This window comes from Fibrobacter sp., from assembly GCF_045112255.1.
Taxonomy (GTDB): Bacteria; Fibrobacterota; Fibrobacteria; order Fibrobacterales; family Fibrobacteraceae; genus Fibrobacter.
This window is the reverse complement of the sequence record NZ_JBGUHR010000079.1, coordinates 1-52,848: the sequence shown is the minus strand read 5'-3', so window position 1 is coordinate 52,848 and position 52,848 is coordinate 1. Positions and strand designations below refer to the sequence as shown.

Below are 52,848 nucleotides of genomic sequence, written 5' to 3'. Positions count from 1 at the left end.
ATGTTTTGCAGCTTCTTCGCCAGAAATAGTTTCGTGTTCGGTATCCGTTTCAGGCTGTTTAAACTGGCTCCAATCAAAACATTGTGGCTCTTTTGAATGCACCACCTTTACCGATGGCAAGGCGTTTCCAAGTTTCCGATTGAGCGATTCCCCAAGATCCAGTTGCAAAGTCGTTCCAATGGATCCTGTATAAAGAACGCATAAACCATTCCAATTGGTCACATCGGCCGATAGCGCAGCGCCACTAGAATCAAAGCCCGCCACAAAAAAACCTATTTTAACAAAAGGATCGTATGTAAGGCTCCCTTTTGCAAATCGCACATCAGCCTCCAACATTCCTTCAAACTCAGGAACAACAAAATCTCCATCAATCCATTTAATAAATGATTCCCCGCCTTCCAAGGAATCGGTTTCAAAGAAAAATTCCCCAGCCCGGTCTCCAAATTTAGAGGAATCGTCTAAATAAACATTTGTTCTTACTTTACGATCTCGCCTCGACCACAAATCGCCCTCGCCATGGGAAGGGATGGAAAGGCAACCCCGCTCCCTCCAATGGCCGCTTACCTTGCATAGACTCAAATGAGATGAAGAAGAACTAGACTCCACCACAGATGAACTTGATTCCATTTCAGAAGAGCTGCTCTGTGCATTTAACGAAGAACTCGACACGTCTATTTCCAGACTGCTTGACGAATTATTTTTTGCAGTCCCTGCGCCAGGGTCGTCGAATGGTTCCGTAATGCTACCGTTTTCGCTTGAACACGCAAGCATCACAAGCGCAAACGCACCTAAGGCCATACAAAGTTTCTTGTTCATATCACGCCTCCTCATTCATAATGAATATACTCTAAAATTTATCACAAATCAACATGCAACAATCTGAAAATTCAAATTATTCACAAACATACACATTCAAGTCTACGTTTAAAACAAGTCAGGAACAAGCGAGCCACGCCTCCCATACGCCACCTGCATTGCGTCTTTCGGGGCAAAATCGACTCGGTAGAACTTTGCAAACTGGTGTACAACGACATTGCGAGCCAGAACACGACCATAAATAGCCTTTGAGACCTGTCCCATCGTAACAGATGCGATAGGTGCATAAATCGTGCCAGCCCACATGCCATCCAAAAAGAACCGTTGTGACGAATGATGTACAAGCTTAAATCCCTTAGCGACACTGACCCAATATTGGGTATTGCTTACAGGCTCACTGTTATAAGTATTCCAAATAATTTTTCCATTTGTATGGAGAACGGTCTCCCTACCCGGTTCTGCAAAACGAATCGTCGCACCCGCATCTATCTGTAGAAGAGATTCGACAAACATCCTGCCCGGTTCAATTATCAATGTTCCTCCAGCCTGAACGATCAACGAATTTAAAAGCTCTCTATCCTTCAAATGGTAGATTTCTCCATTTTGAACAATCTTGTTTTTAGATTTTGGGATTTCAGGCATATCTATAGAATAGGCGAAAATAAGACCATAAGGCCATTGCCTAAAAAAATGAAGATTAACATTTCCTTGTATCAAGGATCCATTCTGTCGTGAAAAACACTCAGAAATATCATGAGTTTTCAAAATCTTTTCAAGATCACCATCATATTTCAACATATCATCATGAGATATAGAAAAAGCGAACGCATTGAGATCTCCATGGACTACCGCAGAACTACGGGCAATAGACTTTTCTCGTTTATTAGGATAAGCCACAGTAATGGGGTTACTCACAAAATCAACATTACCAACATGTGCCCTAGCCCCGATACTAAGCGGCGTATATGAAACCCCATACGAAAAAACATCTTCATCGGCAGAAGCTATATTGCAATAGGAATTACTTTCTGTTTGAGTGTTATAGCATCTGACATTATCATTAATTTTCACATATTCACGCCCGAAAATAGCATAGTCTCCAGGAATATCCATATTTTCAATCGCAGGCGTACTCACAAATCTATTATGATAATCCACAAGGCCGTCAACATAGCCATCTCCGTCGTTATCCGGGTCAATTTCTGCATATTTTCCATCGCAGTCTTTATCACCAGTATCATTAAGTCCATAAAATGCTCGAGCAATAGGATTGAACATCTTGACTCCATCAATTATAGCATAATCACCATACCCATGCGTTACACCGCATTTCAGGTTATCCAGCGGCCGCGCAAATACCGTATATTCATAAATTTCACGTTTATCTTCTATACCGTCATTATCTGAATCCACCAAATTTGGATTCGTATGGAATCTGTTTACTTCTTCAAAATCCGTAATTCCATCACCATCAAAATCCCTATGGACTAGCTCATCAGACATCTGTACATTGCCATACGTAACATCAGGAATCAAATAAAACTTAATATCACGAGAATATAGTTCTGTGGGAATATTGCCTTCATTATCTACAAACGCATAATAAAACGCATAATTATCAGCCGCCCCTACGTAACCATAAATAACCATGACATGCTTCGGTATACTTACAAAAACAAGTTTATTATGGTCTATTGCATTCTTAACGGTTTCATAAGAAGGTGCTCCTTTAGTATAATTCAACTTTTCCACCTTCAATGCCCATTTCATAGCTTCAACAGAACCACCAGTGGGGTCGCCCGTTAATGGATCTAATGTTTTATAATCCATATCCCCACCTGAATTAAAAAACGGAGCTACATGAGAATCGTAATCAAGGATTTTTCCCTTATAAACAATTTCATCCTGAGTCAAGTTTCCGCCATAAAAATGATTCATGACTTGTATAGCGACTGCCCAGCACCTATTTTCTTCATGATATTCTAATCTATCCGCATCGACATTTGGCCTATCCCATGAATACTTACCTATTTCACCCAAGTATCCAAGGTTCAGCATTCTTGTATCCCGACGGGCCTTAATTCTTTCTATTTTAAGCTGTTTGTAAATACGCGTATCTATATCCGCCATAACAACCTGAACATTGTACATATTAGGGTATTCAGTACCATCCCCATCCTTTGACACCATCGTAAACTCTTCATCTCCAATCACGGTCCAAGAATAATTCCCCTGATTAAGAGGTAGCACAACAGAAGTTTTCGACGTTGTTTGGTTATATACATCACTACCATTTTGATCACGTACAATAACTCTGTACGTTTCTACCCCATTTACAGGGAGCCAACTGAAAAGCACTTTGTTTTCACCAGGAATCTGCTTAACAACATGTTCGTTTGGAAATGTCATGATTGGCAATGGAGTAGAAACAACTTTCGCCGGATCGTCGTTACTCGTGAAACTAAACCAGTCGTTCGTTTCTACACCTGATTTTTGGGGATTAAGGCGGAAGTACGTATTTTTAGTATAATCAGCGTTATGCAGTCGGACACGCTCTTCAGCAGGGAAAAAATCCTGAGAGTCTTTCCACAATCCCGCTCCAATTGCGGCAGCGGAGTGAGTTCCTGCCTGGCCCCACGCAACATACGATACCATAGATGAATCTTTTTTCAACATCGCCTCACCAACATCATTCCAGTCAAAATCAGGCAAGACCAATGTTTTTGAAGATTCGCCACAAGCAGCTTGGCTCTGACAAATTCGAATAACGTCACCTGCAGCGAGAGAATCATTTCCAAGAGAAAATTCAGATTCGCTAGAGCCAACAAGCTTAAGATCGGACAGTGCAGCCGTAGACTTGCCGACATTCTTTAGTTCCAGCCAAGAATGTTCAGAAAACTTAAGTCCAGAAATTTTAACATTCATAGATCCAGGCTTTTCTTGTACATTCGGCATTTCGCCAAAAATAACATCATCTCCCGAAAGCAAAATGATCTTCGTATTTTTCACAAACGATGAAGAACTCTGATAGCTATAATCCTGAGTTTTACCCCGAATGGGATCTTTACGCAACGCAAGACTAAATCCGGCCATATCAGGATAATAGCCAACCGGTATTGATGGGATACTCAGTTCAAAATATGCAAGATTATCATTTATGTTTGACGAAGATACAGTCGCATTGGATAAATAATATTCTTCAACAACATACGGTGCTTCTGTCCTATGGAAATAATAACGCAATTTAGCGTTATTGATAGGCGACCCAGAATCATTGTTTATTCGTATTCGAACACCCGTTATATCAGGATTATTCTGCTGCTCATCGTAAAAATCTACAGAGATGGCAAAAATTTGGCTCACCATAAATAAAGCAAGCACTATGCTTTTTATCTTCATCACACTCAACCCATTTTATTTATAATACAAGCGTTGAAATTTTCAACAAGCTCATTATAAATATATGACAAAATAACTAAAATAAACAACAAAACAAATAAAAAGCAAAAAGCACAAAACTGTAGTGTTTAAAATTTATTCAAAATCGCTTGTTTGTTTAGTTTTTTTTTACAAAATAAGTATTTTTTTTGTAAGCACCTACGATGATTATACAAGAAAAGGTGGCTTGTGGGCCACCTTTTTTTTTCGCTTTTCCAGAAGGCGCTATCTCTTGCCTTCGCGCTTGTAGCGTTCGATGCATTCCTGATAGAAGTCGAAAGTCTGCTTGGCAATCGTCTTCCAGCTGAACACGTCAATAGCGCGCTTGCGGCTGACTTCGCCCATCTTCTTTGCAAGTTCCGGATTTTCGAGAATCTTGTTAAGCTTGTTCGCAAAGTCCGTCTGAAAAGCCTTCGGGTCAGCCGGTTCAAAGTTCGTCTCGGACACGGCCTTGAGCGGCACGAGGTAACCCGTTTCGCCATCGACGATGATTTCCGGGATGCCACCAACAGCGCTACCCACAACTGGCGTTCCGCAGCTCATGGCTTCGAGATTGATGATGCCGAACGGTTCGTAGAGCGACGGCGTTGCAAACACGGTTGCATGGCTGTAGAGCACACGAAGTTCCGTATGCGGCACAGCATCCTGAATCCACACGACACCATCGCGCGTCTTCTGAACTTCTTCAATCAAACGCTTGCATTCGTCAGCAAGTTCCTGCGTGTCCGGCGCACCAGCGCAAAGCACCACCTGGGCATTCTTGTCAATCTGCGGAATAGCCTGAATAAGCTGGCTGATGCCCTTCTGGCGCGTAATGCGGCCCACAAAAAGCACGAACGGACGCTTCGGATCCACGCCCCACTTCTTCAAGATTTCTTCATCGAATGTCGGCTTGTAAAAGTCCGGATCGATACCGTTGTAGATAACCTTCACGCGGTCTTCCGGCACTCCGTACAACTTCATCACATCGCGCTTCATGCCTTCGCTCACGGCAATCACGCCGTCAGCGGCTTCGTAAGCGGTGCGTTCAATCCAGCAGCTCATGTTATAGCCGCCGTCACCGAGCTGTTCGGCCTTCCACGGACGGTGCGGTTCAAGCGAATGCGTCGTAAGGATCAGCGGGCACTGCAAAAGGCGGCTTGCCACCACGCCACCGAAATGGCTGTACCACGTATGGCAATGAATCACATCGATATCCTTGAGCGAGGACATCCACTGCAAATTAATATCGAGCGGCTTCAAGATTTTCTTGAAGCGTTCGTCTGCCGGATTATGATCAAGCTTCTGGCTAAAACCAATGGCTCGGATATTGTCTGCATCATCGTTCTGAGGGCCAAAGCAACGTGCTTCGATGTGGCAGAGCTTGGAAAGTTCCTGGCTCAAGAACTTAACGTGGATACCTGCACCGCCATAGATTTCTGGCGGGAATTCATTAGTAAGAATAGCAGCGTTCATAGTACAGCAAACAGTGTTTAGTGGACAGGGGTTCGGTGAATGTCCGCAAACTGTTTTCGTGAATAATTATAAAAAAAACACCTCGACCGCACGGATCGAGGCGCTTGGTGTTTGGAGTGTTTAAGTGATTAGAAGTTCTTGCACTGGCCCTTCCAATGGCCACGTTCACCGACAATTTCACCGTTGATATACTTGCCACTCGTACCGACGAAATCAGCCTTGCGGTTGTCTTCGCCACCGAGGTGCCAACGCATCCAGGCAACCGTTGCAGCCATGCCGCCCCACGGGCCGGAACCATGGCCCCAGCCGCATTCGCCCTGCTGGCATTCATTACCCTGGCCGCCAGTCATCTTGATAAGGCATGCCGGAGCCTTGACGCCCTGGTTGTTATAGTCCGCTTCGGCGTTCGGGCGTTCCATGCCACCTTCGCCATAAACGATACCGATAGTCTTGCTTGTTGAAACCTGAGACATCGCCGTATGTCCGAGGTCGCCGCTGTTGTTGAGCATAGCGGTAATCACGCGATCGTCCTTGATGAGGGCCTGTTCAGATTCGAGGCCGCCCATCGAGTGACCGGAGCAACCGACCTTCGTCAAGTCAAGCTTCTGGTACAACGGATCATTCGGATCCTTGTTCTTTTTATCGAGCCAGTTGAGGGCCGGAATCGCCTGAGTAGCGTTACCCGGAGATTCGCGGAGCGCAATCACGACAAAACCGTGAGAAGCCAAGCGACGGATAATTCCACCGTATGCACCCGGTTCCGTGCCGCCACCCGGGCCCCACACGACAACAGCGTGCTTCTGATCGTTCGAAAGCTGTTCCGGATAAGCAAGGATTCCACCGCCATCGTGGCCGGTGCGTTCAATGTACTTGACCTTCAGCTGATCCTTCGTTTCGTCCGTGCCTTCGGCGAGGAAAACGCCCTTCGGCTTCGGAGCTTCGCTCGAACTAGATTCGACCTTCTTTTCGGAGCTAGAGCTTTCAACCTTTGCGGAACTGGAAACGGGAGCGACATCGGAACTAGAGGCCGGAGCAGTTGCAGAGCTTGAAACAGGGGCCGCAACAGAACTGGAGCTTGTGGCAACATCTGCGGAAGATTCTGCGCCCGGAACGACAGCACTGCTAGACTGCACCTGCGGTCCAACATCCGCACTGGAACCCGGAACAATTTCGTCACCACCCTGCTGAACTGCAGAGCTAGAAATTTCTGTACCGGTGGCACCCTGAGAGTCAGAACTATCGCCCGGCAGAGCTTCAGCTGAGCTAGACGAAAGGATTCCATAATTCGGAATCGACGGCAATGCTGCGTCATCACCGCAATTCAGGAAGACCAATGAACTGGCCAACACCACCGTTTTTAAGAGTTTAGATTTCATTTTGTTCTCCTATTTTTACCATAACCTGTATATAAGCTACCTTATAATTTTGCGGATTTCCCACGTTTCGAATAAAGTCTCGTGGATAAAAAATCCAAAGTGCAAAATCTCAATCTATAAGAAAAGGCATCGGCAATTCAAGACGTGTAAGGAGATGCCCGCAGGCATGACACTATAAAGAAAACGTCTCGATCGAAATGACCGAGACGCTTGGTTGTTGGAGTGTGGAAATGATTTTGAATGGATTAGAAATTCTTACATTGGGTTTTCCATTTGCCCTGCTTGCCGATGATATTTCCATCGATATACTTGCCGCTCGTGCCCACAAAATCCGCCTTGCGTTCCGTTTCGCCACCGAGCTGCCAGCGCATCCACGCAATCGTTGCCGCCATGCCATCCCAAGATCCGGAACCGTGGCCGTAACCGCCTTCGGAATTGTTCTTCGGGCCGCCCGTCATTTCAATAAGGCAAGACTTGATATCCTTTGCCGTTTCGTAATCCTTGATAGCGTTCGGCTTTTCCATGCCAACTTCACCATAAAGCACTGCAGCCGTCTTTTCTTTCGGGAAATTCTTGATGACACCGCCATTCTTGTCGCCGCTGTTGTTGAGGAATGCGGTGAACACGCGCTTGTCCTTGATGGCCGCCTGCTCCGATTCCAGGCCGCCCATCGAATGCCCGGAGCATCCGACCTTCGTCAATTCAAGCTTCTGGTAGAACGGGTCGTTGGAATCCTTGTTCTTGTTTTCAAGCCAGTCAATTGCCTTGGTTGCCTGCGTTGCATCGCCCGGAGAAACGCTCAACGCAATCACGACAAAACCGTGCGAAGCGAGCCTGCGGATCATGCCTTCGTATGCGCCCGGTTCCGTGCCGCCGCCCGGACCCCACACGACAACGCCGTGCTTCTGATCGCTAGAAAGCTGTTCCGGGTAAGCCAAAATGCCCTTGTTATCCCAACCCGTATTCGTCTTGTAAACGACCTTCAATTGATCCTTTTCTTCTTCCTTGCCACTCGCGAGGAAGATGCCCTTCGGGGCTTCGGCACTGGAGCTGGATTCCACCTTCTTTTCGGAGCTAGAACTTTCCACCTTCGCAGAGCTAGATTCTGGAGCATTCTCGGAGCTGGAACTCAACTGCACAGCGGAAGAACTTGAAGCCACGTCACTTGAGCTTGGCTGTATGTCAGAAGAGCTGCTTGGCGCAGTTTCGGAACTAGCCGGGGCCGCATCGGAACTCGAGGCCGGCGCAATCTCGCTAGAAGAGCTTTCGGCAGGCGCCCCTTCAGAACTGGAACTTTCAGCCGGCACTTCTATGCTGGATGAAGAAATATCGCCCGTAGGTGGAAACGGAGAAGTTACAGGATCATCCCCGCAGTTGATAAAGGCAATGGCACTTGCCAAAACTGCGCCCCTAAAAATCCTTGATTTCATTTTATGCACTCCTTTTTTACCAAGACCTTAATCCCATCCTTCAATAAAATACCCACAAAAAAGCCCCGTGATCATAGTCACAGGGCACGTTTCGTTGACAAAAAGTCCAAAGGCTAAAAAGGAGATTCCCCGTTAGGGGAATGACGTGCAAGGTTAGACAGCACGAACGCTTGCGTTCGTATTGGACAACCGCAGCCGTCAAGCCACGAAGTGGAATGACAACTAGCGCGGGGCGTAGATGCGGGACATGAACTCGGCGCGGGTCTTTTCGTCCGTCTTGAAGCGTCCGAGGAGCTGCGTCGTGACCATCATGGCACCCGGCTTTTTCACGCCGCGCATCGTCATGCACATGTGCGAGGCTTCGAGAACCACGGCAACGCCCTTCGGCTGGAGCACTTTCTGGATGAGTTCGGCAATCTGGCGCGTCATGCGTTCCTGGATCTGCGGCATGCGGGCGTAATATTCCACCACGCGCGGAATTTTCGAGAGACCGACCACGCAATCGCCCGGGATGTAGGCCACGTGAGCCTTGCCCGTGAATGGCAAGAAGTGGTGTTCGCACATGCTTGCAAACTGGATGTCCGGCACGATGATCATTTCATCGTACTTCTCGTGGAAACGCGTCTTGAGGATGTCCTCGGCCTTCATTTCGCCCGTAAGGCTAGTCATGAGTTCGGCGTACATCTTAGCAACGCGCTTCGGCGTATCGATAAGGCCTTCACGGTTCGGGTCTTCGCCCATGCCTTCCAGAATCATCCGGAAGCCGTCTTCCATTTTCTTAAAATCCATAATGAACCCGCAAGCTGTGAGGTATGAGGTCGGATGCTCGGTATCCTCCGATGTACAGAATGCACAAGAATCACCGAGACGGGGTAAAGATAGAAAAAAGTTAAATTGAAAATCTCTAGTAACTGCGGCAAAGCCGCTACACAAACACGACTTCGTTGCCTGTGCGCGGCGTTTCCGTGCGGTTCGGAAGCCCGCTTTCGGTGTCAGCGTAGCCAATCGCGACAGAAGCGTACACGCGCTCGTCTTCCTTAAGGCCAAGGCTGCGCAAGTATGAGAGAAGTGTCGGGTCTTCGTTCAGCCACTTGAGCTGATTGATGTAGCAACTGCCAAGGTCGAGTTCATTTGCGGCAAGCATCATGTTCTCGACAGCGCAGGCGACATCGGCCATGTTGTTGCCATATTCCTTCTTGTTTGCAACCACGATAAGCACAGGCGCCGTGTAGCAGAAAGAATAATTGCCTTTGCGCGAAAGCGTGATAGAATTCTTGAGGCTCTTATAAAGGTCGTCGCGGAGTTCCATCGCGGCAAAAGCGGACTGCACAAGTTCCTTGAGCTTCGCAATCACCGCCGCATCCGAAATCACGAAAAAGTGATTACCTTGTGCGTTACCGCCCGTAGGGCCAAATTGCCCTGCTTCGGCGATGGCATTCAACTTTTCGATTTCAACAGGCTGCGCCTTGAACTTGCGTGTACTGCGACGGGTCTTGATAGCTTCAAGTGTATTCATTTTAGTCCTCTTTTTTCTCTACCTTTTTCGTATAGCTCACATTCATTATAATATAATCATCCCAGCCGCTTTTTTTCTTGCGATTCCACAAGAATTCCTTAAATCCGTACAGGACATTATCAACTTCAACTTCGTAAGTATTATTGTCGATGAACCTTCCCTTGGAAAACGGCTTCTGCCCGATAGAATCCATGGTTTGCAGCTTCACGGAATCCTTCGATGACGCAACGATTCTAGCCCATTCATAAGTCTTATTTTCATCATACACGCAACCATACATAGACTGGGCGGAATCGCTCCACAGAACAAACATCCCGACACGATCAACAATGCAGAGATTCGAATAATTCTCTTTGTAGCGATAAAGTTCCCTTTCCTGAATTGTCGATGCACTCCAGTGATTCGAAGACTGGATATCGGACGTTCCAACACGGCAAGTAAAGTATTCCTCTCCATACTTCTTTATTTCTGACGCACGATTTTCATCACAGACATAGCCTTCCAGCACAGGCTTAATAACTTCATCCTCAGAAACTTCGCTCCATTTCCCGTCAGCGCAATAAAAATATCGGCCGTCATATTTCTTATACGTCGAATCCGACTTCCAGTCACACAGCTCGCCCTTCGCTTCTGGAATGGTAATATAGGACCAGCCATCATAGCCACATTTGTAATAGTTCCCTTCCGGCATCATACCAATCTTGCCAAAGTTACCACCAGGGCAAACGCCCATATGGAACGCCAAAGAATCTATCTTGACCCACTTGTAATTAGAGCATTGTACATACAAGCTATCTAACTGTTTCACAGCGCCGCCGAAATGGAGCACCTCTTTGCATTTGCCAAAGCGTTCCGTCGCCAGCAAGTCCAGATTCTTCGCATAGGCAGAATCACCAAGCGAAAGGGCTTCGACAACTTTCCATTCGCACTTGTCTTTATCCTCGCAGTAGCATACAAAAGAAGTATCCTTTATATAAGCCGACTTTCCTTCCATGCCATAGCGTTCGGAGCAAACGCCATACTTAAACATCATCAAGGTATCTATATTCGATTCCTCTTCCCATTGATGTGCACTATTCCTGCAAACATAGTAGGTGCCTTGATACTCTGCAATTTTTGTTTCACCGTGAACACACGCCCCAATAGAATCTTCAAGAGGCGTCTGTATGCGCCATTTGTGATAGAGATAGCTATTTGAAGGATTATAAAGTTTATCACTCACTAGAGACCGTCCATAAAACGCGCTGGACTTCTTTTCAATTTTCACCGTCGAATCTCTTGACCAGGAACATTTCAATCCATAAGCGTTCTGGAAAAACAACGTATCCAAATCTCTCAGACCTTCCGACGTATCTCTAGAAACGCCTTCAAAAAGGTATTTTTCCTTATCGCCAGACGACAGTTCGAATGTCGCAAGCCACGCATCCGCAGCGCGAACAATCATGGACGAATCGATCGTTCCCTTCTTAGCAAATTCATCGCGGAATTCCTGATAATCACTGTAAAAAACGCTATCCGAAATTTCATGCCTGCAAACAACATAAGGAGCAAGCACGTTCCATCTTTCCATTTCCCGGCTATAGGCATCCTTGTAATTTGAAAAATTGTTGGCGCGATAGCTAGCCATATTGATATTGAGCGTTGTCCCCAATTCTTCATACGCCTTATCCTCGGCGTCTTCGATACTGTAGTTTTCTTTCCGCACCAGAGTTTCTATGCGGCTTGCCACAAGCGCTCCGTGCAAGACAAGCCTCAAATTTTCGTTATAGCCAGACAAGCGCACGTATTGCGAAAATTCCATCAGCTTGTTATTCGACGTCGGGAAAAAAGCCACGATTTTCACAAACGGAACATCATATTCCCGGGAAGCAACGCCAAAATTATAATAGCACAAGTTGATATGATGCTCAGTCACTTCAAATGAATCGAGCGCATTCAGCTGATAGTCTACAGGGACCACCATAACTTTTTCTGGCTCTATATAAAGCAAATATTCTACCGACCCTTTCAACATTGTCGGAGAAAACTTATGACCATCGCTATTATATCGAGCGACAATTTCATCAGGTCCACCAGAACACGCAACAAGCCACAACATCGCAAAAATAAAAGCTACATACTTCAATTTCATTTTTTCTCCTTTAGCATCAAATACAAATTACAAAATCAATCATCCTGGACACACAGCGTTTGCACCATCGGGTACAGATCCTTCGGGCAATCTACAATGCGGCGGTCCTTTTCATTTTTGTAAATATGCCACGCAGCTTCATAGCACAGCTGAGTTTTTTCATCCTTCTCGGAACTCGTCCAGAAAATATCAAAGAAAATGGTATTGTCGCGATTGCATCCGATCTTGTTCATTTTATAATTCCACAGGACCGGGGTATCGTTACGGATCGTCATGTCATAAGTTTTATACGCAACAAAATCATCCTGCATAAACTCTTCCGAAGAAGGAATGTGGAAGCCCTCTGGGCAGAATGCACTTGCTCGCTTCCAGTCCATGAAAGCGTCTTCATTATAGCGCGCCACATAGACAGAAGTATCAACATCTATGGTCGTATCAGAGCACTCGCTGCATTTCTTTGCCCAGGATTTCCAGCTTGCAAAAAAGCCGTCATAGCTTTCGCTCTTATTCTTTATGGAATCAATCTGGACTTGCTCCGTTCCTCGTTCGCTATGCAAGAAAAGTCTTTCATTGTAGAAATAGGCATCATAACCTTTACCCGCAATGACCACATGGGAAAGCGGCCAGTTCTTCTCGAAAATCGAGAAACGGTAAGCAACGCCATCCACAGTCACCGTATAAGCGGAATCACGGTCCACCACGCCGCCAGCAAACTTCCTTTTTTCAAAGGACTTCGGCATCGTATAATTTAAACCGGGTGCAAGATAAATCTGCGTCCAGTCATATCCCGTTTTGCCTTTTAGGCATCCAAAAAAGGATGAACTTTTTTCATTCCAGTAAAGGCTCTTTTTCGAAATCGTGTCACAGCTACCCAAACTATCGCGATAGTACAGCAATGCAGATTCAACAGCAGGCATTTTTCTCCACTGGTTCACATAGCCGCACTCATAATAAGCGTCCCCGTATTTCTTTACCGTTCCATACAGATCGGGTGTACAGATATGCCCATCCCTTTCTGGAGGCAACAGCGAATCATTTTCAACCGGGTACCATCTATAGAATAAGTCCCGATTATCGCATTCATAATATGCACCATCATAAATCACTTTTAAATTTTCACGATCGCTATTGCACACATCCATATTGATCACTGGAGGGATTGCCTCAGCGCTATCCAGTTTGTTCCAGAAAGTCACAGATTTGCTATAGCCATTTTTATCAAGCTTTGTTCTTGTATAACATGCAAAATAATCGTCGCCATATTTCTTGACATAAAGTGCACCCACTTCTATGGAATGGCATTCCTCGTCCAAATAAGCGGGTTCCGGAATTTCGCTCCAATTTCCGCCAACCACTCCATATTCTTCATAGTCCTTACAAGCGTAATACACGCCTTGGTGTTCTCCCTTTGCATTCTCTTCAGAGCACATGCCCAAGTAATAATCCAAAGAATCCACGACTTCCCATTTGTTGTCCTTCTTAGAGCACAATACATAATCGTCATTGACCTTCTTTATCTCGCCATACAGTTTTTGCCCGCACAAGCCAAACTCGCGTATAGCATTTGCAATAACATAGGAGGGATAAATTGGATCATTTTTTTTAATCACCGATTTTGCATACTTATCCGTCCAGGCACATTTTTTATCTTCACAGATACAGACGAACAGGGAATCGCCCACATAACCGGCACGGCCAATATTCATGGCTGCGCTACCGCAAGTTCCATAAGTCTGTTTCAATATGGTATCACGATCCGTTTCTTCTTTCCATTCCACCGAGCCTTTTGCACAGCGGTAATACTTTCCTTCATGTACGACGATCGAGTCCTTCCGGGAATAGCATATGCCAAGCGAATCGTCAAGCGGCATAGCCAATCGCCAAAGAGATTCGGACTTATCGTAAATAAACTTGCGACCATTAAACTGGCTTAGCTTATTATCGATCTTTGCAGGCGAATTCTCATTCCACAAAAACTGGATTCCATATACACTCGCAAAAAATTCACTATTAAAACCATTTGCACCAACAGACGAATCACGCGAAACGCTTTTGAATTTCACATAGCCATTTTTATCTGTCACCACTTTAAAAGTCGAAAGCCACACATCCGCAGCATGGACAAGAAATGAAGAATCTACAGAGCCTTTTTTCGCAAAATCCTTGCGCAGTTCCTCAAACGTTTTATAGAACAGACTGTCCGAAATTTCGTACTGGCAATAAATAAATGTCCATGACTTTTTCATTAACATTAAAGAATAATACTCAGACATGTCCGAAGCTAAACGGGAAGCTTCTTCTTTTTCTTTTATAATATCAAGCGCCATGATAAGTTCTGCAACAGCCTGAATCCGGGCGCTGTCGAAACTGCAATCTTTTTCACGCACCAGCTCTTCAGTACGCTCTGCAGCGAGAGCTTCAAACAAATTTAATTTCAGGTTATCATTACGTTTATCCAGCCGCACATATTGAGGGAATTCCATTTCAGTCCCATTGTCCTGCTCAAAAACAGGTACAATCTTTACAATCGGGTATTCATAGTCACGGGAGCCAACTTCAAATGCACGGTTCTTCGAGTTGCCGGAATCCACCGAAACCTCGAAGGAATCAACAGGATTCAGCAGCTCATCGACATTTACGACCTTCACATATTTCGGAGCCATCGCCGGTAAATAATCTATCGTTCCCTGCAATTTTGTAGGAGAAAAACGGACTCCCGTCGCATCCTCACGATAAAGGATTTCATCTTCGATATCGGAACATGCCACCAGACTAAGCGCCGCAAATAGCGCTAACAAAAAAACTTTCTTTAAATACATTTTTATCCTACATTTTTTTTAAATATACAAACTACAGTTCGAACAGAGTATATAAAAAAGACAATCCGGCCTAATGGCCGGATGAAATGTATGGCGCAAGACGCGCTCAGTCTATAAATGCGCGCGGATTATTTTTCCAGCGGAAGCATCAAGATACGCGACTTGCGCTTTTGATTGTAATGCTCGCGCTTGCTCTTTGGCAACTCTTCGACAGTGCCGTCTTCAAATCCGAGCTGGTAGAACCAATCGAGAGCCTGTGTCGTAAGCAAGAACAGCTTCTTGTAACCCTTCATGCGTCCAAGAGAAATCAAGTGACGCACAATCGCTTCGCCGATGCCCGACTTGCGGTAGTTCGCACCGACAGCAATACCAGCGACTTCGGCCATGCCGTCTTCGAACGCGTGGAGCGCACCGCAGCCATGGATGCTATTGTCAATGCTGTAGACAACATAATCATCAAGCTTTTCAGAAATGGAATCCTGCGTACGCGGCACGAGATAGCCCTTCGCAATGTAGTCCTGCATGATGCGGAGGATATCCGGGATGTCTTCGATTGTCGCCGGACGAATGCTGGAGTACTGGTTAGCATACACCATGGTTCCGTCACCGCGGGCCGAGAACACTTCCTGCAGCACACTGCCCTGAAATTCACCGCTCAACAAATGCACACGGTTCGCGCCAGCTTCGCATGCATGAATGGCGTTCATCAAGTAATCCATCTGCGCAAAGTCGAGCACATCGGAATTGAGTTCCAGAAGTTCCTTCGCCTGGTCCACATCCATTGCAGAAATAAGCCCGTTGTCCGTCGGTTCCAGGTGTTTCGTATTCTTGCCTGTCACAAGACCTTCGAGCTTGATGCCGCTTTCACTTCCAATAAAGAACAGCTTCCCGACTTTAAGGTACTTGCAAAGTTCAGTAGCAAGTTCCGTACTCGAAATATTGTAGGCGCGTCCAATCTTGTTCCAGCCAATCGGTGGGATAATCGGCACGAACTTCTCGTTCATGAGCTGTTCCAAGAGGTCGCGCTGGATGCGCTCGATGCGGCCGGTGCGCATGTAATCGACACCGTTAATCACGCCCATGCTGCGCGCCAAAATCCAGTTGCCCTGGATGCCGCTGAGGCCGCTTGCCGTGAGGTGGCTCATGATGCGCTGAGCCACTCCCAAAGACGCCTGCTCCACAAGCGGGAGCGCCTCTTCGTTCGTGAGTCTTACGCCGTTATGAAATTCCGTCTCAAGGTCCCAGGCCTTGAGCTGAGCGTCGATGCTATTTCGCGTTCCCGGCACGATAATGATGCGAATGCCCGCCTTGTGCAAAAGGGCGATATCGCGCATCAGCACGGGGAACATCGGATGGTCCATCAGGCTATCGTCAATCTTCAGGACGAAAAGCTGGCCCTTGAACCTATCCATGTAGCCAAACACTTCCCGGATGAACCCGGCCACTTCAAAGTGCTGAGAATAAAAATCGGACGCTGCGTTATTCATGTGCTAAAAAGTAGCAACAGAAAAAGCGAAGGACAGAAAATCCTTCGCCATTTGAACAAAAATTCGGCATTTTTACTTCGCCGGGAAAACCTGCAACAGCTCCACCTCGAACACGAGGAGCGAATTGGGCGGAATTGAAGGCGGAGCGCCAGCCTCGCCATAGGCAAGCGAACTCGGAATCCAGGCTTTCACCTTTTCGCCGACCTTCATTTCCAGGAGCAGATCCTGCCAGCCCTCAATCACGGAAGTCACCGGGAATTCCATCGGGGCACCGCGCTTGACGCTATTGTCAAATTCGGTTCCGTTGAGGAGCGTACCCACGTAATGGACCTGGACCTTGTCGGTTGCCTTGGGCTTAACGCCTGTACCTTCCTTGAGCATTATATATTGCACACCCTTCTTTGTGACCCACACTCGCGGGTCCTGGATGTTTTTCGCAAGGAACGCCGCCTGATCGCTAAGCGCCTTACGGGCAGCAGCAGCTTCATCGACCTCCTTCTGGATCTGCATCTGGTTGAGCAAATCCTGAAGCGCCACTTCGGACTGCGAATCCGTCATGAGGATTTCACGGGTAGAATCGATAACATCTCGCATGGCACCGATAAGGACTTCGAGCTTTACCGGCACGTTGATATTGGAAACGGCCTTGCCAAAGTCAACACCGAGCGCATAGCTGTAACGGTCAACAGCGTTGTCCAGAAACACCTTCTGTTCTTCAGCCGGTTTCGGTTCGGGCACAGGCACCAAGTCAGGAACGACAGGTTCATTGACCGCAGGCGCATTCACCGGGGTAGCAACAGGATCAACAACTGGTGCTGGTTTACTACCACCACAGGCGACAAGCGCTCCCACTCCCAAAATTATCGGAAAATAACGAAAAACTTTCATAAAAAACGGATCCAATCCTAATTTAAGTTCCATTAAAATACCTTTTTATACACAAAAACGCCAAAAAATGTGCTTTTTGCCACATTTTTTTTGTAAATGTAAATAAAAACACACAGGTCCCCTTTAAAAGAACTTATTTTTTTACTACTTTTACACTCAAAGGTAAAAAAATGAAAAAAAGCTTTAAGTGTTATATCGATTCTGCAACAGCACAGAAAAAGCTGTTCGACGAATCCATCGGTAGCGTTAAAGACTCTCTGGTCAGGACTATTTCGGAATCTACTTCCAATAGCTGCAATGTGCAACTTTTTAAGAAGCCGGAACCGGCTTACTCGACTACGGGCTGGCTCAAGGGCGCCCTTTCCTATCCGTGGGCAATCGTAAGCCTCATCATCCCGTCGATCCTCGAAAACCTTTAATTAAAGCTCATCATTTCATTCCAAGACGCCCGCCCCAAGCGGGCTTTGCTTTTTTTAAAGCGTCTTTTTATTTGTCATGCCCGTCATCTATTTGTCATGCCCGCCATCGAGCGGGCATCTCCTTTTTTAGAAAAGATCCCTTTAGCGGCGAATCCAAATTTTTTAAATTTGCAAAAAACGGAGATTTTATGGCAGCACTCATTCTCGATGGCAAGGCTCTTGCCAAGACTACTGAAGAAGAACTCAGCGCCCGCGTGGCAAAGCTCAAGGAAAAGACCGGCAAGACCCCGATTCTTGCAACGATTCTCGTGGGCGACGATCCGGCTAGCGCCACTTACGTCAAGATGAAGGGCAACGCCTGTGCCCGCGTCGGCATGGAAAGCATCCGCGTGGTGATGGACAAGAACACCACGACCGAAGAACTCCTCAACAAGATTCAGGAACTCAACGAAAACCCGAACGTGCACGGCATCCTCTTGCAGCACCCGGTTCCGCGCCACATCGATGAACGCGCCGCATTCGAAGCTATCGACGCCCGCAAGGACGTAGACGGCGTGACCTGCCTCGGCTTTGGCCGCATGTCCATGGGCGAAAAAGCTTACGGTTGCGCAACGCCGGCCGGCATCATGCGTCTCCTCAAGGCTTACAACATTCCTCTCGCAGGTAAGCACGCCGTAGTCGTTGGCCGTAGCGCCATCCTCGGAAAGCCGATGGCCATGATGCTCCTCAACGCCAACTGCACCGTGACCATTTGCCACAGCAAGACCGAAAACCTCCCGGAATTTGTGAAGCAGGCAGACATCCTCGTGGGTGCTGTCGGCAAGCCGGAATTCATCAAGAAGTCCTGGATCAAGCCGGGTGCAGTCGTCGTGGACGCCGGTTACCATCCGGGTGGCGTCGGCGATATCGAAAAGGGTCTCGAAGAAGTCGCATCCGCATACACTCCGGTTCCGGGCGGCGTCGGTCCGATGACCATCAACACCCTCATCTACCAGAGCGTGGAATCCGGCGAATCGTTGATCAAGTAATGTTCAACGCGACGCGACAGATAAAGCAATTGAAAGGCGCCCTCGTGGCGCTTTTCGCTTTATGCACTTTGTGGTCCGCGCAAGCTTTTGCCGCCTCCGAGCTCAACAAGCAGATGGTGCGCGACATGAAGAAATGCGGCAGCACCACCGAAGAAGTCACTTGCGTTGTCGAAGGGAAGGACGGCTGGCTCTTTTTACAAGAAAGCCTGCTGAATGCCACCAAACGCTGGAACGACAACACGCCACAGATCATCGCGTTCAAGGACTCGCTCGAAGCCCGCAACATCAAGCTCATCGTCGTCCCCGTTCCAGACAAGCTCTTGGCTGTACCCGAGCTGTATTCCGACAAGGCGAAAAAAGGAATCAAGCTCCCGCAATACAAGAAGTGGGTCGAGAAGCTCCGCATGCATAGCGTCACCGTCATCGACGCACTCGACAAGATCAAAGAACTCCACAAAAATCTGGGCACCGAAACGCCCATGTTCGAACCGTACGAAAGCCACTGCACTGGCCATGCGAGACTCGTGCTCGCCAACATGGCAGCCGATTCCATCGCACCGCTCCTCTACGGCATGAACCGCAAGCGCTACCCGATGCACGATACCATTGTCGATGGCACCGGAAACCTCTACGACTTGCTCCACGGCGATGAAATTGAATACAAAATAAAAGAGCAAAAAGTCCTGGGCACCGACGGCTACAAGTATCGCGGCTCCAAAAAAGCACCGATTATCGTCATCGGCGATAGCAATGTAGACCAGGGCAAATCCTACGGAGCACAAATCGGCGCGTACATCGCGGCAGCGACAAGCGTCGAAACGTATTCCATCAGCAAAGTCGGCGGCGGTAACATCGGCCCGCAAATGTTCAAAGGCAAAAAGAGCTTTTTAGAAGGCAAAAAAGCCGTCGTCTGGGTATTCGACGGCCGTGAACTCTACGGGCATTTCAAAGCGCCGGAATTTTAATTTCCATAAACCCGGCAAGCACAAAGGGCCTACTTCAGTTTCTCTAAAAATTCCTTCGCGTCGCAGGATTCGACGAGTTCTTCGCCGAGCAGTTTCTGCAAGCGCTCTAGGTCATGACGGCCATCGTGTTCAAATACAACGACTTTCTTGAAGCGGTCACGGTGGCGCAACAGGAATTCCAGATTGTTGATATCCGTCTTCGGGAAACCGTAACCGATAAAGTAAATCTCTTCGGCATTTTTCAAATAGTAATCGGCCTTGGACCATAGCAAGTTGAAAAGGCTCCCGCGCAAGAACGATTCCTTGGCATGCGCCATCGGAATGAAGATGGGAGTATCTTCGCAGTAGATGGGGAAACTGCGGTCTTGCGGTTCGACTTCGCAAACGTTTTTCAAGTCGAGTTCATCACTTGCGCCCTTGACCGGGAACCAGTTGAGCGAACCGTGCAATTTGACAAGGTCAATCGTCCGAGTTTTCTTTCCGCGTTTTGCCGAGCGGTCGGCAGGGTCGATTTTCACGCCGTAATCGACAGAAACTTGTTCGCAAAGTTCCTTGTCCTTGGCAATCGCCGTTTCAATAAGCGTGTCGTAATTGAACGAGAGCAAGAGCGTCTCGCGGGAACCCGATGCTGAATCGTTTTCGCACGAAACGAGGAACTGTTTGAGAATCGCGGCGGCCGATTCGTCAAGCACATCGTTATCGCGACGGATGACGCTTGCGATAAAGCGCAACAGTTCAAAGCGGAGCGACGCATGGTAAAGACGTTCGCGCTCGCCCGGGAAAATCTGTGCCGAGAGAATCGATGTCGCCAAAGGTTCAATGCCCAAGTAATCGCTATCGCCGTTGCAGAGCGTCAAAAAGCGTTTGCAGTAATCGCGAAAATGCGGAAACTCGTCCGGGATTCCAAAAGGGATAAGCTCGTTCAAGTCGCGGAGCGTGGGCATCTGCGGCGAGAAGGACTTGCTGAAACCAGAACCCAGTACAAAAATACGGCGATAACAATTCGATTGCATCATACCGTTAATGTATAAAAATAGACGAAAGAACGCTTCGCTCTCAGACTAGAGACTAGAGATTATTTAATAAGATATTTCTTTCTTCTTTCGTCTGTAGGACCGCAGGTACGTTCTTTCAACTAAATAGCAGCCAGCCCGTTTCCATGGCGGTAATCGGCGTGACTTTCACATTGCCGTTTTCGGGAACTTCAAAAGCAAGCCCCGTCAAAAAGTTCATCCAGCATTTCGGTTCGAACTTCAATCCGCAAAAATGCGAAAGACATGGTACAACCCAGGCATCATGCGTCACAAAGACATTGAATCGCGACTGAGCCTTTTCAAACATCATCTCGCGCATCTGCTCGGCACGTTCATGAAGCGGCCAGAACGCGCCATGCTCACCCGATTCCAGCCACTTGCAGATTCCTTCGTAAAAGCCCTCTCGCAAAGTCTGCTCATAAGCAGGCACATCACGGACAAAGAAATCGCCCAGTTCAACAAGCGGCGTGACATTTACACTGTCCGCAGCAGCACCCGATGCAACTCCTGGAATCGAGAAGTTTCCAAAGCCAGCGAGTTTGCGGCCTTCGCTAATGCACTTCGCGGTTTCCATGCAGCGTCCGACCGGACTCGAAAAGTACACGGCATCGCCAAATGCCGGAATCATTTTTCCAAGCGCTACCGCCTGACGGCGCCCACGATCCGTAAGCCCCACATGCGCACCAAAGTCCTTGTCGCCGGGCGTGATGTGGTTGCGTTCGGCATGGCGCAAGAGCAAATAAATTTTAGAGTTCCAGTCAGCCTGGGCAAAAAAGTCAGAAAGCTGTACGAAGTCGTTAGTCATTGGTCGTTGGTCAGGCGCCGATTGCAGCAGACAGCGGAACCCAGATAGCATGTCCAAGAGCAAAGCTCAAGATTCCAAGCAAGAACCCGCCCAGAATATCCGAGATCCAGTGAACGCCAAAGTACACACGCAAAAGGCCCCATGTAAATGGCAAGAGAATCATGAACCAGCCATACTGAGGTACACAATAGAACACCGTACTTGCAACGGCCAGATTGTTCATCGTATGCCCAGACGGGAAACTATACTTGTCCAGCGGCGGCACTTCGGCGGTAATATGCGGAATGGCATCAAACGGGCGCGAACGCTTGACTTTCAGCTTCACCACCCAGTAAATCAAGAGGCTCAACGCAAGCGACACTAACGCCTGCCAAAGGATCGGGAGAAAACTATCCCACCCTACTTTCCAAATAAGAAACACAATGAAAAGTGCCCAAATGTAACCATCTCCCAGGCGCACATAAAGACGAAGCCAGCGGTTCGTCTTTTCCGAAAAGTGGCGGTTTGTCCAATAAGCCGACACCCGGTTATCAAATTCTATAATTTTCCTAAACATCCATTTAAATGTAGTTAATAAAATCCTATTATTTACAAAAAGAGGTGACGGTCATCTGGTTTGTTCTACACTTCATCGGTGAAAAATGCTGTGAAGGGTAAAAATTTAAACAACCTAAGCCCCAACCGCTAAACATTAATCTCTAACCACCGGTTATAACTATGCGCGTACTCGTTTTAAACTGTGGCAGCTCCTCCGTGAAATTCGCTGTCATCGATACAAAAACCAAGGAATCCATCGCAAGCGGCCTCGTCGAAAATATCGGCGTGAACGGCCACACGAAGGCCAAGGGTCCTGAAGGCAAGATTGACTTCAACTTCGACTGCCCCACGCATGCCGAAGCTGTGGACCAGGTCAAGAAGTTCCTTGATGCACAGAAGCTCACGGATACGATCGAAGCCATCGGTCACCGCGTCGTGCATGGCGGCAAGTACATCAAGAGCGAAAAGGTCTCGCAGGAAGTCATCGACTACATCCGCAGCATCACGCTTTTTGCCCCGCTCCACGAACCGGCCCACGCTACCGGCATGGAATGCGCCACTAAGTTCTTCCCGGGTCTCCCGCAGGTCGCCGTGTTCGATACGGCTTTCCACCAGACCATGCCGCAGAAGGCATTCCTCTATGGCATTCCGTACAAGTTCTATGAAAACGACCGCATCCGCCGTTACGGTGCACACGGCACAAGCCACCGCTTCGTGACCGCCGAAGCCTGCAAGGTTCTCGGCACCAAGCCCGAAGAAACCTGCCTCATCACGGCCCACCTCGGCAACGGCTCCAGCTGCTCCGCCATCTTGAACGGCCAGTGCGTCGATACCACGATGGGCTTCACACCGCTCGAAGGCCTCATCATGGGCACCCGCTCTGGAAGCCTCGACCCGGCCATCCTTTTCTACATCGCAAAGAAGTACGGCAAGGAATACGGCACTATCGACCAGCTCGATCACCTCGTGAACAAGGAATCTGGCTTGCTCGGCCTCTCCGGTCTTTCTAACGATATGCGTACACTTACGCAGGCTGCAAGCGAAGGCAACAAGCAGGCCCAAATCGCGCTCGACGTCTTCTGCTACCGCCTCACCCGCGAAATCGGCGGCCTCGCCATGGCTCTCCCGCGCATTGACGCTATCGTCTTCACGGGCGGCATCGGCGAAAACAGCTTCTACGTCCGCAAGCAGGCTCTCGACAACCTGAAGCTCCTCGGCTATCAAGTCGACGAAGAACGCAACCTCAAGAGCGGCAAGGAATCCAACCACCTCATCACGAAGGATGGCACACCGAAAGCAATCGTCGTTGCAACAAACGAAGAACTGCTCATCGCTCTCGACACTGAAGCATTGGTGAAATAGTTAGGAATTAGGAGTTCGGATTTCGGAATTGAATTCCGAATAAGAAACTCTTAATTTTAAATTGTAACAAAGAAAGTCTCCGCGATTGCGGAGACTTTCTTTTAATTCCTACTTCCTAATTCAGAATTCCGAATTAACGAATCGTCCATGTCTGGTTGTTGACGCGGAGGATCTTGCGGCCCTGCACCTTGGCAGAAGCGTTCATCACCTCAGCCGGGTTCACCGGGAGCTTTGCATTCCAGACCACGCGGCCCTGCATATCGATCATCTTAACGGCGCCACGCTTTGCCATCACAGCATTCTGCCAGCTCGCCTTCGGCTGTGCAAGCTGCGGCTTAAGTCCAATAGGCGGCTTGCCGACGATGATATACAAAGGAACGGTCACATTCTGCTTGCTCGGGTCAGAAACCTTCACGCCGATACCAAACTTTTGATCGTCCTTAAGCTTGACCCCATCGTTTGCCTTAACCGTAAGCACAGAACCATTCATCGAAATAGTCAGGTACTTCGTCAAGACGCTTGTTTCATTCGGTGTATAAGTCAGCTTGTCACCATCAGGATCATAGACAAGCGAATCAAGATTCCACTTGACCGTCCAGCCACTATTCGCGACATAGGCCGTATCACCATGCACAACAACAGGCTTGTCGTTCACAGGTGTGATGTTCACGCAGAACTCAAAGCTCTTGGAGCCAGACTTCTTGTCCGTTGCAGTTACAACCACATAAGCCTTGCCCGAGGAATCCTGGACAGAATTGATTTCAAGAATCCCCTTGTCCGTAATTTCAACCTTAAGCTTGCCATCCTTGCTCTTTGCAGAATAGGTCAGCGGGTCGCCTTCCGGATCCTTGAACCAGGAAGCAACGACATCCTTCATGTACTTCAAGGCCTTCGAAGTCGGGAAGTCTTCCGTGACGGTAGTATCGAGCGTTGCCGGCTTTACGACGACGGTCGGGAGCATATTACGCTTTTCGACCACGATAGTCACAATGGCTGGCTTAGACTTCGTACCGTTGATCACATCATAGTAACCAAAGTAATCAACACCTTCAAAGCCTTCTTCCGGAACATACTTGAAACTGCCATCCTTATTGAGGGTAAGCGTTCCGTGAGCAGGCAACTGGGCAACTTCGGCTTCCATGCCCTTCGTTACACCTTCAGGATAAGTATCGTTGGCAAGTACGCCCTTCTTTGCATCTACCGTAAGAGCGCTATCGTTAAATGTAGTGTACTCGTCCTTTTCCGCATGGGCAACGTCCTTCGGCGCAACAAGCTTGACATAAAGGTTGACACCCACAGAGTCAAAGCCATCCGTCGCATAGAAGAAGACCGTAGCAATGCCATTCGCACCCGTCACCGGCTTTAGAGAAATATAGTGGTAATTTGCATTTGAACTATCAACATCTGCGACAATCTTTGTACCGGCAGCTTTATAGGTAAACTTCTGCGAACCGTCGCTCACTTCGATATCGCTAAAGGTCAAAGACTTTGTCGGGATCTTGATTTGCGATGTGGTATCTTCATCGAAGTCCGCATCAATAACCAGCGTATCCTTGATGAACGCGCTATCGAGCACTGTAACTGTAGGAGCGTCATTGACCGGTTTTACGTGGATAACGACAGTTCCCTTGTTACTAATCATATCGTGATTGTCCAGTTCCACAAGCACATAGGTAAGCGTATCGTCACCGTAGAAGTCCTTTTCCGGCGTATAGGTAAACGCACCCATCTGGTCAAAGCCAATCAATGAACCATGCTTGGTTGAGTCAATCGGAATGACGACAAAGTCATCCCCATCCGGATCCGAGCACATGACCTTAAGACCGCGAAGGAACGGAACAATAAGGGATTCATCTTCATTGACGGTGTACGAGGTATCGACAACTACAGGCGCCCTGTTCATATCCTTGATTTCAATAAATATCCTACTGTAGACAGAAGCTTCCTTATCCGCCGCATAAACAGCAATGAGTATCGTAGTATCCTTCTTAACGCCTGTAGGAACAATCTTAAGCGTATCATTCAAAGTAGCCTTGTCAAGCGGAGTCAAGACCTTGACCAACGGAGCCGACATGTCAACAACAAATGTGAGCTTATCATTATCTTCGTCAGCAAACATCTTGGAAAGCGGAAGCTTGAGCGTATCCACCTCGTCGATCTTTATCGTCTGGGCGACATCGTAAGGTTCAAGAACTTTAGGCGGATGGTTTTCTGAAGGAGGATCATCCGGACAATCCGGGTCACCCGGGCAAATCGGACCTTCCCCGACATCCTTGATCGTGACATTGAACAGAGCCTTTATGGATTCCCCGCCCATCAAGGCATAAACAGAAAGCAGGAAGGTCGTGTCCTTATCGACATTTCTCGGAACATAAACAAGTTCGTCTTTCAAGATTGGCGCACCCGTGGGCTTTACCAAAGTCAACAAATTTGCCGGCAAGGAGGTCGCAATCGTAATCTCGGCACCTTCATCTGCGGCAAAGACCTTCGAAAGGTCGATCTTCAAGGAATCCGTGTCGTTGACCGTTATTGACTGGGTCTTGTCATAAGGTTCAAGAACCCTAAAGCCCGGTTGAACCGTCGATTCGCATTCACCGAAAGAGAATGCAGAAATGGTAATGACGTTCTTGTTCCTGTTTGCGTCACTAGCATCAATCTGCTGTGCAATGCCGGCCTTGTAGCTAATCTGGATGGCCAACTGCTTTGTCAAATCCAGATTAACCTTCTGGCCCCAGCCTTCTTCCTGGGCGAATTCCTGGAAGGTAAGGTATTTCGCCGAAAAATCTGTCGAAGCCGGAAGGACGACGCCGTAGTAGTTGTAGTCCGTAATCGTAGACTGCTTCAAATCCAGACGGAACGGACGATCAGCCTTGTAAGTAAAACAAAAACCAGAATATGCCGAAAGATCTACCGGAACATCTTCGCTATTGGCCTGCTTCCAGGTAAATCCGAAACCTGCTGTACTGTATTCTTCAGAATTGAGGTCCAGCGTCGCAGAAAACTGCATGTATCCTTCAGCAGTAATATCACGTACGCCCGATGCATTCGGCTGTGGTTGCGCATAGCTATACCAATATGCCGGCTGCATATCATTGCCTTTCGGCTTATCATAACTCCAAACCGTCGGACCAGCATAACCCATCGTCATGCCTGCCAACGCCATCACCATTGACAAAGATAGCGATTTCATTTTTCAAACTCCTCTCAAGTTAACACCATGACCCATCAGGATAAATCTATATTATCCCATGAGGTTTGTCACTAGGGGAGCAAAAAAAATTATCCCAAATTGTCAAGTGCTTCAAAGCGCTCGTAGGCCTGTTCGAGCAAAGCTTCGTCATCGGCAATCTTTTTCTGGAGTTCCACGATGAGGGTCGCGTTCGTGTAGACCTCGGGCTTGGAAAGTTCCAGCTGGTAGTCGGCAATTTCCTTTTCGAGCTTTTCGATTTTTTCGGGGAGGGCGGCGTATTCGCGCTCCTCATTGTAGCTGCGCTTTTTCTTTTTCAAAGGCGCGGGGGACGCAGAAGCGGCGCCGGCGCCAGCACTTAAGCGGGCCTGCTTTTCGGCTTCGCGTTCGGCGGCCAGGCGGGCGGCCTGGGCGGCTTCCTTGTCGCGGAGCTTCTTGTTCGCCTCGTAATCGGAGTAACCGCCGACCGCTTCAAAGACGTGCCCGCCATCTTCGATGGCGAGGATGCCGGTCGCCACGGAATCCAAGAAGGCACGGTCATGACTGACCGTCAGGACGGTGCCGTTATAATCGGCCAAAAGTTCCGCCAGAAGGTCGAGGGTTTCCATATCCAAGTCGTTCGTCGGTTCGTCAAGCACAAGCACGTTGCTCGGGTGGCTAAAGAGGCACGCGAGCAAGAGTCGGTTGCGTTCACCGCCACTAAGCGCACTGATCGGGCCTCGGGCGCGATCGGCAGAAAACAGGAAGTCCTGCAAATAACTTAACACGTGGCGCTTGACACCGTTCAAGGTAATGTAAGCTTGTCCGTCACCAATGTTCTCGATGAGCGACTTGTCTTCGCGCAGGCGGGTGCGCATCTGGTCGAAATACGCAATATGGAGATTACTGCCCAGGCGCACTTCACCCGATTCCGGCTGAAGTTCGCCAAGAATCAAGCGCAAAAGCGTCGTCTTGCCAGAGCCATTCGGCCCCACAATGCCAATGCGGTCGCCACGGCTGATTTCGGTCGAGAGATCGCTAATGAGCGGGCTTCCGTCATAGGAATAGCTCACGTTCTTGAGACGCGCAACGAGGCGCCCGGAACGGTCGGCTTCCGTAATCTGCATGTTCACATTGCCCGTACGAGAGCGGCGGGCCGCGCGTTCTTCGCGCATCTTGATGAGGGCGCGGACTCGCCCTTCGTTGCGCGTACGGCGGGCCTGGATGCCCTTGCGGATCCAGACTTCTTCTTCAGCCAATTTCTTATCGAAAAGCGCATTCGCCTTTTCTTCTTCGGCAAGCGCCTGGTCCCTGAACTGCACGAACTTGTCGTACGGGAAATCCCAACTGCGCACACGGCCACGGTCAAGCTCGAAAATGCGGGTCGCAACACGGCGGACAAATGCACGGTCATGGCTCACGAACATCACCGCGCAATTCAAGCGCGTCACGATCCCTTCCAGCCACTGGATGGCGGGAATGTCCAAATGGTTCGTCGGTTCGTCGAGCAAAAGCAGGTCCGGGTCCTCGGCTACGGCACGTGCAAAAAGCACTCGGCGCTTCTGGCCTCCGCTCAAGCTGTCGTAAGGCGCATCCGCATCAATGCCCGTCTTCCCGAGAATCGCCTCGGCCGTCGCATTGTGCGCGCCATCGTCCAGAATCTTCTTGGAAATCACGGAACCGCCGCTCACCACGGACACGCGGCCCATCACAATGTCACGCACGGTCCCATCGAGATGCGCCGGGATTTCCTGGATCATGCGGGAGACTTTAAGCCCCGTCTTCTTTACGATTTCGCCGGAATTCGCTTCCATCTCGCCGGTCAAAACCTTCAAAAGCGTACTCTTGCCCTCGCCATTGCGGCCCACAAGGCAAATGCGGTCGCCCGCCTCGATATCGAACGAGACATTGTCCAAAAGCGGCGGACCGCCAAAACGCAACAAAATATTCTGAACAGACAAAATGGGCATAATCAAACCCTTCTATAATTACTTTTTCCCATTGAAAAATAGAAAAATCGTTTATTTATCTAAATTTGGGCAAAATGCGTTTCTTGATCCAAAAGCTACTGACTTTAACAGCCTTTGCCCTCCCCGCTTTTGCAGCGGCGGAAAATGCCCAAACAGCTCCAGCGGACAGTTCTGCGCCCAACGCCGTAACGGATTCAGCAAACTACTTTCAGCGTTTTTCAGCCGTCCCGGTGCTTGGCTATACCGAGGAAACCCAGTATCAATTTGGCGCAATGGCCATCATCTTTTTCAAGCCTTCGTTCGAAGGCGGAAACGCATCCGAACTAGACCTTTCTTTTTACGGCACCTCACGCAAGCAGGTTACAGGTTCCATTTCGCCCAAGTTCTACCTTCTGGACGACCAGATTTCGGGCGACATCGATATCCACTACGAGGACTGGGTCGGCAACTATTTTGGAAATCGCAACGACCCTGACATTGACAACTTCCGCAAGTTTGACCGCCAGACATTCTACGTCCAGACGCTTGTTGAAACAAACTATGGAACAAAGCGGTGGCTCCCCGACCTCCGGTACGGGCTGTTCCTGGAACTGAACCATACATACGTAGATTTCAGCAACTACCACTACCACGGAGATATAAAGCTCCCCGAAAACACCAACGGTTGGCGAAACGGCATCGGCTACCACTTGTCGATCGACACCCGTGACAACACCAACTGGGCCCGACATGGGTACCTGGTCCAGTGGGGACATTACTTTTACAACAAGGGAATGGGCGATTTCAGCTACACCCACCAGGAACTCGACATCCGCGGTTACTCCGAATTCATATGGAACACATCCATGGCCGTCGGTCTCCTCTGGCAGCGCGTGGACGGAGACGCCCCCTTCGACAAGCTGGCCGGGTCGGACGGCCTCAAGCGCTTCCGTGGCGTCGAAAAGAACTACTTCTACGGAAACCAGGCGATGTTCCTGCAAGTCGAATTCCGCAAGAAGCTGTTCTGGCGACTGGCCGGTGACATCTTCTTTGAAGGCGGAAAGACCGGGGACTACTTTAGCGACCTCATGCGCAACAAATGGCACAGGAGCATAGGCTTCGGAGGGCGGTTCGCCCTCAACAAGAAAGAGAACCTGTACGCCCGCTGCGAACTTTCATGGGTTGACTTCAAGAACGTCGGCATGACGATGTACGTCCGCGACGCATTCTAGTAATTAGGAACGTCATCCTGAGGCAAAGCCGATATATGAAACTTGGCTCTTTAGAGCCTTAGTTGAATTAGGTTCGTAGGAGCAGGATCCAGTCACAGTTCTAGTAAGCAATGACTATGATCTAGGTGACGAGAAATAAAAAGCGGACGCAAACCCAAGGTCTGCATCCGCCATTTTGAGATAGAATAATCAACGGTTTAAGGATTAGTCCTTAACGCTGTTCCAGTCCAGGACACCCTTCTTGAGGAGGTAGATATAACCGGCTTCAAGAATCAGGAGGAATCCGAGGAGGATGAACAGCAATTCCCAGCCGCCAGCGAGGAACTGGATGGTCCAGGGATAGATAAAGGCGACTTCGAGGTCAAACACCAGGAAAAGCATGGCCACCATGTAGTACTTCACCGGGTAGCGTTCATTTGCCGTACCGGAAACGTGAGCGAGACCGCATTCGTAGGCAGAACCCTTGATAATGGTTTGCTTGATCTTGCCCGGGTGCAAGAACCAGTTGGCAAGAAGAAGGACTGTAGGAATGCAGAGAGCCATGATCACGAGGATCGTCATGGCGAAGGTGGTGTCGAAAATTTCAACATTGCTCATAGTGATCCCAAAGATAGTAAAAAAGTTTTTGCTACATCAATACCTTTTTGTAAACTATATTTGGTATATCATGAAGAAAAGTCTACTTTCTCTTAGTTTCTTAGGGTTAACAGCCCTCTTTTTCGGCTGCTCCGACGATATAACAGGTCCGGGGGATTCTCCCATTGCCGAAAATTCATCGTCTTCTATCGCGACCGATCTGTCGTCATCTGGCGCCCTGCCAGGGAATATTTCCTCTTCTACAATCGTCATCGGCAGAAAGGATACCGTAGAAAAGCACGAAACAGTCACTATTCCCGGTTCAAAGATCCCGTACCCCGACATAATCTCCGAACCGGTGGTCTGCATCTGGACACCTAATTGCGCCATCGAGCCGCCTTCATCCTCTTCCAAGGCAACCCCGAAGTCCTCCTCTTCGCAGGGCGGCATTTCAATTGACCTTCCAGAAAACAAGCCGCCTGTAGTGAACGGCACGACGATGACCGACCAGCGCGACAACAAGACCTACAAGCTGATGCAGATCGGCGGAAAGCTCTGGATGGCACAGGATATCAACTACGAAGTCGCCAACAGCGAATGCTACAACGAACAGAACGAAAACTGCGCCACAAACGGTAGGCTCTACACGTTCAACGCGGCTCAGCGCGCATGCCCCACCGGCTGGAGACTTCCGAACAGGGAAGAGACCCAGGCAGCCCTCAATGACGAGTCCGTCCCCTGGAGCTACAGCGGACGCTGCAAGGACGGCACCTGTGACTTCATCGGCGACATGGGATTCCACTGGACATCGGGCGACCCTCAGCCAAGCGACAAGAAATACGATGAAAATGGCGGCAGCAACGGTGCCCTCATCATCGTGGAAAAGTCTCCGGACTACGTCAAGGAAGGCGACGACCAGAAGTTCTTCCAGGTTGACCAGAAGACAAAGCGCTTTAGCGTACGCTGCGTCCAGGACTAGTTTTTTCAATTTTCCTCCTTACATTAAAGACTCTGCGGAAGCAGGGTCTTTTCCTTTTCCTACAGAAAACGACACCTCAACTTTACTAAATTCGTTCTTATGCTACGTTCAAAGTACCAGATGCTCGCGGACTCACTCTCCGAGAACATTTTCAAGACAAAGACCCAGGCAAATCCCATCATGCTGGTGGTACTCGCCTATCTTTTGCTCATTGCAGTCGGCACCGCACTTTTGAGCCTGCCACAAGCGGGAGCGCGTCCAGTAAGCCTCATCGAAGCATTCTTCACGTCCATGTCCGCCGTCTGCGTCACCGGGCTTTCCGTCGTCGATATTTCTTCTACATACACAGACATTGGGCACTGGTTCATCGTCGTCCTGATGCAGCTTGGCGGGCTTGGCATCATGACCGCATCTACAACGCTTATCTTGCTTGCCGGCATGCACCCCGGTTTTAGCCACCAGTCCGTATTCTTCTCCGAATTCACGCAAGAAGGAAACATCGATGCAGGCCGCATCCTCCGGGCCGTGATCCCGTTTACGTTTGTCCTTGAACTCATCGGCGGCATCGTCTACTTCACGCAATTTGAATCGATGGAACTGTACGACCGCATTCTCTGCTCGACATTCCAGGCCGTCAGTTCCTTCTGCGGTGTAGGCTTTACGCTGTTCCCCAACTCGCTTGAAGGTTTCCAGTACAACCCCGTCATGAACATCACCACATGCATTCTCGTACTGGCAGGCGGATTCGGTTTCTTGGCCATTGCAGAGCTGCGCTACATCTTCGACTTCAAGCACAAGGAAATCCGCCGAGTTTCATTGCACACCCGCATTGCGACGTACGGAACCATCATCGTCATTCTCGCAAGCATTCTCATCTTCTCCTTCACCGAATGGAACAACCTCTTTAGCGGCCACACCATTGGCGAAAACGCGCAATCCGTACTGTTCATGGCATTCACGAGCCGCACCGCAGGACTCAATTCCGTGAACATCCCCGACCTCACGCAGGCATCGCTATTCTTCTTTATCATCATCATGTTCATCGGCGCAAATCCCGGCAGCTGCGGAGGCGGCATCAAGATTACGACGGCTGCGGTCATTGGGCTTCTTGGCCTAAACAGGCTCCTCGGCAGGGAAAAGACCCAGGTCCTCGGACGCACCATACCGAACAACACCGTAGACAAGGCCATTCGAATATTCGTGGTCGCCATGGTCGTAATTGCGGGCGCCACCCTGGTCCTGCTCTGCACGGAGATCCCCTCCGGCACAGCCTACTCCGCCAACAGTTCGCCGTTCCTCAAAATCCTATTCGAAGTCGTGAGCGCATATGCCACGTGCGGACTCTCGATGGGACTCACCGAAGAGCTTTCCACCGTCGGGAAAATCGTCATCTGCGGCGTGATGTTCATCGGACGCATGGGTCCCTTGTTCCTCATCTCGGCAGTCGCAGGCAAACTCCAGGACACCGCCTATTATGCCGAAGAAGACATCATGGTGGGCTAGTTTGCAATTCGGAATTAGGAAGTAGGAATTAGAAATTTTTAATTTGGCGGCTTCGCCGCGATTATTTCAATTCCAAACTCCGAATTCCGCTTTCCTAATTTTCAATAACTATATTTATCTCATGGCTTCTAGACAATTCGTTATCATCGGTCTTGGAAATTCGGCAAACTACCTGGCCCGTCACTTGACGTCGCTGGGCCATGACATCATGGTCATCGACTCGCATCCCGAAAAAATCCAGGATATCGCAAGCATGGTCTCGCAAGCCGTCGTTGCCGATGGCACCCGCAAAAAGCAGCTTGCTTCCATCCCGTCACTCACCAAGGCAGACAGCGTCATCGTCTGCATCGGTAGCAACCTGGAAGCATCCCTCCTCACCATCCTGAACCTGAAGGAACTCGGGGTCAAGCACATCATCGCAAAGTCGAGCAGCGCCGAACACACGAGCATTTTGGAAAAGCTCGGCGTCACGGACATTTTCCACCCGGAACGCGACGCCGCCATAAGCCTTGCCGAACGATTGAACCGCCCGAACATGGTGGACTTCCTCCCGTTCATGGAAGGATACTCCATCGTCGAAATCGTCTGTCCTAAAAACTTTATCGGTAAAACACTCAAGACGCTGTCGCTTACGCATAAGTATGGCGTACAGGTCATCGCCATCCGCGACCCGCAAGAGCCGACGCCAAAAATTGGTAACATTGCAGACGTCATCCTGCAAGAGGACGACGTGCTGTTCATCATCGGGCCAAACGAAGCCCTCGATAAATTAAAAGACTAATTCATTCCGCGCACTTGTCGCACAGCCCGAACATATAAAGCGAAGTCCCCTGCAAGGTAAATCCCGGGGGAATCATTTGTGTGCAATCCGGCGGCGCCACAAAGATGTCGTAGACCTTACCACACTTTTTGCACTTGAAATGGCTGTGCGGCGAACAGTCCGCATCGTAGCGCAAGAACCCGTCGCCAAAATCGAGCGATATCGCCAGGCCCTTTTCGAGCAGCTGTTCCAAAGTATTGTAGACCGTCGTGCGTGAAAGCGACGGGTATTCCGGCAAAAGCGCCGAGTAAATTTCATCGACCGTCGGATGCGTCTTGACGCTCCGCAGGTAACGATAAACGCAGACCCTCTGAAGCGAAGGCCTAATGCCATGATCCTTGAGTATGCTTGCTGTTTCTTGCATATTCACACCCTCTTCTCAAACATTCCAACAAAAAAGCGGCCCCACGCGCTTGATACGCGCGGAACCGCCCTACACCTCAAAAATTACTTGAAGTAGCGCCCGAGCAAGCCCTGGAAAGCAGAGCCATGACGGGCTTCGTCCTTGCACATTTCATGAACAGTGTCATGGATGGCATCGTAGCCGAGTTCCTTGGCGCGCTTTGCGAGAGCGAGCTTGCCTTCGGTAGCGCCAGCTTCGGCAGCCACGCGGAGTTCCAGGTTCTTCTTGGTATCGGCATAGACGACCTCGCCCAAGAGTTCTGCAAACTTGGCGGCATGTTCAGCCTCTTCGAAAGCGATGCGCTTGTAAGCTTCTGCCACTTCCGGGAATCCTTCGCGGTCCGCCTGGCGGCTCATCGCGAGGTACATGCCCACTTCGGTACACTCACCTGCAAAGTTCTCGCGGAGGCCCTGCACCACTTCGGCATCGAGTCCCTGAGCAACACCGACCTTGTGTTCGTCAGCCCAGACGATCTTGCCTGCCGCAGGCTGTTCAACCTTTTCGAAGAACTTGCTCTTCGGAGCATGGCACTGCGGGCATTCATCCGGGGCTTCCGGACCCATGTGGACATAACCGCAAACTTTACAAACCCAGACCTTCATATCGACTCCTTTTCCGCTATGCGGAATTTGATGAAAAATTCTACTTAAATTTGTTCTTATTTTTGTAACGATTACAAATATATAATTATTTCAAGAAAAGTCAATAGGTCGGAGAAAAAAAAATTTCGAACCACCGCATCCGCCGAAACGAACGCATAAAAAAACGACCCGTTCGGGCCGAATTGCAATATCTTTCTTGAACTATTAGAACGCTGCCGCTTCCGGAGCCTTTTCACGGACTCGCTTGGTAGATTCAGTTTCCGTAGCAAGCTGGCGGTGCGTCACAGAACCCACGGCATAATAGCGGTTGCCTTTCTGTATCACGGCTGTATAGGCGTCGAGAGCCTTCACCGAGAACCATTCCTGGTAAAGATTATGGACGTTTTCCTTAAGGCTTGAGGTTTCGTTAATCGCCGGAGCACCCGACGCCTTGCCATACTTCATGGTAAACTGGTCGGACATGTAAGCTACAGCTTCAAAAGTCTTGCTCAGACGAGCACGTTCCACGCGGCCTGTACGGATTTCAAAGGCATAGAACTTGTCATTTTTATTGAAAATAAAATCGACCTGGACCGGCAGTTCACCAAACATGTAAACAGGAATTACCACACGTTCGCCAACGCCTGTCTGGCCGTAAGGTTCGTAACCTTTTTTCATCATTTCTTCAATGACGGTCTCACGGGAGGATCCAAACGGAATACCGGCAAAGTTATTCTGAGACTGCGCTTGCACGTGAAGCGAAAGCACAAGAATCAAAAAAGTAATGACAATGCCAAATTTGGACACAATAAACTCCTCTAGATATTGTAAAAGATAGTAAACTTTTTTCAAGTAAGCAAAAATTTTTCACAAAAAAAAGTTTTTTTGGCCCAGTATCTATATTTGGTCACATGTCAAGCACATTTGGAAAGATTTTTTCTGTCACTACATGGGGCGAATCCCATGGTCCTGCTGTCGGAGCCGTCCTCGACGGATGCCCCGCCGGCCTCGCCATCACCGAAGAAATGATTCAGGCTGAACTGAACCGCAGGCGTCCGGGCCAGGGGAAACTCACGACCCCGCGTAACGAAAAAGATACGGTAAAGATCCTTTCCGGCGTTTTCGAAGGCAAGACGACTGGCACCCCCATCTCCTTTGTCGTCTTTAACGAAGACCAGCATAGCAAAGACTATGCCGACATAGCAAAATGGTACAGACCGGGCCACGCAGACCTCTGCTACGATCTCAAGTACGGATTCCGCGATTACCGCGGCGGCGGCAGAAGCTCCGCCCGCGAGACCATCGGTCGAGTTGCCGCAGGCGCCGTCGCAAAAGCATTCCTCAAGACCGTTGCTGGCACGGAATTTCTCTCGTGGGTTTCATCCGTCGGTACCGTCGATGGCGCCATGCCCGACCTCAACTCCCTTACGCTTGACCAGATCGAAGCATCCCCCGTCCGCTGCCCGGATATAGACGCCAGCGCCAAGATGGAACAGGCCATCCTGGAGGCGAAGTCCAAAGGCGATAGCATTGGCGGAACAGTCGCGCTCTTCGTCAAAAACGTCCCGGCAGCTCTTGGCGAACCGGTATTCGACAGGCTCGACGCGCTCCTTGCGCAGGCAATGCTTTCCATCCCGGCATGCAAAGGCTTTGAAATCGGCAGCGGCTTTGCCGCAGCACGCATGCACGGTAGCGAGCACAACGATGAAATTTACGTAGAAGGCAACACCTACCACACGCGTACAAACAACGCGGGCGGTAGCCTTGGCGGCATCTCCAACGGAGAACCGATCTATTGCCGCATGGCGTTCAAGCCGACAGCCACGATTTCGCAGGCACAAAAGACAGCCGGTCGCGGCTACGAGAATGGCGAACTTGCCGCCAAGGGAAGGCACGATCCTTGTGTTGCCGTCCGCGCTCCCGTGATTGTGGAAAGCATGGCAGCCCTTGTACTTGCAGACCTCTACTTGCAACAAAAGCGCAATTGCCTCGATTAAGTTCTAGCTTACGAAAAGGCGATGCCGGAATAAATCCGGCATGACATGCATCAGGGCATTGCCAATGACTCTCATAGCAAAATCGTTACGCCTTGCAGCTTCCGCATTCTACCGAATCGCATACAAGCTGCACCACAAGCTCTTTTTGCAGCCACAGCCGCCTATCCAGACTCCCGTCATCATCGTCGGGAGCTATTTAGCAGGTGGCGCAGGCAAAACGCCATTTACCATCTGGCTTGCAAAGTATTTTTATAAACAAGGTAATCGCGTCGCAATCCTTTGCCACAGCGCCGCCTGGGACGAGTTCATCATGTTGCAGCGATCATTCGAAAGCGGCCAGTCACAATCCGCCGAATCACCGCAAATAAAAGTTTTCGCCACCAGGAATCGCTACAAGACCGCCAAGGAAATTCAGGACAAATTCGACATCATTCTCTGCGATGACGGTTTTGAAGACACCCGTTTTACAGGCGCAAAGCGCATTTGCCTCGACTGGCAAGAACCGCCAACATCTTGGAAGAGCCTGTTGCCAAGAGGTCCGTTCCGCAGTCTCAAGCAGGACCACGACGAACGCGATATCACCCACATCGCCTGCTACGGGAACGCACCCGACATCCGTTTTTTCATCGAATTTCTAACAAATTCAACAACTTATAAACAGTTCACGGCGAAAATCGTTTGCGGACTTGGTTCCCCCAACCGCTTCATTGATGACATCCGCACATTTGCATCAACGGCTAATATCCAAATAGCAGGATCCATCATCCGTCCCGATCACGACAGACATTTTCCACAAATCGTTCAGGCCGAAATCTCGCAAGGCAACGACATCATTATTTCACAGAAAGACGCAAGCCGTTTACCCCAGGCGCTCCTTTCCCACCCAAAACTCCACGTCGCCATCCAAAAAACCGAAGTTTCAGACAAAATTCTACAGAAATTGTCCTTATAAAAGAACAACTAATACAACATTCTTCGTAAATAATTGAAAACTTTCCCGTTTTTTATTGTATTTTTAAAAAGCAAGAACTAGGGAGAGAAAGTATGAATTTGCGTCAGCGTTTTGCCGAACTTCTTCAGATCATCACCAAGGACATTCCAGAACGAGAATACTATGTACAGCTGGGTTTCCTCACCGCACTGATTCAGGAACCGTTCTACCTCTATGGCCGCCCAGGCTGTGGAAGTTCCCTCTTTATCCGCAGAATTTCAAGCGCATTCAAGGACGCCAAGATATTAAAGCTCGGTAAAAAGCAAAGACAGCTCCCGGACAACATCAACGACTTCAACCTGATTATCTTTGACAACTTCTCGCCTACCGATGAGCAGAGCAAGAATAACCTCCAGATCGTCATCCATGACCACGAGAAAAACTCCATCATCATTTCGGGCGACCAGAAGCCGGAATCCGCACTGAGCAGGTCCGAAGTAAGCGACCAGGTGACGCTTACAATCATGCTCCCCGACAGCATTTCTTCCGATGCGCTCTGCAAGCTACTCCAGCTCCACGGCACCGACAGCAACGTCACCGTGCCCCCGTCAGTTGCCATTAGCGCCGAAGAACAGTCCGAATGGATTCAGGCCCTCAGCAAGGTGACACTTTCCCCGAACACGCTCGCCGTCATCGGCAAGGTCGCAGAGACCTGCGAAAAGAACTGCGTCTACGTGCCCATCCGCAGGTGGCTTGCCCTTTCGAACATGATCAAGGCCATCGCTTTCCTCAACGGCCGCGCCGAGACAAAGCTCATCGACACGTTCTTCCTCGGGACATCCATCTGGGGGCGCAGCGCATCGAACACCGCCATTTCTGAAAGCTATAAGCAGATTCTCAAAGAGCAGTTATACAAGAACACGCCGAGCCTCCTTGAAACGCCTTATGACGCAAACGGCCTGCTTATGCGCGTCAACCACCTCGTCCACAGTTCAAACAACCTTTACGAAACCAAGCCGTTCAACGGCGAAAAGTGCCTCGCCTACCGCATCACGATCGCAGGTGAATCCGTACCGCTTTACGCGCCGCTCAAGTACATCGAAACCGACATTAACTTCAACCCGTACAACGAACTCCGCCAAGTTGAAAAGCGTGTCGTCTGCAACTATCACGGCACTTCAAACTGCACCATTTCTATCGACCCGCAAGTCCGCACCAGCGGGCTGCGCAGTTCCGTCAACCAGTCCAATTCTACTTGCACCAAGTTCGAAGAATTTGGAACGCTCCCGACATACATCCTGAGAGAGAACGCTCCTGAAATCATCGAAGAAAAGAAAGTTCTTCGCGATACGCTTAGCGCTGAAATCAAGGAAGCCATGGACCGCGAAACGGCAAACCTCGTCGCATTGCGCAACACATATAAATTATTCAACGAATCAAAGGACGACCTTTTCTGCTTTACACAGATGTTCAACGCCGTCCAGAACGATATCAAGGCGCAGTTCGACAACACGGCAAATATCATCAAGACCATCAAGATGGCAAGCGAAGTCATCTCCTCTTTGCCAAGCAACATGCTCAAGACCCCGAATCTGGTCGGCAAGCCGCAGAATAAGCCCCAGGCTCCACAGACAACACAAAACGCACAGTCCTCCAGTGCTGAAAAATAACGTATATTGAGGGCGTGAACTTAATTCTCCTCTGGGCGGGTATCGCCTTCATTTGGCTGATATGCATCTGCATGACAAAAAAAGGTCGTGCAGTTATTCGCATTCTCTGGAGGAGCATCAAGGTAAAACTCGTCATCATCGCATGCGCTTTGGGCATTGCGGCCATCACGACTGCATACGCGACACATCCTGAAGAAGAGCCGCGACCCACCATCGACGAGCAGCTCGAATACCAGAAATACACTACATCGGCGATTCAAAAACTTTGCGATCAGGGCGAACTCATTATCGACATGAACTGTGACCTCGACAGCGCCGCCGCAGAACTTGCCTACATCCTCCCCACCGTCATCAACAATTACAATCTCGTTGTCACGCGCCCGACGACCCCGATTCTTGAGAAAATCAAGGATACATTACAGATAAAGATGATTGGCTACAAGAAATTTAGGAACAGGGGAATCCGCCTCACAAAAGCGCTACAGCGCGATCTTGGCATCCGCTACGATATCGAAATCATTTCCGAAGACACAGACCACACTCTAAAAATTACATACAACGGAAAGCGCTGGGACAGCGAACACCTTTGCAACTTGCCCGTTCTTGAAGCATGCCTCCGCGAACGCACAGACCCGGCAGTCCTCATGTCCATCATCCATCACACTTCCGGATTCCAGATGAACTACCAGGGCAAAAATAACACGTCCGGGTTACTCGCACTCGATACAGGCAAGGGTTTAGAACAAATTGACATAGGCGCCCGTCGCCTCAAAAAAGTTCTCGCAACATCGCCCACGCTCGCCGACGCGGTCGCACAATTCTACCCCGATGCTGAACACCGCAACAGATTCGAGAACTGGCGCAAAGACCCGCAAAAGCATTACTGGGTAGGGCAAGTCCTAACGGATATTCAATACTACCGTAGCAACGGAATGACGCTCAAGCCACGCAAACGCGTGGAATAAACTAGTCTAACTTATACTTGTCTTTCGCGGCTTCGAGTTCGGCGCTAGCCTTTTCCCAAGCAGCGTAAAGTTCTTCGGTCAGCTTCTTGTTTTCGTCCATATCTTTTGCAATGGACGTAATCGCATTGCCGTCGCCAGATTCCGAGGCAGCCACAAGTTTTGCTTCAAGTTCACCGCCGAGAGCTTCAGCCTTCGCAATTTCAGCTTCAAGGCGAGCGGTCTCTTTTTCGAGCGGCTTGATGACCTTGCTGCGTTCGGCAATGTAGTCTGCACGCGCCCTGCGGTCTTCCTTGGAGCGCGGCGTCGAACTCACGGGCTTATCGTCCGTGACGTCGATATTCGAGACCTTGATGTTTGCGGAGTTCGCGCCGCCCGGCTTCTTTTCAGAAGCCCAACCAACCTTTTCAAGGAAGTCCGCGTAAGTGCCTTCGAAGATACGGCACTTACCACCATCGAAGACGATGAGGCGCGTCGCAAAAGCGTGCAGCAGTTCTTCGTCATGCGTCACGACAAGTGCGGTGCCATCGTAATCTTCGAGCGCATCGATCAAGCTCTCGATGCTTTCCATGTCCAAGTGGTTCGTCGGTTCGTCAAGCAAAAGCATATTGCTTTCGTTCGCCAAAATCTTACCCAACAGCACACGGCTGCGTTCACCACCCGAAAGCACCTTCACCTTCTTCATGGCTGTATCGCCGCTGAACATCATCACGCCCGCGAGGCTACGCGCACGGCTCTTCTGCGACACATCCGTAATCGCCGATGCAATTTCTTCTTCGACCGTATTTTCAAGATTCAGGCGGTTGATATTCGTCTGACCAAAGTAATTTATCTTGAGGTTCGGGTTGTAATTGATTGTACCCTGTGTCGGTTCAAATTCTTTCGCAATCAAGTTCAAGAGCGTCGTTTTACCGCGACCGTTCGGACCGATAATTGCAATGCGGTCGCCCTTGAACACTTCCAACTCGAGGTCCGAAATCAGCTCCGGACCGTAGCCGTTTTCGTTCTTGTACGCAAAGTGCAGCCCGTGAATCTGGAGCATGCGCTTGCCCGGGAATTCCGCATTCTTGAAATTGAAATCCAGGTTGCGTTCGTGCGAGAGGCGCTCGCCCGTCGCAAGCTTTGCCGCAGCCTTGATCTTCGACTGCACCATCGCAGCCTTTGCCGCCTTGTAGCGGAAGCGTTCAATGACCTTTTCGAGCTGTTCCTTTTTGCGCTGCTCATTTTCTTGTGTGCGCATTGCCACTTCTTCTTCTTCGGCAATCGTCTCGCGCAACTTTTCGACCGTTCCCTTGACCTTGCGCATCTTGTGACGGTGAATTCCCACCGTATGTGTGCAGACCTCGTCCATAAAATGGTGGTCATGCGTAATCAAAAGCACTTCGCCCTTCCACGCGCGCAAAAAGCGGCTTAGCCAGCGCATGGAAACAATGTCCAAGTAGTTCGTCGGTTCGTCAAGCAAAAGCATGTCCGGTTCCGACGCCAAGACCTTCGCCAAATTCAGACGGATCTGGAAACCGCCCGACAAAAGCATCGGGTCTTTCTGCATGCTCTCTTCGTCAAAGCCAAGACCAAAGAGAATCGCCTCGACCTTGTGTTCTTCAAGCCAGCCATCCTCATTCACCTTGAGCACACTGCACGCCTCTTCGTGAACCGTCGGGTGCGTGAACTTGATGTGCTGCTGCAAATAGCCAATCGTATAGCCCTTTGGGATGTCGATGTTACCGCCATCGAGACATTCCTGCCCGAGAATCATCTTGAAAAGGGTCGATTTGCCGCAACCGTTGCGACCAACAAGACCGACGCGTTCATGGTCGGCAACAAGCATGCTAGCATTATCCAAAAGGACCTGCATGCCAAAAGACTTAGAGACGTTCTGAATTTGAATCACAAGAGCAAAGATAGAAAAAGGGCGCCCAGAGGGCGTCCTTTCAAACCTTTAGAGGCGACCGATAGATTACTTCCAGTCGAGAACTTCGCGGTTCCAAGAAACCGGAGAACCCGTCATGATCAATTTCTTGTCAAAGCCGCTGCCATTGCTCATCTGCTTTGCAATAAAGCCAGACTTGTACATGGTAGCCTTCTTGCCGTCCTTGTTCTTGCCATCATAGACAATATCAAATCCGACCCATCTGTAAAGGACAAAGCCGAAGAAGTTTCTGCGGTATTCCCAAGAATCGCTCGTGATGATGAGCTTCTTAATCTTGTAACCCTTCACGAGAGCCTTGAGTTCCTTTTCAATCTTCGGACCCTTCCAAGTCTGCTTCGGGAGGTCAGCCATCTTGACCGGAGTCGGGCCACGCTTGATAGCTTCCTGGACTTCTTCGATCGGAGACTTGCCCACGATTTCCTTGAAGTCAGTCACTTCAACTTCGTAGAACTTTTCCGGGAAGGCAACGCCCTTGTAAACGCCCTGGTCGATATAGCCGTATCCTTCCGGCACATAGAAGAACTTGCCGCCCTTCTTGTAAACGAAAGCCATCGCAAAAGCGTTCTTGTCGTTGTACTTCATGATGGAACCGAAGCGGTAAGCGCGCACGAATTCGCTTTCGCCCTGTTCCTTGTCAGACGGGCCAATCCAGCGGGACTTGAGGTTTCTGATGTCGTTGTCCTTCGTGATCATGTAGACTTCAGCCGGCAATTCGCCTTCGACCATCGTCTTGGTGGTATCGTCGATCTTCTTCGGATCCCAGTCATACACGAGAGCCTTCGGGGTGTTCGGGGTCGGGCCATCGACAACCGGCTTGCCAAAGCACTTCACGCACTTTGCAACATGGTCTTTCCAGAACACGACATTGCTGTCGGCGTCCCTGTAAAGCACGTCGTAGTTCAAGACATCCGGTTCGCGTTCTTCGGCAAGTTCATCCGTGTGGATGAACACCTTGATGATGCCCTTTTCCTTGTTGTCCTTCCAGTGGTAGAAAACGCGTTCGAGGTAACGGTTCGAAATATCGGCGCCCACCGGGAGTTCGCTTCTAGCCATCGTCGGCTTGTCAGAAGCAGGAGCCAAAGCGGCATCGGCGGGGACGTCATCCTGAGCATTCGCCATGGAGAAGGCGAAAAGTCCTGCTGCAAGAGTCTTGAAAATCAGTTTCATTCCATTCAACCTTGCGGGTTCCAAGTGTCAGCATCATTCCTGACGAACCCACAATAGTCAGAAATGCGCATTTTTACGACAATGTAAATAAAAGCGATACATTTGGCAATAAATTATCACGAAATTACTACAAAAAACTTCAAATTCTCAAAAAGTTTTCAACATTTATCAACACCCATTGTAAATAAAAAACAGGCATAAAGAAAGCCCCGCGCGTAACCCGTTAAGTTTCAAGGAGTTACTTTACGCAAGGCTTATTCCTAAACTGTTGATAAATTGTGGTTATTTCTTTTCGCGCCGGCGCACACCCAAATTAAATGTTTCATCGGACTTTCCAACAACCTTGGCGTCCTCGAAAATCTTGAACTTGAGCTTCACAATATAAACGCCTGTACCCACCCAGCGTCCTTTATTGGTATGCGCATCCCACATCATAAAGATATTTCCCGGCTTATCCACACAGTCCGTTTCGAAAACATCCTTATCGTTGCAGGCGACAATTCCGCTCTGCTTATTGATAAACTGCCCAAGCGTCGAGAAGTATTCCACTTCCCACTTGATCTTGGCCTTTGCAAGCACAACTTCCCTCGGCTCATCGGAATTCAACAAAAGCGTTTTTCCAACTTCGCTCAGGTCATACTTGATAAGTTCACCTGGGAACCCGATATCGGCAATGATATCTTCAATCTTCTTCGACACATCGACTCGGACTGGCGTAACATCGTTCTTATGAGGCCACTTTTCCGGCGTCCAGTTTCGAGGATCCAGGATCACGACACCCGGAGTTTCAACATCCACGCGCTGTTCACCTTCAATACGGCGCCACGGGTTGTTCTCATGCGGCACATTGCCGTTCAGGTCCTGCAACACTCCAGGAATCAGGCGCACCATAAAGCCCACTTCCGGCAATACCGTATAGTCGGTCTTCTGGAAAAGCACTTCATAATAATTGCTGCTCCTGCTCGGCGAAACAGCCGCTATGGACAAACGCGACGGGTCCACCAATTCTCCAGCCTTATCCTTAAACTCAAGGAACTGCACACCGTTCAAAAGGTTTGCCTGAGCGGCTTCGCTGAGGTATACCGTAAGTTTGCTCACGCTATTAGACATCGGCTTCACAATCGGCTTTTCCAAAAGGATCGCACCCATGCGGTCTTCAATTCCAAGCCCATCCAGGCTAAGCTGCGTCATCTGCCCAGTTTCTTTATCCATATACGTATAATGATACCTGAAGGAACCCTGATAAAGTTCCTTAGAACCACCCGTAAAGAGTATATCCTGCAAGCTATCGGCAAAAATCGCGAGACTCTTTTCGCTATCCTTTAGTTCTGCAACACTTTGCGCAGAAGCGACGGTACGCCAGTCTTCGCTACCAAAAGACCATGCAATCGTATCCGGGACCGTTTCGTCAAAGGGCTTGTTGAACACAATAGAAATGCTATCAAGCACACCGTCGCCATTGCGGTCGAACGCTTCACCGAGATTTGCAAACGGAACAGGAGGTTCCTTGAAGTGGATGTATTTCCACGAAATCACATTCGACACACCGCTGCCAGAAACTTCGAAGCTAGCGTTCGTCACCGAGGAATCCCCAACAACATAGAATTTGGCCATACCCGTCGAATCCGTAATGACCTTATCCACCCTCTGCTTCTTCTCGTTCAAGAAAGAAATCGGGAACGAAGTCGTGAGATCCAGGACGGCAAAGCAGTCCTTACAAAGACTCGTAATATAGAACACGCCTACCTGCAACGGCACCGTATCAGGGTACGCCACATGTGTAAGGAGCGTATCGAAAGCACTCCCGTCAAACGGAAGCCCGCGCAAAGTAATGCCCGTCGGGTCTAAAGTCTTGACAGAATCCGAACCGTCAAACACATCAATAAATGCAATATCCGGGAGCGGATACGCCGGCACGGAGAAATAAACTTCACTAGACTGTGTCGGGTCGCTTGCCAGCGAGAACTGCAACATGTAGGATCCCGGCGCCAGGGAACGCTTCCTCACAATTTCCACAGTATCAATCACAAAGCCAGCCATGTTCGCGTCAATGTTAATGCCCGCAATCGTTCCCGGCAAAAGTTCCATACCTGTTGCAGGAATCCTTTCATCATCGCCAAACAACGTAAACGAAGACTGCGCAGGCATCGTATCAATTTTCGAGGTACTCGAGACATCACAGCTAATAGATTCATCCATCAGAAGCTGCAAGATGGTGTACTTGATCGTTCCATCGGTCGTCTTTTCTTCCACCGGGTAATACGTCTTCTGCGTCTGCAAGTTGATCGACGTGCGCATCTTGAAGTTCGAGCCGGTCGCATTGCGTTCCGAGAAGAAAATATGGAACGGGTATTCACGGCCTTCAATCAACTTGAGCGATGGATCATTTTTGCCAATCGTATCCAGGTTCACGCCACCTTCAACAGGGCTATGGCAGCCACCGATATCGACGACAAGGCGGTTGTTGATAAACACCCACACATCATCATCGCCACGGAATTCGAAGTACTGCCCCTTCACATACCTGAACTGCGCAGAAACCTTCATCGCAAAGCTGTAATTGTGCTTACAGCCCTGGACATCCCAGTCAAACTTCGGATTCAAGACCGTCTTTGCAGAATCGAGGTAACGCAAGTCATCAATCGGATAGAATCCCGGATTGATCGTATCGTTGCAGTCGCCCTCCTCGTTTGTAAAGTCGGCCTGCCAAAAGCCTTCTTCATCAAGCGAGAGGCTGATGTCACGGCAAACGCCGTTCTTGTATTCCCTGCCCGCCGCATCATGCGCCACAACCTGCGGAATAAACCACTTCTCTATTTCGTGCGCCGCCGAGCACTGTGACCACGGATAGACAAGGGAATCCACACGCGCAGGAGCGCCATTCACAAGCGTATCCTGCACCATGCCAGGCACATGGCCACCGCACGTCTTAAATTCCGTCAGTTCTCCATTCTGGTCACGGCCAATAACAGTCGTGTAGTCATTACCGCCATAAATGCCGCCAAAATCAACATCTATGCTATCGTCATGCGATTCGCCGGCCCAGTCAAGAACAAGTGCCGAAATCTTGAGTGACGGGCAAATGCCAAGAATACCCGGATAGCGTACCGTATCCTTCGGTTCATAGCGCTGTTTCGGATTCGGGTAAACCCAAACGGTATCGTAATACGCCATCAAGGAATCCAGAGAGACAAGGGAATCCAGCTCATCATTTTCAGGCACAATGCCCTTGCCGCCATAGCGTTCCATGCCAAAGGTCTGCTTAAAGTAAACCTTCCAGTCCGTCGCATGCTTGTAAACCGTACCCGTGTACCAGCCACAGGTATCTGTAAGAGGCCCCATCTTGATGACATCGTTCGTGGACTCGATAATCATGGACGGCGACTGGTTTTCCCACGGACTCTTCAAGCGGATCACCTTGGGTTCCGGCGGGTAAAACACCAAATCAAGCGTTTCAAGCGAAGTCGAGGTGTACATCCAAGTCTCGTAAATGCCGGTCGGGAAAAGTTCGCCTGCACGTGGGCGCGACATTTCCGGGAAGTACGGATGTTGCGGCCAATCGTTCTTGCCGCGTAAAATCTGCACGAAAGTTCCCTGGGAATTCCACTGCGAAGAGCCAACCGTAGAATCGGCAAAATCAATATGACGCCAGTACTTGTATTCCCCTTCGGCACTGAGTCCCGTCGGTTCATTCAGGATGTTGTTATCGATCTTGATAAAGAATGTGCTGTCACGGTAAGTTGTATTTGTACGCCACGGATGATAAATGTGCAGGCGACGAGTCGGGTCAAAGCATTCACCAAGAGTCCCGATCTTTACATCTGCGACAGGTCCTGCAACAGTACCGTCCACAAAAATCGTATCCTGAGCCTGCAAGGCCGCCGTAAAGTCAATCACCGAATCGCGATTCACCGGAATAACATACCACGGGGCCTTATAGCGTGTAAAATGGGCGACCTTAATGTGATTCGTCTTCATCATGTCAGGCGTAATCGCCCCATAGAACCAGCCGCATTTATCCTTGTCGCCCTCTTTAAAACGCATCAGCACCGAATCCGCGCCAAAGACCATCTGCGGCAGCACCTTGTTGCCCCACGGACTCTTGAACCAGACAATCTTTGAACCCGGCGCCATGAACGACTTGGTATAGGACTTGTCGGCCGTATCCGTGTAAAGCCAGATTTCCGATTCAGTGCCAAAAAACGCAGTTATCTTCGTCTTTCCGCCCTCAGTCCAGGATACGCAATTGTTGTTATTGTAATTGTAGTCGTCGGTATTCGGGCATGCCTTGAATTCAAAATCCTGCCAGTCCTGGAAATCAGCAACGGTCTTCCCGGCCCAGGTATAGACATACCAGTCATCGCCCTCGCTCTTCATCATCGTCTTGGACATAGCGCCAAAACCCGGATTGTAATCCGTCACGCCACCGGTAATATGCGGAATGTAACTTGAAGCCGTTGCGTCGTTACGGAACGGGGACTGTAGATGAATCGTCAAATCCGCCCATGCAGAAACAGTCAACAGCAATGAGGCGACAATACCCAAACAACCGTGTTTCATTCAACACCCTCTTTATTCTACCCACACTTTAGTTAAAAAATATATTCAAGAGTTAAAAATTCAAAACACAATAAGGAAAAAAAAGCAAAAAAGCCCACCGCATGGGTGGACTTCGATCCGAAAGGCAATTTATTTTATAATTACCTTATAATCTTTGCGCCGCCCTTTTTGCCAGAGCCGCACCTGTACTTATCGTTGCGGCGGACACCGAATGTGAATGTTTCCTCGCCCTTGCCCACGATTTCCGTGTCAGAGAAAATCTTGAACTTGAACTTCGCAATATACACACCCGTACCAACAAGGCGCTTCTTTTCGCTCATGGCATCCCATTCAAAGAACATATTGCCCGCGTTGGCAATGCAATCTGTTCCAAAGATATCCTTGTCGTTGCAAGCGAATACGCCCTTGACCCAGTTCACGTACTGACCCAGGCTCGAGAAGAATTCAATATCCCAGCTGACCTTGACCTTGCTCAGGATCTCTTCCCTAGAAGCCTTATCTTCACCGAGCAACATCGTCGTCGCAAAGTCATCCAGCTTGAACTTCACCAAGACTCCAGGCAAGCCGCGTTCTTCGATAATCTCCTTAAGAGTCAGGCCCTCATCAACGCGAACAGGCATAACGTCATTGGTGTCACCCGGCCACGGATTTTCTTCAAACATACCCGGCCAGATAGTCACGACCTTCGGACGTTCCGTCTGCAACGGCTGTTCACCTTCAATTCGTCTCCACGGATTCTTCTCATGCGGAGTATTACCGCTCTTATCTGGCAGTAATCCTGGAATCAAGCGGATCTTGAAACCGACTTCAGGAACAATGAAGCCTTCTGCTTTCTGGAACAGCAATTCGTAGTAATCACTTTCATTCACTGGAGAGACGGACACAAGCTTATACTTTGACGGATCAACAAACTTATCGTCCTTGTCTCTAAGCTCAAACATCTGGATTGTCGGAATCGCAGCAATGTTGCAGCCTTCCGAAAGCTTGATGGTCACCTTGACAAAGTTCTCCGAAGGAATCTTGAGCATCGGCTTTTCAAGGATGATCGCACCAATCTTATCCAGAATTTTCGTAATCATCATGTCCGACACCTGAGTCGATGCCATCGCCAAGTCCTGATAAATGTACTGATAGACAAAGCTACCTTCCATTATGTTCTTCGCAGCGCCAGTCAATACCGTGTCAACCAAGCTATCGGCAGTAATGGCCACTGTCGAATCATTCTTTATAAAGGGAGCAATGGACTCCATCGAGTATGGGTGCATCACGCTACTGCCAAAGCTCCAGGCTACAGAATCCAGTTCATGCGTCTTAAAGGCGTCATATTCAAAAGGAACATAGATACTGTCAGGAATGCCATCGCCATTGCGGTCGTAAATGCCGCCCGTCTTGGCAAGAGGCATTTCAGGATCCTTAAAGCTGATGTTGTCCCACTTGAGCGAATTCTTAACGCCGCTCACGCCAATCACCGCAAACGATTCACCGCTCATCGCAGCTTCGCCAATCACGTAGAAATGGGCAAAGCCATTTTCATCCGTTTCAACAGTATTGATGGACATGCCATCATCATTATAGAACATCAAGTACGGATTGCTGGGTTTCAAGTCCAGAACAACAGAGCATTCCCCACAAATTTCACCCATATAGGTGACCACGATCTCGATGTTTGCCATTTCAGGATAACGCACATGAGTCATCAAGGTATCGTTGACACCCGGCTTAATGGTTTCGCCTCTTAAGGTCTTGTTGGTCGGATCGAAAGTCTTGAGCTTGCCGGCATTGCCATTGAACACATCGACAAACGCAATTTCCGGTGTTTCGAATTCAGGAACCGTAAATTCATACGATTCGTTCATCGCCATATCCGATTCGAGGAAATAGTACAACGTATACTTACCCGGACTCAGCGAACGAAGCTTGACAATTTCGTCAATGTTGATCTCAAAACTGGACCTGTCTTCGTGAATGATGATTCCACCGAAATTGAGACCGACACTCAGCTTCTTTGCATCCGCCAAGGATCCGCCATCGAGATAGAATTCGGACGGTGCATCGACAGTATCAACCTGGGCCTTGGCATGCGGATCGCAGCTAATCGCTTCCGCATCCATCTTTAACCTGAGGACACCCGTCACATCATTCTTTTTCGATTCGTCAATGAATTCAAGGTAGGTATTCTGCTTCTGCAAGTTGATGGACGTACGCATCTTGAAGTTCGAGCCAGTCGCATTGCGTTCCGCATAGAAAATATGGAACGGATATTCACGGCCTTCCTTCAAGGCCATGCTCGGTTCGTTCTGGCCAATCGTATCAAGATTTACAGCGCCTTCCACTTTTTCGTGAATGCCGCCGATGTCCACGACAAGCCTGTTATTGATATAGACCCACACGTCATCATCACCACGGAATTCAAAGTACTGGCCTTTCACGTACTTGAAGGTCGCAGAAACAGCCATCGCATAGCTATAGTTGTGCTTGCAGGTATCTTTCTTCCATACACCTTCAGAAGCCCAGTTCACATAACCTTCGACATCCCAGTCAAACTTCGGGTTTTTAACCGTCTGTGCAGAATCGAGATACCTGAAGTCATCCAGCGGGAAGAATCCCGGACTCACAGGATCATTGCAGTCACCGGACTCGTTCGTGTAATCGGCATACCAGAAGCCTTCATCGTCAAGCTGAAGTTCGATATCCTTACATACAGAGTTCGTGTATTCCTTGCCAGCCACTTTTGCAACAACCTGCGGCTTAAACCACTTGTCAATTTCATGACCCGCGGCGCACTTGTCCCACGGATAGCTTGCAGAATCCACTCGAGCCGGGTAGCCATCCACAAGAGTGCTCTTCACCATGCCCGAAATCTTTTCTCCCGTATTGCAGGTAGAATCCCTCCCAACGGCTGTATACTTGTTGCCACTATGCGTATGCCCAAAATCAATATCAATGCTGTCGTGATAACTTTCACCAGCCCAGTCCAGAAGCATCGCAGAAATCTTCATGCTCGGGCATTCTCCCAAACGCCCAACAGGGTACTTTGCAGAAGCCTCAGGAACACTATAGCTCTTGCCGGAAGGATAGACCCATGCCGTATCCCGTTTGGTCAGCAAAGAATCCAGATTCAGGAGGACATCAACACCATCGCCTTCTCTGACAATCCCTTCCATCGAGTACTTTTCAAGCCCAAAGCTCTGCTTGAAATAGACCTTCCAGTCGGCGGCATGCTTATAGTAAACGCCTTCGAACCAACCGCACGTATCCTTCGAGAACGCAGACATTCTCACGATATCGTTATTCGCATCGACAACAAAAGACGTCGGCGTATTCTTCCACGGACTCAGCAAACGCACAACCTTGCGTTCAAGCGGAGCATACGACACATCAATATCTTCCATCGTAGAACTTGCAAAGAACCAGGCTTCATAAACGCCCGACGGGAAAAGATCGCTCACCTTGGGACGCTTATTATCGCTGAAATAAACAGCCCTCTTATTCTCCTTAAAGCTTCTGATAATCTGGACCTTGGCATCATCAGACTTCCAGGCCGCAGAAGAAGCGATGGAATCCGAGAAACTCACAGAAAGCCAATACTTATAGTCCTTGTCAAAAGAAAGCGCGCCCAGTGCCGGGCCAGCGACTTTGCCATCGGTACCCGCTACAGAATCTTGCCAGACGCCATCGATAGTCATATAAACCGAGCTATCGCGATAGACACTATTATTACGCCAGGGGTTATAGATATGCAAGGTACGGCTATTGTCAAAGCACTCACCGGGCGTACCGGCTTTATTGCTAACGGAAGGCGTTGCCAAAGTACCGTCAACGTAGACCGTATCTTTCTTTAGCGCATTCTCCAAATCAATAATCTGCTTTTTGTCTTCAGGAACAGACATCCACGGAGCATTGAAGCGATTAAAATGCGCCGTATGCAGCACATATTTCTTATAAAGTGCTGGAGTGACAGCTCCATAGAACCATCCGCATTTATCAGGATCTTCCGAAGGATGCAACAAGATCGTATCTTGTTCAAAAATCATCTGCGGAAGAGCTTTATTGCCCCACGGACTCTTGAACCAGACAATCTTTGATTCCAGAGAAGCATAAGACTTCGAAACCTTTCCCGAAGTCGTATCTACGTAAATCCAAGCTTCTTTACTTCCATCAAAAAAATCACGGACATTAAAATTAACGCCATCGCCCAAATCGACACAAACAGAAGTTTGGGCTGGACATCCTACAATACTAAAGGAATCTGATGCTTTATAATCAGAAAGCGATCCCTTCAAAGTAAAGGAATACCGCATATCGGTTTCCTGCTGCATCATGGTAGGAGACCCAGTAGGTGATACATCAGGTTTTCCGGAATTAAGAAGAAGATGTGGAATAAATGTTATGTCTGCATCTCTGAATTTTGACTGTATGTGAACAGTCAAATCAGCAAAAGCAGAGGACGCAACTGCGCCTATAATACAAAAAGCTAAATACAGGTGTCGCATAAAAACACTCACTCTTAGGTTATTCCACACCCTATTCGTAAAATACATCATTTTAATGTAAAAAAACAAAAATATTAAAAAAAAATTATTTCTTTTTGTCAAAAATTATGTATAGGAATCCCCTTTCGAAAATAGCGTAATGAAAACTCCCAAAAAAAGAGCAAAACGCCCCTCCCTAAAAAAATATTGGATGTAAAAAGAAGAACAAAGTAAAGCAATTGCAAAACAAGTCATAAGAAACACTCTGAGTAACAAGACCCAGAATTTCTCACTTCACATACAAACGCAATTATAGGGAACTTGGGGAGCGCCACGGCAGGCGCACTTGCAGGGGGGCGCCCGCCGGGAGCGTACATGCCCTCACGGGATGTGTATGCGCTGCGGGGATTCGCGAAGGGCGCGGAACGCTCGGAACAAAAAAAG

Annotated in this window: 35 protein-coding genes and 1 pseudogene; 12 read left to right on the top strand and 24 right to left on the bottom strand. The window is 49.1% G+C overall.

Annotated features, from left to right (window positions below):
* The 11 genes and pseudogenes from ACJMM9_RS10875 to ACJMM9_RS10825 form a co-directional block, all read right to left on the bottom strand.
* Nucleotides 1–816 (bottom strand): annotated as a pseudogene (locus ACJMM9_RS10875) (hypothetical protein); the annotation flags it as partial.
* A 108-nt stretch (nucleotides 817–924) separates the two neighbouring features.
* Nucleotides 925–4,218, bottom strand: coding sequence for a hypothetical protein (locus ACJMM9_RS10870; RefSeq protein WP_405326701.1), 3,294 nt, complete (start codon nucleotides 4,216–4,218; stop codon nucleotides 925–927).
* 261 nt (nucleotides 4,219–4,479) lie between these two features.
* Nucleotides 4,480–5,709, bottom strand: a complete 1,230-nt coding sequence (glgA, locus tag ACJMM9_RS10865; protein WP_405326699.1) for a glycogen synthase — start codon at nucleotides 5,707–5,709, stop codon at nucleotides 4,480–4,482.
* A 128-nt stretch (nucleotides 5,710–5,837) separates the two neighbouring features.
* The gene (locus ACJMM9_RS10860) at nucleotides 5,838–7,085 is read right to left on the bottom strand and encodes an alpha/beta hydrolase (RefSeq protein ID WP_405326697.1); all 1,248 of its coding nucleotides are present in this window, start codon (nucleotides 7,083–7,085) and stop codon (nucleotides 5,838–5,840) included.
* 245 nt (nucleotides 7,086–7,330) lie between these two features.
* Entirely contained in the window at nucleotides 7,331–8,515 is a 1,185-nt protein-coding gene (locus ACJMM9_RS10855; RefSeq protein WP_405326694.1) for an alpha/beta hydrolase, read from the bottom strand.
* Nucleotides 8,516–8,737: 222 nt separating this feature from the next.
* A complete protein-coding gene (folE, locus tag ACJMM9_RS10850; protein WP_073425275.1) occupies nucleotides 8,738–9,304 on the bottom strand; it encodes a GTP cyclohydrolase I FolE in 567 nt (188 codons plus the stop codon).
* A 136-nt stretch (nucleotides 9,305–9,440) separates the two neighbouring features.
* Nucleotides 9,441–10,031 (bottom strand): nitroreductase, encoded by a 591-nt coding sequence (locus ACJMM9_RS10845; RefSeq protein WP_405326691.1) that lies wholly within the window; start codon nucleotides 10,029–10,031, stop codon nucleotides 9,441–9,443.
* 1 nt (nucleotide 10,032) lies between these two features.
* Nucleotides 10,033–12,162 carry a hypothetical protein gene (locus ACJMM9_RS10840; protein WP_405326688.1) on the bottom strand — a complete coding sequence of 710 codons (2,130 nt, stop codon included), beginning with the start codon at nucleotides 12,160–12,162 and terminating at the stop codon, nucleotides 10,033–10,035.
* Between the two features lie 35 nt (nucleotides 12,163–12,197).
* Nucleotides 12,198–14,930 carry a hypothetical protein gene (locus ACJMM9_RS10835; protein WP_405326685.1) on the bottom strand — a complete coding sequence of 911 codons (2,733 nt, stop codon included), beginning with the start codon at nucleotides 14,928–14,930 and terminating at the stop codon, nucleotides 12,198–12,200.
* Between the two features lie 179 nt (nucleotides 14,931–15,109).
* The gene (gene argA / locus ACJMM9_RS10830; protein ID WP_173354706.1) at nucleotides 15,110–16,468 is read right to left on the bottom strand and encodes an amino-acid N-acetyltransferase; all 1,359 of its coding nucleotides are present in this window, start codon (nucleotides 16,466–16,468) and stop codon (nucleotides 15,110–15,112) included.
* Between the two features lie 72 nt (nucleotides 16,469–16,540).
* Nucleotides 16,541–17,356 carry an FKBP-type peptidyl-prolyl cis-trans isomerase gene (locus ACJMM9_RS10825; protein WP_173354705.1) on the bottom strand — a complete coding sequence of 272 codons (816 nt, stop codon included), beginning with the start codon at nucleotides 17,354–17,356 and terminating at the stop codon, nucleotides 16,541–16,543.
* A 170-nt stretch (nucleotides 17,357–17,526) separates the two neighbouring features.
* Between ACJMM9_RS10825 and ACJMM9_RS10820 the strand changes: the two genes are divergently transcribed.
* From ACJMM9_RS10820 to ACJMM9_RS10810, 3 genes are all read left to right on the top strand, one after another.
* Nucleotides 17,527–17,775, top strand: a complete 249-nt coding sequence (locus ACJMM9_RS10820; protein WP_405326682.1) for a hypothetical protein — start codon at nucleotides 17,527–17,529, stop codon at nucleotides 17,773–17,775.
* 188 nt (nucleotides 17,776–17,963) lie between these two features.
* Complete coding sequence (gene folD / locus ACJMM9_RS10815) at nucleotides 17,964–18,803, top strand: bifunctional methylenetetrahydrofolate dehydrogenase/methenyltetrahydrofolate cyclohydrolase FolD (RefSeq protein WP_088641522.1); 840 nt, start codon at nucleotides 17,964–17,966, stop codon at nucleotides 18,801–18,803.
* On the top strand, nucleotides 18,803–19,768 hold the full coding sequence (locus ACJMM9_RS10810) for a hypothetical protein (protein WP_405326677.1): 966 nt from the start codon (nucleotides 18,803–18,805) through the stop codon (nucleotides 19,766–19,768). The genes folD and ACJMM9_RS10810 overlap by 1 nt, the downstream gene beginning before the upstream one ends.
* 29 nt (nucleotides 19,769–19,797) lie before the next feature.
* On the opposite strand, the gene ACJMM9_RS10805 is transcribed toward ACJMM9_RS10810, so the two are convergent.
* The 3 genes from ACJMM9_RS10805 to ACJMM9_RS10795 form a co-directional block, all read right to left on the bottom strand.
* Entirely contained in the window at nucleotides 19,798–20,784 is a 987-nt protein-coding gene (locus ACJMM9_RS10805; RefSeq protein WP_173468119.1) for an SIR2 family protein, read from the bottom strand.
* A gap of 115 nt (nucleotides 20,785–20,899) precedes the next feature.
* The gene (locus ACJMM9_RS10800) at nucleotides 20,900–21,607 is read right to left on the bottom strand and encodes a histidine phosphatase family protein (RefSeq protein ID WP_405326674.1); all 708 of its coding nucleotides are present in this window, start codon (nucleotides 21,605–21,607) and stop codon (nucleotides 20,900–20,902) included.
* Nucleotides 21,608–21,617: 10 nt separating this feature from the next.
* Nucleotides 21,618–22,130: a phosphatase PAP2 family protein gene (locus ACJMM9_RS10795; RefSeq protein WP_405326672.1), complete on the bottom strand. Its 513-nt coding sequence runs from the start codon at nucleotides 22,128–22,130 to the stop codon at nucleotides 21,618–21,620.
* A 194-nt stretch (nucleotides 22,131–22,324) separates the two neighbouring features.
* On the opposite strand from ACJMM9_RS10795, the gene ACJMM9_RS10790 reads away from it, so the two are divergent.
* Complete coding sequence (locus ACJMM9_RS10790) at nucleotides 22,325–23,506, top strand: acetate/propionate family kinase (RefSeq protein WP_405326669.1); 1,182 nt, start codon at nucleotides 22,325–22,327, stop codon at nucleotides 23,504–23,506.
* A gap of 133 nt (nucleotides 23,507–23,639) precedes the next feature.
* On the opposite strand, the gene ACJMM9_RS10785 is transcribed toward ACJMM9_RS10790, so the two are convergent.
* Entirely contained in the window at nucleotides 23,640–26,696 is a 3,057-nt protein-coding gene (locus ACJMM9_RS10785) for an Ig-like domain-containing protein (protein WP_405326666.1), read from the bottom strand.
* Nucleotides 26,697–26,785: 89 nt separating this feature from the next.
* On the bottom strand, nucleotides 26,786–28,642 hold the full coding sequence (locus ACJMM9_RS10780; protein ID WP_405326663.1) for an ATP-binding cassette domain-containing protein: 1,857 nt from the start codon (nucleotides 28,640–28,642) through the stop codon (nucleotides 26,786–26,788).
* 74 nt (nucleotides 28,643–28,716) lie between these two features.
* Between ACJMM9_RS10780 and ACJMM9_RS10775 the strand changes: the two genes are divergently transcribed.
* A complete protein-coding gene (locus ACJMM9_RS10775) occupies nucleotides 28,717–29,853 on the top strand; it encodes a hypothetical protein (RefSeq protein WP_173353478.1) in 1,137 nt (378 codons plus the stop codon).
* A gap of 204 nt (nucleotides 29,854–30,057) precedes the next feature.
* On the opposite strand, the gene ACJMM9_RS10770 is transcribed toward ACJMM9_RS10775, so the two are convergent.
* Nucleotides 30,058–30,450 carry an NADH-quinone oxidoreductase subunit A gene (locus ACJMM9_RS10770; protein WP_088641532.1) on the bottom strand — a complete coding sequence of 131 codons (393 nt, stop codon included), beginning with the start codon at nucleotides 30,448–30,450 and terminating at the stop codon, nucleotides 30,058–30,060.
* 70 nt (nucleotides 30,451–30,520) lie between these two features.
* On the opposite strand from ACJMM9_RS10770, the gene ACJMM9_RS10765 reads away from it, so the two are divergent.
* The 3 genes from ACJMM9_RS10765 (at nucleotide 30,521) to ACJMM9_RS10755 (ending at nucleotide 33,692) form a co-directional block, all read left to right on the top strand.
* On the top strand, nucleotides 30,521–31,408 hold the full coding sequence (locus tag ACJMM9_RS10765) for an FISUMP domain-containing protein (RefSeq protein WP_405326658.1): 888 nt from the start codon (nucleotides 30,521–30,523) through the stop codon (nucleotides 31,406–31,408).
* 99 nt (nucleotides 31,409–31,507) lie between these two features.
* Entirely contained in the window at nucleotides 31,508–32,911 is a 1,404-nt protein-coding gene (locus ACJMM9_RS10760) for a TrkH family potassium uptake protein (RefSeq protein WP_405326656.1), read from the top strand.
* 121 nt (nucleotides 32,912–33,032) lie between these two features.
* The gene (locus tag ACJMM9_RS10755; RefSeq protein ID WP_088641534.1) at nucleotides 33,033–33,692 is read left to right on the top strand and encodes a TrkA family potassium uptake protein; all 660 of its coding nucleotides are present in this window, start codon (nucleotides 33,033–33,035) and stop codon (nucleotides 33,690–33,692) included.
* A gap of 1 nt (nucleotide 33,693) precedes the next feature.
* Here ACJMM9_RS10755 and ACJMM9_RS10750 read toward each other — a convergent pair whose 3' ends face one another.
* The 3 genes from ACJMM9_RS10750 to ACJMM9_RS10740 form a co-directional block, all read right to left on the bottom strand.
* The gene (locus ACJMM9_RS10750; RefSeq protein ID WP_405326703.1) at nucleotides 33,694–34,095 is read right to left on the bottom strand and encodes a Fur family transcriptional regulator; all 402 of its coding nucleotides are present in this window, start codon (nucleotides 34,093–34,095) and stop codon (nucleotides 33,694–33,696) included.
* Nucleotides 34,096–34,178: 83 nt separating this feature from the next.
* Complete coding sequence (locus ACJMM9_RS10745) at nucleotides 34,179–34,736, bottom strand: NADH peroxidase (protein ID WP_088641536.1); 558 nt, start codon at nucleotides 34,734–34,736, stop codon at nucleotides 34,179–34,181.
* 204 nt (nucleotides 34,737–34,940) lie between these two features.
* Nucleotides 34,941–35,522, bottom strand: coding sequence for a hypothetical protein (locus ACJMM9_RS10740; protein ID WP_088641537.1), 582 nt, complete (start codon nucleotides 35,520–35,522; stop codon nucleotides 34,941–34,943).
* 104 nt (nucleotides 35,523–35,626) lie between these two features.
* On the opposite strand from ACJMM9_RS10740, the gene aroC reads away from it, so the two are divergent.
* The 4 genes from aroC (at nucleotide 35,627) to ACJMM9_RS10720 (ending at nucleotide 40,278) form a co-directional block, all read left to right on the top strand.
* Nucleotides 35,627–36,712 (top strand): chorismate synthase, encoded by a 1,086-nt coding sequence (gene aroC, locus ACJMM9_RS10735; protein ID WP_405326651.1) that lies wholly within the window; start codon nucleotides 35,627–35,629, stop codon nucleotides 36,710–36,712.
* Between the two features lie 64 nt (nucleotides 36,713–36,776).
* A complete protein-coding gene (locus tag ACJMM9_RS10730) occupies nucleotides 36,777–37,664 on the top strand; it encodes a tetraacyldisaccharide 4'-kinase (protein ID WP_405326648.1) in 888 nt (295 codons plus the stop codon).
* A gap of 92 nt (nucleotides 37,665–37,756) precedes the next feature.
* Complete coding sequence (locus ACJMM9_RS10725; RefSeq protein WP_405326645.1) at nucleotides 37,757–39,313, top strand: hypothetical protein; 1,557 nt, start codon at nucleotides 37,757–37,759, stop codon at nucleotides 39,311–39,313.
* A gap of 14 nt (nucleotides 39,314–39,327) precedes the next feature.
* Nucleotides 39,328–40,278, top strand: coding sequence for a hypothetical protein (locus ACJMM9_RS10720; RefSeq protein WP_405326642.1), 951 nt, complete (start codon nucleotides 39,328–39,330; stop codon nucleotides 40,276–40,278).
* 1 nt (nucleotide 40,279) lies between these two features.
* On the opposite strand, the gene ACJMM9_RS10715 is transcribed toward ACJMM9_RS10720, so the two are convergent.
* The 4 genes from ACJMM9_RS10715 to ACJMM9_RS10700 all read right to left on the bottom strand — a co-directional run bounded on the left by ACJMM9_RS10715 (nucleotide 40,280) and on the right by ACJMM9_RS10700 (nucleotide 52,254).
* Nucleotides 40,280–42,118 carry an ABC-F family ATP-binding cassette domain-containing protein gene (locus ACJMM9_RS10715; protein WP_405326639.1) on the bottom strand — a complete coding sequence of 613 codons (1,839 nt, stop codon included), beginning with the start codon at nucleotides 42,116–42,118 and terminating at the stop codon, nucleotides 40,280–40,282.
* 114 nt (nucleotides 42,119–42,232) lie between these two features.
* Nucleotides 42,233–43,372 (bottom strand): hypothetical protein, encoded by a 1,140-nt coding sequence (locus ACJMM9_RS10710; protein WP_405326638.1) that lies wholly within the window; start codon nucleotides 43,370–43,372, stop codon nucleotides 42,233–42,235.
* Between the two features lie 282 nt (nucleotides 43,373–43,654).
* Nucleotides 43,655–47,932 (bottom strand): fibro-slime domain-containing protein, encoded by a 4,278-nt coding sequence (locus ACJMM9_RS10705; protein ID WP_405326635.1) that lies wholly within the window; start codon nucleotides 47,930–47,932, stop codon nucleotides 43,655–43,657.
* Nucleotides 47,933–48,072: 140 nt separating this feature from the next.
* A complete protein-coding gene (locus tag ACJMM9_RS10700; RefSeq protein WP_405326632.1) occupies nucleotides 48,073–52,254 on the bottom strand; it encodes a fibro-slime domain-containing protein in 4,182 nt (1,393 codons plus the stop codon).
* Between the last annotated feature and the right edge of the window lie 594 nt (nucleotides 52,255–52,848).

What these genes read in the sequence shown, in the direction of transcription:
- ACJMM9_RS10840 (WP_405326688.1), bottom strand. Translation starts at nt 12,162, where the DNA reads ATGAAATTGAAGTATGTAGCTTTTATTTTTGCGATGTTGTGGCTTGTT.
- ACJMM9_RS10800 (WP_405326674.1), bottom strand. Translation starts at nt 21,607, where the DNA reads ATGACTAACGACTTCGTACAGCTTTCTGACTTTTTTGCCCAGGCTGAC.
- ACJMM9_RS10805 (WP_173468119.1), bottom strand. Translation starts at nt 20,784, where the DNA reads ATGATGCAATCGAATTGTTATCGCCGTATTTTTGTACTGGGTTCTGGT.
- ACJMM9_RS10785 (WP_405326666.1), bottom strand. Translation starts at nt 26,696, where the DNA reads ATGAAATCGCTATCTTTGTCAATGGTGATGGCGTTGGCAGGCATGACG.
- ACJMM9_RS10725 (WP_405326645.1), top strand. Translation starts at nt 37,757, where the DNA reads ATGAATTTGCGTCAGCGTTTTGCCGAACTTCTTCAGATCATCACCAAG.
- ACJMM9_RS10710 (WP_405326638.1), bottom strand. Translation starts at nt 43,372, where the DNA reads ATGAAACTGATTTTCAAGACTCTTGCAGCAGGACTTTTCGCCTTCTCC.
- argA (WP_173354706.1), bottom strand. Translation starts at nt 16,468, where the DNA reads ATGAATAACGCAGCGTCCGATTTTTATTCTCAGCACTTTGAAGTGGCC.
- aroC (WP_405326651.1), top strand. Translation starts at nt 35,627, where the DNA reads ATGTCAAGCACATTTGGAAAGATTTTTTCTGTCACTACATGGGGCGAA.
- ACJMM9_RS10855 (WP_405326694.1), bottom strand. Translation starts at nt 8,515, where the DNA reads ATGAAATCAAGGATTTTTAGGGGCGCAGTTTTGGCAAGTGCCATTGCC.
- ACJMM9_RS10820 (WP_405326682.1), top strand. Translation starts at nt 17,527, where the DNA reads ATGAAAAAAAGCTTTAAGTGTTATATCGATTCTGCAACAGCACAGAAA.
- ACJMM9_RS10775 (WP_173353478.1), top strand. Translation starts at nt 28,717, where the DNA reads ATGCGTTTCTTGATCCAAAAGCTACTGACTTTAACAGCCTTTGCCCTC.
- ACJMM9_RS10790 (WP_405326669.1), top strand. Translation starts at nt 22,325, where the DNA reads ATGCGCGTACTCGTTTTAAACTGTGGCAGCTCCTCCGTGAAATTCGCT.
- ACJMM9_RS10760 (WP_405326656.1), top strand. Translation starts at nt 31,508, where the DNA reads ATGCTACGTTCAAAGTACCAGATGCTCGCGGACTCACTCTCCGAGAAC.
- ACJMM9_RS10700 (WP_405326632.1), bottom strand. Translation starts at nt 52,254, where the DNA reads ATGATGCAGCAGGAAACCGATATGCGGTATTCCTTTACTTTGAAGGGA.
- ACJMM9_RS10755 (WP_088641534.1), top strand. Translation starts at nt 33,033, where the DNA reads ATGGCTTCTAGACAATTCGTTATCATCGGTCTTGGAAATTCGGCAAAC.
- ACJMM9_RS10860 (WP_405326697.1), bottom strand. Translation starts at nt 7,085, where the DNA reads ATGAAATCTAAACTCTTAAAAACGGTGGTGTTGGCCAGTTCATTGGTC.
- ACJMM9_RS10765 (WP_405326658.1), top strand. Translation starts at nt 30,521, where the DNA reads ATGAAGAAAAGTCTACTTTCTCTTAGTTTCTTAGGGTTAACAGCCCTC.
- ACJMM9_RS10745 (WP_088641536.1), bottom strand. Translation starts at nt 34,736, where the DNA reads ATGAAGGTCTGGGTTTGTAAAGTTTGCGGTTATGTCCACATGGGTCCG.
- ACJMM9_RS10780 (WP_405326663.1), bottom strand. Translation starts at nt 28,642, where the DNA reads ATGCCCATTTTGTCTGTTCAGAATATTTTGTTGCGTTTTGGCGGTCCG.
- ACJMM9_RS10750 (WP_405326703.1), bottom strand. Translation starts at nt 34,095, where the DNA reads ATGCAAGAAACAGCAAGCATACTCAAGGATCATGGCATTAGGCCTTCG.
- ACJMM9_RS10730 (WP_405326648.1), top strand. Translation starts at nt 36,777, where the DNA reads ATGACTCTCATAGCAAAATCGTTACGCCTTGCAGCTTCCGCATTCTAC.
- ACJMM9_RS10810 (WP_405326677.1), top strand. Translation starts at nt 18,803, where the DNA reads ATGTTCAACGCGACGCGACAGATAAAGCAATTGAAAGGCGCCCTCGTG.
- folE (WP_073425275.1), bottom strand. Translation starts at nt 9,304, where the DNA reads ATGGATTTTAAGAAAATGGAAGACGGCTTCCGGATGATTCTGGAAGGC.
- ACJMM9_RS10705 (WP_405326635.1), bottom strand. Translation starts at nt 47,932, where the DNA reads ATGAAACACGGTTGTTTGGGTATTGTCGCCTCATTGCTGTTGACTGTT.
- ACJMM9_RS10825 (WP_173354705.1), bottom strand. Translation starts at nt 17,356, where the DNA reads ATGAAAGTTTTTCGTTATTTTCCGATAATTTTGGGAGTGGGAGCGCTT.
- glgA (WP_405326699.1), bottom strand. Translation starts at nt 5,709, where the DNA reads ATGAACGCTGCTATTCTTACTAATGAATTCCCGCCAGAAATCTATGGC.
- folD (WP_088641522.1), top strand. Translation starts at nt 17,964, where the DNA reads ATGGCAGCACTCATTCTCGATGGCAAGGCTCTTGCCAAGACTACTGAA.
- ACJMM9_RS10770 (WP_088641532.1), bottom strand. Translation starts at nt 30,450, where the DNA reads ATGAGCAATGTTGAAATTTTCGACACCACCTTCGCCATGACGATCCTC.
- ACJMM9_RS10845 (WP_405326691.1), bottom strand. Translation starts at nt 10,031, where the DNA reads ATGAATACACTTGAAGCTATCAAGACCCGTCGCAGTACACGCAAGTTC.